We start from the raw sequence: 57,671 nt of genomic DNA on the forward strand, positions 1-57,671 counted from the left end.
TTTACCGTGCCTGCCCAGGGATGTCTCGATGATGCCACGCTTTCTATAACACAAGCCAATAGAGAGGTTTACGATTACAACAATATCGAACTGTACCTGTACAGTTTGTGTCAGCCGGATAACGCACCGATTGCCTCGAGCATCTTCCTGAATGTCCACTATGTGCCGACTACCGGAGTAAATGACCTGGCTGCAGCGGGTGTTGGTTTAAATGTCATTCCCAATCCCAATCAAGGAGATTTTACGATTGCATTGGAAGGATTCCATGAAAATGGTTGGTTATCCATCTCGGATCTCAATGGCCGGACCGTTTATCGGCGTCAGGTGCAACCTTCCGATACAAATTTCGAACTCAATGCACACCAATTTTTTCCCGGAATGTACTTCGTAACACTGCAAAATGACAGAGGTAGAATCATCCGTAAACTGGTCGTAGAGTAGGAATAACCGGATTAAATCGCGGAAGGAGATACATAGCCCCAATCAGACCGGAAATTATCCATCAGCATTAGAGTTCGGTTGAGCACAGGAGCGGAAAAGATCATAAATTATCCTTCGCTCTTCGCACCTATTATCCTTTACCGGATTATTCCTTCACCTTCTTTTCAACTACATTGAGCACGTCCAGGTTTCCGTCGTTGCGATGGACAACGGCAATGGCGTGTACCTGGTCCAGGTCCCAATCTGCAGGTATGCCATAGGAATAGGTTTTGAACAGCTGTTCTCCGGTGATCAAATCACTTGACAGGGACTCGCCGGAAACAGGTGTAAGGATCTTGCGCAATACATGGTGATGCACGTAATCCAGCTCGACGCCTGACAGGGTGTTTTGCGGGTCGGTGATGTTGTCTTCGGTAAGCATGACGGTCAGGTAGAGCGGATTACTGACCGGAGCCAGCCCAGTCATCTGAACATCGATGGTGATGTTTCGGCTATCGTCAACGGCTGTGGCCATGTCCAGGGCTATTTGTGGTTCTAGATCCAGCGATTCCTGGATATGGGATGCCCAGTCAGCCTGGCCGAGGATGCGATTGGATTGTCCCTCAAAGTTCATCCGGTTTACCGTGGCTGATGGATAGGCAACCGGCGCTCCGAGCAAATTCTGCAGGGCTTCCGTCTCATCGGTTTTAAATTGGTACTGACTTTCCGGATACTGCCGGGCAAAAAATCCCGCATGGATAGATACGATCACCAGGCGATCCCCATAGATCTGCTGCAATTGCTGGAGGAAGGCAGACCCTCCGGGGCAATTGACGCAGTAAACGCCTGTGAATTCCTCCACCAATACCCGCTGTTCACCCTCCTGACTGCCCTGACCCGGTCCGCCTATGATCGGAGGGATCTCGGTGCAGGCGAGGGGTAACAGGATCATCACCCACAGCAGTCGTATGTGTTTCAGAATGTTGCCCATAAGTTGATTCGAAATCCATTAAATGCCGGTTCATACCGGCAGATGCCGCCGGAGCATACGACCCCTTCTACCTGTCGCACGTAACTCAGCATCAACCGCTGACCATTTTGCTGAAAGGAGGTACTCAGGGCATAATAATTCTCTCCGGCCGTGCCATCCGGCTTGCGGTAATTGTACATGTTCGACGCGGAAAAAAGCCACTTCGGTGCAATCCCGTATTCGGCGAGCCCGTAGACCCAGGAACCATAGCCATGCTGGCTGTACTGATATTGCGCCTCGAAGCGCCAGGAATGGGTGTCATCGGTCTGTTTGAAAATTTCCGCAAAAGCGGTATAGGCCTTGACCATGGGTTCTCCCGGCTTGCCTTCGTAGCGGTCTTTATTGTATTGCTGGTGCTGAACGCCCAGCGTAAGGTGCCGGGTGAGGTCCTGAAATTGCAGTTCACTGAAGATCTCCCGGTACATTTTGGTGCCGTCCGGCAGGTCGATGAGTGATCCCTGCAGACTCCATCGCCACGGATCGGACCAGGACCAGAATACCTCTCCCTGCATGGCATCCTCTCCGGCCTCCTGGGTGGCAGCCACATATAGCGTAGTCAGGCGGTACGTATTCTGCCGGGTCATCGGGGGGAGGTAGTTGATCATACCCTGGTTCAACGTCGCATTGGGTGCGGTACGAAAACTAAAGAACCGGGTTTGTTTGTATTCCAGGGAAAAACCCAGGCCGGCATTGCCATAATTGAGCGAGCTATACCATACATGCCCTGGTTTTTGGATGAAAAAGGGGGCCGGTACTTCATCACCGGCAGCATTCCGGTATGTTCCGGTGGATTCGATCTGTACGTCCCTTGTTTTGTAGGCCAGCTCGGTGAAAACACTCCAGTTTCCAAATCCCAGGCTGTGATAGGTGGATAGGCCGTAAGCATTGTATTTCGGCACGAATTGATAATCTGCGTCGTAGGTGTTCAGATTGGCGACCAGGCTGTTCATCTGTACATCAGCCAGGGTTTTATTGACGATGGCCAATCCCGGCGACCAGGACCATTTTTCGCCGGATTGATAGCCCTCCAGGGCCAGTCCCTTCAGATTGGATTCGTACAGGTCAAAGCGGTTTTTCTGTCTCCCGGTGAAAGCCTTTACCCTCCAGTCCTGGGGCAGATCAGCGGTGAGGTGAATGCCGGCGAGGGCATTATCAATGCCGAGGGTACGATCTTCATAAGCGCGGAAGAGGATCCCGGAGCCGATCTGGTCGTAAATGTATCCGGCCTGAATGTCCAGAAAATCGATCTTCTTGCGGACATACCAGCGACCAATACCCTGTCCGGAGTAGGACCCTTGCGGGTCAAAGAGATTGGAATTCTGGAACCAGTCCATGCGTAGGACAAATTGAAATCCCCAGTTGGAATAATTCAGCGCCAGCCAGGATTCGGCACCATAAAGCTGGCGATCGTACTGGGGCGTGCCGGTTGCGCCGATGGCCGAATCACGGATGAAAAACTGAGCTCGTGTTACCAGGCTACCATTCAACTGTCCCTGACCATATCCATTGGTAATGAAGAAGACAAATAGGATGAAAACAGGAAAAGGGTGCCTTGCATTTAGTGTCATGCGCTTACCTTAGAGGAAGTTAATGCGAAGTTAAACACTCCAAAGCGGAAATGAAACCGTATTATCTTGCATTGTCTTTAAGCAAACAAAATAGACTGATGAAGCAGATTCTGATCCTTGTCGCCACATTATTTATCTCGGCTGCTGTAAGTGCCCAAAGGCCTATGCCTACCGCAGAAGTGGGTACGTTGGACGGCAAGAAAGTCAACTTGCAGGAATATACGACCAACGGCAAGATCAAGGTCATCAGTTTTTGGGCTACCTGGTGCGGACCCTGTAAGATCGAACTCGATGCCATGAAAGGGCATTTTTCGGAATGGAAGGACAAGTACGATATTGACTTCATCGCCATCTCCGTCGATGATGCCCGCAACATTGCCCGCATCAAACCACTCGTAGCTCAAAAAGGCTGGCCGTTCACTGTTCTGCTGGACAGCAACCAGGAACTGATGCGTACCCTGAACATCTACAGCATTCCTCAGACCTTTCTGGTCGACCAAAAGGGAAACATTGTGCATCAATACAACGGATATGTGCCCGGCTCAGAAAAAGACCTGGGCGACCGGATCAGCAAGCTGGCGGAGAAATAGTTATTTCCTGGAAATTTCTGCTGCCTCGGCCAGCCACCGCATCGCTCTGCGGTTAACTTCCAGGCTGGTTAAAGACCCGGATGGGTCGATGTGATCCCGGATGACCTCACCAAAGTAACGGAACGGATCGTTTTCAGTTGTCGGGAGTGGTTCAACATTTATCGTTTCTACCGGACCATCACCCATTCTCACTTTCATTTCAAGGGTACGATCCAGCCAGATGGTTCCTTTTTCTCCATAGATCACCACATCTTTCCGGCCAAAGGGCCAATTCCAGGAAGCCTGGATGATGACCTCAGCAGTAGGAAAATCCAGGATAATGGTAGCATCATCATCGACGTTGGGATAGATCTCCGGTTTGAATTGTTTGGATACGGCCAGGATCTGTTCCGGTTCTTCACCGGGCAACAACCAGGCTGCGATATCAGTCCCGTAGCAACCGAAGTCGGTGATGGCGCCGCCTCCGTTGAGGACCGGGTCCGTCAGCCAATCCAGGAAGGCCTGGCTGCAACCGATTTCTTTAGGCCCCTGATGGCCCATGTTAATGACCATGCGACGTATGGCTCCGATCTTGCCGGCGTCGATCCATTCCTTCGCGGCGTGTAATGCCGGATACCAGGTCGTCTCGTAGTTGACCAGCAGTGGGATGTTGTATTTCGTGGCCAGGGAATCCATGCGTTTGGCAGCTAGTGCATTGGCAGCCAGTGGTTTTTCTACCATCACCGGGATGTGGGCTGGTGCACAAACCTCCACGACTTTCAGATGATCCGCGATGGATCCGAACGCACAGACGCCTTCGGGGTGCGTCCTGGAGATCAGCTGTTCCAGATTATCAAAGACCGGTATTCCGGCTATATCATAGCGCTTGGCCAGGTCTGCAATGCGGTTTTTGTCGGCCTCTACAATTCCAACGATCTTAAAATCACCGTCTTTCATACGATTTAGAATGCCGTGGACGTGATCGTGGGTCATCCCAGCTATGGCCAACCGGGTTTGGGAGAACCCTTCGATGGACAATAGCAAGAAAATTGCGATGGAAAAAAATTGATGTGCTTTCATATAATAAAGGTAAGAAGAAGGAGAGGTAAAAGAAGGATCAGAGGTAGAAGAAGTAGAAGAGGTAAAAGAAGTAAAAGAGGTAGCAGAAGTGGCTGAAAGCATAGGGCATGGAGTCGTAAACACGTGAGTACCTAAAGACAAGAACACGTTTTTAAAACAGAACACCCGCTCCCTGGTTAGAGAGCGGGTGTATCAAAACAAAACGAAAAACCAACTATACTATCTTGTGATCCCGCGGATCTAAAACTTTGCTTTTAATCGTACATCGAGGGATTTAACCTCCCCTTCGCGCCATACTTTAACGTTAATGACGTCTCCAGACTTGGCCTTATCTAAGAAACCCTTTAAATCGTCAAAAGATTTCATTTTTTGTCCTTCTACTTCTACAATCACATCATTTGGCAGGATTCCTGCATACTGTGCGGAACTCCTGTCCTCTACCTGCTCGACCAATAATCCGCTGCTGACACCCAGCGATAACTCCTGTGCAATCTCGTCATTGACCTCGTACATACTGACACCAAGGCTGACGCGTGCCACATTGCCATTCTTGATAAGCCCGGCAGCTACCTTTTGCATCAGATTGGAAGGAATGGCGAATGAGTATCCGACATAAGACCCGGTCTGAGAATAAATAGCCGTATTGATCCCGATCAAATTGCCGTCGGCATCAACCAGGGCGCCGCCACTGTTGCCCGGGTTAACCGCCGCATCGGTCTGTATGAATTCTTCGATGGTGCGGCCATTTTCATCGCCCTGCAGGATGTCAATATCGCGACCTTTGGCGCTGATGATCCCGGCAGTTACGGTGGAACGCAATTTATCGTAAGGGTTTCCGATCGCCAGCACCCAGTCACCTACCTGCGCTTCGTCAGAATTACCAACCATAGGTACTGGAAGGTTTTGAGCATCGATGCGGATAACCGCCAGGTCGGTGCTGGGATCTTTACCGATCACCTGGGCTTTGTATTTTTTATCGTTGAATAAGGTCACGTCGATGATGTCGTAATCGTCCACCACATGATTGTTGGTGACAATGTATCCGTCTGGTGAAATGATCACCCCACTACCGGTGCCGGGAGGAATATTGAATCCGCCAAAGGGAAACGAAAACAAGCTGCCCATGTCATCATCCATAAAATTGCGGAAAAACTGATTCATTGGATTGTTGTCGTTTTGTTGCTTACGCTTCTCATTGACGAGTTGATCGCTGGCCTGGCCCTGTATCAGGACCACCGACGCACGTGCTTTATCGGCGGCCGTACGAAAGTCGATACCCGGCATGATGGTATTGACCGGTTTTCCCTTCCAGGAAGCCTGATGTGCCATTGGATCCGTTAATGCAGCTGTTGATCCTCCGGCCAGGAAATGATATCCCGCCAGGGCAACGGCGCCTCCTAAAACTGCGGTCATTAAGGATTGTAGCCATTTTCTCATGGTTCCAGGTTTGCTTTGATTTGGAGAATATGTCAAGAAAACGATTGAATAAATCGCAGCGTTGAGCTTGCTTCAAGTTTAACGAGACATTAACAAATATGCTACACGTATTTGGCCGATGGCTTTTCGCGCGGGATCTACTACGAATTACACAAACCGGGATTGACTTATGCATTTTACCATTTCGGTTGGCTTCAGAAACATAAATTGACGCAGGTTGAAAAGGCTATTCGCTATTCGCTGTTCGCATTGGCTGTTTCTGCGAAAACACGTGAGTACATTAAATGAAAGCCAGTGAAAATGGCACGCATTACCCGGAATTGTTGAGATTCGATGTTTTTGATAAATCGGAAACACCTAATCTGCCACAAATTACATGGATAAAAAAGGCTATTCGCTATTCGCTGTTCGCCATTGGCTGTTCCTGTGTAAACACGAGAGCACATAAATATGAAAGCCTGTGAAAATGTCATGCATTACCTGAATGGTTAGGATTCGATATTATGTATAACACGGAAACACCTAATTTGCCACAAATTACATGGATAAAAAAGGCTATTCGATATTCGCTGTTCGCCATTGGCTGTTCCTGTGTAAACACGAGAGCACATAAATATGAAAGCCTGTGAAAATGTCATGCATTACCTGAATGGTTAGGATTCGATATTATGTATAACACGGAAACACGAAAACACGAAAACACGTAATATCATTCAAACCGCAGATGCTGCAACCGCTTCTGAGCCAGTTCTCCCTGGTTTTTATCTTCGTACAGGACCAGGCAGGTGATGATACCATACCTGGAATGGTAAAGCTGGAGCATGCGGGCATAGCGTAACGGACTGACTTCATATTTCGTCTGAAAACGCGCGATCATGGCTCTTTCAGCATGGTAACGGTCCATCGCCAGGTAGGATCCTATCTGATTGAAGGCCATGTAGGCATCATCATCATTGGTCGCCAGGGTCGATAACATTGCAATAAATTGACGCCTGAAATCTCCATCGCTCATATTGCTTGCTGGCTGCAGACGGTAGCGGATCTCCATCTTCTCACGATGTGACTCCAGGATGAGATCATAGCCGGTCAGAGCATCCGCCTGACGGGAGGTCACCTTATACCAGCTGGATTCCGGGAGATCAAAAACCAGATGGTGCTCTTCGATCAAATGCGTAAAGGCGGCGGTGTATATCGGGTGCTGGCTTATTCCTGACGCGTTCAGCAAGACCAGGAAGATGACCCATCCGATCCGGACCCGGTCAGATGTCCGCAGAAACCTCTTCAATGAGTTCGGCATCGTTTACTCCTGCTTTGTTCACCCGGGTGGATACGGGATAGGCTTTGGTGTATTCATCCGGATAGGGCTTGATCAACTGCAGTGCATCTTCCGCCTTCAGTTCACCTTCCAGCCACAACCGTTCTTCTTCAGGCAACAAAATAGCAGGCATACGATCGTGCAGCTGGGCTACCACTTTATTGGGTGGTTGGGTGATGATGGTAAATGACTGGATCCACTCACCCTGCGGGTTTTTCCAGTTTTCCCAGATGCCGGCAAATGCAAACAGGTCGGTATTGGTGGTTACAATACGGTAGGGTTGCTTTCCCTTTCCGACCTTCTTCCATTCGTAGAATCCGTCGGCGGGGATCAGGCATCGCCTCTTTTGTACCGCAGTACGGAATGACGATTTTTCCAATAGTGTTTCGATCCGTGCGTTGATCATCTTATATCCGATCTTCTCATCTTTTGCCCAGAAAGGGATTAATCCCCAGCGCATAGGCCGGAAATGCTCAGGGTCCTCATTGGTAATGACCGGCATGACTTGGGTAGGCGCCACATTGTAATTAGGCAATGGATTGTAGCGCTCCAGGTCCTCCGAATAAAAGGTGGAGTGGAAGCGTTCTTCCAGTTCTTTTTCAGTTTTGGTCAATGACGATCTGCCGCACATTTCTTAAGTATTCGGATGCTTGTATTCAGTATTCAGAAGCAGCTTCTGGCCACTAATTACTAGCTACTGAATACTTTATCGATAAAGGTACACTTTCTGATCCAAGGCAGCTTTGTTGATTATATGCTGCAAGTTATCTCGGAGATGGCCTATCTTTGCAGCCAATTTTTTTGGAGAAACGTTATGTACAGAGAATACAAAGGCCTGGATCTACCACAGATCGATAAAGACATCCTTGCCTTTTGGATGGATCAGAAAATATTCAGCCGCTCACTATCCGAGCGCCAGGAAGGGAAACCCTATGTCTTCTACGAGGGACCTCCATCTGCGAATGGGAAACCGGGTATTCATCACGTCATGGCCCGTACCGTTAAAGACCTCTTTTGTCGCTATCACACCATGAAGGGTAGCCTGGTAGAGCGTAAAGGTGGCTGGGATACCCATGGATTACCCATTGAGCTCAGCGTCGAAAAGGAATTGGGTATTACCAAGGAAGACATCGGTAAGACCATCACCATCGAAGAATACAATGCCAAATGCCGGGAAACCGTCATGCGCTATAAGGACCTGTGGGACGACATAACGCTGAAAATGGGCTATTGGGTCGATCTTGACCATCCGTACATCACTTTTGAGAACGACTACATCGAAAGTGTCTGGTGGTTGTTAGGCCAGCTGTATGAAAAGGGTCTCTTGTATAAAGGATACACCATACAGCCCTTTTCTCCGGCTGCGGGTACCGGCTTAAGCACCCATGAACTTAACATGCCAGGCGCCTACCGGGAAGTGAAAGATGTGTCTGCTGTCGCTCAGTTTGAGGTAGTGCAGGATAAGAAATCCGAATTTCTCTACGATCTGGTACCCCAGGGCAAGGTTTATTTCCTCGCCTGGACGACGACCCCCTGGACCTTGCCTTCCAATACCGGTCTGGCAGTAGGGGCGAATATCGAATACGTACTGGTAGCCACATTTAATCCATATACCCACGAACCGGTCAATCTGATCCTCGCTAAAGAATTGGTAAACACCTGGTTTAAAACAGAGCAGGAAGCAGCCGGTTACGACAACTATCAACCGGAAGATAAGATCATCCCGTATAAAGTCCTCGGGACCTGGCACGGTAGCCAATTTGAGCGCCTTAATTATCAGCAGCTCCTGCCATATGTCCAGCCGGAAGGTGATGCCTTTATTGTCATGCTGGGGGACTTCGTGTCCACCGAAGATGGTACTGGAATCGTGCACATTGCTCCATCCTTTGGAGCAGATGACATGCGGGTTGCTTCAAAATATGGAGTCGGAGCCCTGACACTGGTGGACAAGCAGGGGAAATTTGTGGATGAGGTCGTTGATTTTGCCGGTCGCTATGTCAAGGATTACAAAGATGAAGGCGATGCATATGTCAACGTGGATGTGGACATCGTCACCAAACTCAAGAAGGAAAATAAACTTTTCGGTACGCAGAAATACGTCCACAACTATCCGCACTGCTGGCGTACCGATAAGCCGGTGTTGTATTATCCCATGGACAGCTGGTTTATCCGCTCTTCTGCTTGCAGGGACCGGATGGTCGAACTGAACAAGGAGATCAACTGGAAGCCGGCGCATACCGGTGAGAAGCGATTTGCCAACTGGCTTGAAAACCTGCAGGACTGGAACCTCTCGCGCTCCCGCTTTTGGGGCACCCCGCTGCCGATCTGGCGCACGGAGGACGGTTCGGAAGAAGTCTGCATCGGTTCGGTAGACCAGCTTCGCCAGGAGATCGAAAAAGCAAACAATACCCTGGGACTGGCTCAGCAGGTCCCGGAAGATCTGCACCGTCCCTACATTGATGAGGTGGTGTTAGCCAGTGCTTCGGGAATGCCCATGCGTCGCGAAACCGACCTGATCGATGTATGGTTTGACAGCGGTTCGATGCCTTATGCACAGTGGCATTATCCTTTTGAGAACAATCAAAAGTTCAATGATAATTTTCCAGCCGACTTCATCGCTGAAGGAGTCGACCAGACCCGTGGTTGGTTCTTCACCCTCCATGCCATAGCTTCGATGGTCTTTGACAGTGTTGCATTTAAAAACGTCGTATCCAATGGCCTGGTCCAGGATAAACTGGGACGTAAAATGTCCAAACGACTGGGTAATACGGTGGAACCCTTCCAGACCATTGCCCAATACGGTGCAGATCCCACCCGTTGGTACCTGATCTCGAATGCACAGCCCTGGGATAACCTGAAATTTGATATCGAAGGGGTGGAAGAAGTGCGGCGCAAATTTTTTGGCACCCTGTACAATACCTATGCATTTTTTGCGCTGTATGCCAATATTGATGGTTACCAGGGCAGGGAGCAGCGTATACCGGTCAATCAACGCCCGGAAATCGACCAGTGGGTGCTTTCTGAATTACACTCCCTGATCCAGGGTGTCGATGCCGACTATGCCGATTACGAGCCCACCAATGCCACCCGGAAGATCCAGTATTTCCTGGACGAGCATTTGAGTAACTGGTACGTCCGTCTCTGTCGCCGCCGTTTTTGGAAGGGCGATGTGACTGAGGATAAACTGGCGGCCTACCAGACATTATACGAATGTCTGATCACCCTCGCTAAACTGATGTCACCGGTGGCACCATTCTTTGCGGACTGGCTGTATCGGAATCTTAATGAGGTGACCGGGCAGGAAGACCACCCTTCGGTACATTTAAGCTTGTTTCCGGTAGCCGATGCATCCATTGTCCAGAAGTCCCTGGAAGAGAAAATGGAATATGCCCAGCGGATTGCTTCGATGGTACTTTCCCTGCGGAAAAAAGAACGCATCCGCGTCCGTCAACCACTGCCGCGCATCCTGATACCGGTCGTGGATGATCATTTCAGGACCCAGATCGAAGCGGTAGCGGATCTGATCAAGGCAGAGGTCAATGTGAAATCCATTGAATTTGTGGATGACGCCTCCGGGGTGATCAAGAAAAAGGCCAAGGCTAACTTCAAGACATTGGGTAAGCAGCTGGGAAAGGCCATGAAGGAAGGTGCCAGCCGTATCGAAGAAATGACACAGCAGGAGATACAGCAAATGGAAAAAGAAGGTAGCATTTCCATCACCCTATCATCCGGAACGTATACCCTTTCATCGGAAGATGTGGTCATTACTTCGGAAGACATTCCAGGCTGGCAGGTCGTCAGTGATCGGGAGCTGACACTGGCTCTGGATACCCAGCTGACTCCGGATCTGATCGCAGAGGGTACCGCCAGAGAGCTGATCAACCGTATCCAGAACATCCGGAAGCAGCGGGACTTCAATGTCACCGATCGGATTGCGGTGCGGGTGAGTGATCACGAGGTGATCCGTGCAGCGGTACAGGAATTCTCCGGTTATATTTGCAATGAGACACTGGCCAACCAGCTGACAGTGGAGCCAACAGTAGATGGAGAACCGGTAGATCTCTTTGATGACGTAACGATTTCCATGGATGTTCAGGTGGTGGGCTGATTATTTTGAATACTTAAGGTAGCAGTTACTTCATCAACCTGATACCGGTATGCGCTGATCCCAGAGGCTCTTGAATTGGAGATCTCCGAAGCCATAATAACCGTGGTCTTTGCTAAATTCCCTGAATGCCGGGACGAATCCATTTTTCCCATACTTTCTTATCAGGTCGTCAGTCAGCCGATGCAATTCCACGCTTCCATTCCTTCGATCCGTTTCAGCGACCAGGACCGGTTTTAATTTTGAAAAGGGTTCCGGAGGGGCTTGCGAGAATATTTGCCAGTCGGCAGGATCTGTGGAAGCATAAGCAGACCACAATCGTTCAAAATAATCCAGGGCTTCCGGGACAAGTACATGAGTCCATGCCACCATTTCCACTCCGGTTATCGATTTTGCCGGACCAAAACCTCCCCATCCCGCTTCTCCGGGTGGCTGTATCCAATGGATTTTTCCGGTAATGCCATGTTGTCTTAGCCGGGAGACAATATACCAGAGATTAACCTGACAGAACAGGTCCCATTCAAACCAAAGCTGGATTGACTCTGCCAGGGCGGCAGCTGAAAGAAATGCTTCAAACTCCATCATGGTACGTTCGGCGTATTCTTTTGCATCAGCACCATAGTTTGTGACCATAAATGATTGTCGCAAGGACCATAAATCATCAGGGCCAGAGTACAATACCGGACCATCACACAGGGCTTCCCGGAAGATATAAATAGCACCATCGACGGTTAGCTTTTCATGCAATGCATCGCCATTCAGTAAGTGAATCATCAAAAAATATTTTTTCAAATGATGTGACCGGAGTTAAAATTTCCGTCTGATTATACGAAAAAGCACAAAGACGCCGTTTAAAGAGAGATTTTCATCAGATACGTACCATCTCTCCAAGACGCACCTTCTTAAGCTGAATTTTATAAGACGATTTTATCGAAGACAATTCGACCTTAACTTTTAAATCCTTTTTAAACTATGAAAAAGTTTGTTGTTTTTGCATTTGGTTTGGTATTGTTTGCTTGCAACTCTGTTGAGCAATACCGTGGAAGTATAGATTCACTTGCTTCCCAGTGGGACGAAGCCACCACGACTGTAACCGATTTGGCTAACCAGGTAGCTCAAGAAAAATCTTCTTTTGCTCAGATGGTATCCAGCATGACTCTGGATGAAACGACTGTTGCTGCATTGCCGGAAGACGCTAAAACCAAAATCATGGAAGCCGAAACTGCATTCCAGAACAGCGGTCAGGGTTTTGACGAACTGACCACTCAAGTTGGCGATTTCGTTACCAACTGGCAGGAAAAATCAGCTGAAATAACTACACTGAAAGACGGTTTGGCTGCTGGTAAACTGGAAAGCGATGCTTCAACGCAGATCGCTGACCTGACCACCCTGGTGTCCGATGCAACGGCTAATGTTACCGCATGGAAAGAGAAACTGGATGCTATTAAATCCCAAGTTTCCGACTCGCATAAAAACTGGTCTGACCTGGTTGCCCAGCTGATGCCAGCGAAGTAATCCGCACCGATCAACACGAGAACTATAAAAGGTGTACAGCCCAACTGTACACCTTTTTTGTTTGGTGCAATGTCCACGAATTAGGTTCTCATTTTATTACCTTTAGAGGTCAAAAGGTCCGGATGGATTACAAGAGCCTGATCATACCTGAAAAATTACCACAGCATGTGGCCATTATCATGGATGGTAACGGTCGTTGGGCCAAGCAGCACAGCAAACCTCGTGTCTTTGGCCATCGCAATGGGGTGAAGGCTGTCCGGGAGACCACAGAGGCAGCCGCTGAATTAGGCATCAATTACCTCACCCTCTATGCTTTTTCGACCGAAAACTGGAACCGCCCACAGATGGAAGTCAATGCACTGCTGCATTTGCTGGTGGAAACGTTGTCCAAAGAGATCCATACCCTGATGGAAAACAATATCCGGCTGACCGCCATTGGTGATCTGGCTGCCCTGCCGGAACATACCCATCGCGCCCTGCTGGAAGGGATTGAGAAGACAAAATCCAATACCCGCATGACCCTGGTGCTGGCCTTGAATTACAGCGGACGCTGGGATATCGTCCAGGCTGCCCGTAATATGGCCCGCAGCGTGAAAGAGGGCAAGCTGGATGCCGACAGCATCGATGAAAAGTGTTTCCAGGATTTCCTCGCTACCCGCGGGATACCCGACCCGGAATTTATGATCCGCACTTCCGGCGAGCAAAGGACCAGCAATTTTTTATGCTACCAACTTGCCTACGCTGAATTGTATTTCACTACCGTGCTCTGGCCTGACTTCCGCAAGGAACACCTCTACCAGGCTATCGTCGCCTATCAGCAGCGGGAACGTCGTTTTGGCATGATCAGCGAGCAGCTGGCATAAGCGTTTTTCACGTGTTTTGGTGTTTAAGTGCTTACGTACGTAAACCGAACAGCAAATAGCGTTCTGCCTAAAACCTTGTTAAGAATCTTTTAAAAATGAAGAATTTAGGGTAAATGCGTCACAGACGTTACCTTTGCTTCGTTTTTCAAAAGCTTAACCGCTTTACAGCATCATGCTATGGATTTAAAGCAGCTTGTACTATACAGCCTATTCATCGTGCTAGGGTTACCGGCTTTCGGTCAGACGACCGATAGTTTGCCGGTTGTTTCGTACGATTCTTATCAGGAATACGAGATCGGAGAGGTCAGTGTGACCGGAGCACACTTCACGGATGAGAATGCAATTGTCAGCCTGAGTGGCTTGAAAGTGGGGGATCGCATCACCATCCCCGGCGACCGGTTTGGTAAGGCCATTACCAAATTGTACAAGCTGGGACTGTTTACCCAGGTGCGGATCCTGAAGACCAAGCAGATCGGTGATGTCGTCTACCTTACGATCGATGTCACGGAAAGACCACGGTTGTCCAAATACAATTTTAAAGGAGTTCGCAAAGGGCAAACCGAAACGCTGAATGAAAAGCTGGAGCCGTTTCTTATAAAAGGGAGCAGCGTCACCACCAATACCAAGCAAAACGCGATCAATGCCATCAAGAAATATTACCGTGAGAAAGGATTTTTGGATGTAGATGTATCGGTCGCTGAAATGATGGATAATGAAAAGACCAACAGCATCTCTCTGACCTTTACGGTGGATCCTCACGAAAAGGTTAAGATCAAGGATATTCAGTTTGTTGGTAATAAGGAGGTCACTTCCGGCAAACTGCGGCGGAAAATGAAGAACATTCACCGCAAGTCCAAGATTTTTGCCAAGTCACGTCTGGTTAACAAAGAATTCGAAGAAGATAAGACGGCGATCATTGATTACTACAATACCGTAGGTTATCGTGATGCGCAGATCACCCATGACTCCATCTGGCGTAATGATGACGGGGAATTGATGATCCGGATCTTCCTGGAAGAAGGAACTCAATATTTCTTCCGGAACATCACCTGGAAGGGAAATACCATTCACGATAATAAAACCCTGGACAGCTATTTAGGCATCGAAAAAGGTGATGTTTACAACAAAGAATTGCTGGATCAACGATTGCACTACAGCCCGGATGGCCGGGATGTCAGCTCCCTGTATCTGGATGACGGATATTTGTTTTTCCGGGTTGATCCGGTGGAAGTAGCCATCGTCGGCGATTCCATCGATATTGAAATGCGCATCCTGGAGGGACCGCAGGCAACCATCGATAAAGTCGATATACGGGGTAATACCATCACCCATGAGCACGTCATTCGCCGGGAGGTGTTTACCCGCCCGGGGAATAAGTTCAGCCGTTCCGACATCGTCCGGTCCCAGCGTCAGATCATCGCCCTGGGATTCTTCGATCCCGAAAAAATTTCCATGAATACCCCTATCAACCAGGAGCGCGGTACAGTCGATATCGAATACGTCCTGGAAGAAAAACCCTCCGATCAGCTGGAATTGTCCGCTGGATGGGGTGGTTATTCCGGGGTTATCGGTACGCTGGGCTTCCAGTTCAATAACTTCTCGCTGCGTAACATCACCAACCGCAAAGCCTGGCGGCCACTGCCGAAAGGGGATGGACAGAAATTGAGTATCCGCGCCCAGACCAACAGCCGCTTCTATCAGTCGTACAATTTTAACTTTACCGAGCCCTGGTTAGGTGGCAAAAAGGCCAATTCGTTCAGCCTTGGCGCCCAGTATTCCAAATTTGACCGTACACTGTTCAGTCAGGGTGTGCTGGCTATCGGCTCCATCTATACCGGTTTGGGTACCCAGTTAAAATGGCCGGATGACTTTTTCGTCTTAAGTGCCACGGCTAATATTGAAAACATTGTCCTGCAGGATTATGCCTACGGTGGATTTTATTACAATGGCCAGGCTGTCACGGATGGACGCTTCAATAACTTCAGCCTCAGGCTAAATCTGACGCGCAGCACAGTGTTTGAACCGACGTTCCCGAGGTCGGGATCCCGGATATCCGTCACGGCACAGTTGACGCCACCGTATTCATTGTTGAATAACAAAAACTACGACGAGATCTCCATCCAGGACCGCTTCCATTTCCTTGAATACCACAAGTGGCGGATCGACGCTGAATGGTATGCTACCCTGGTCGGCAAACTGGTCTTCCGGGCGAGCGCCAAAATGGGTTACCTCGGGTATTACAACTCGGAAGTTGGTATCTCTCCGTTCGAGCGGTTTGAGCTGGGGGGTGATGGTCTTTCCAACCAAACCATCGGAATTCAGGGTAAAGACATCCTCTCTCTGCGTGGTTATGAGGTAAGTGATATCGCAGTAAATAGCAACAGCGTCGGTGGAGGTAACATCTTCAATAAATATTCGCTGGAATTGCGTTACCCGGTCTCGCTGGAACAGAATTCCACCATCTATGTACTTGCATTCCTGGACGGCGGTAACAGCTGGCTGGGAGGTAGGAACTACCGTCCATTCGATTTGCGCCGTTCCAGTGGGTTAGGCCTACGGGTCTTCCTGCCCATGTTCGGTCTGCTGGGATTTGACTACGGTTTCGGTTGGGATAAACCCAGCCTGATCAGTTCCGGTGCCAAGTGGACTGAATTCGGGAAGTTCAGTATCGTTCTGGGCTTTGAACCGGATTAATGGATTAAGTAACAGAAGTATCGAAGGTATCAAAGGTGACTAAGGTTGGTGAGATTGCTTAGAGTAATCCGCAGTCGTTCATGAAATCGTGTTTGGGTTCAGAATGAGATAGTTTTAACCCGGAGTCATTACGATGCCTTAATGAGCCTGGAATTGAAGAAATTGCCATAGGCTATTTTACCCATGCTACCTGCTGATGCTCCTTCCATTCGGTCAGCACTTTGTCTTTTACTTCTTTTACTTTTTCTACTTCTGCTACTTCTGCTACCTCTCCTACCTTTTTACCTTTTACCATACCGCTCTGACTTCATCAAACCCACTTTGTTAAGAAAATGGGCTAATGAGACGCGCATGACGCCCAATCCGTATTTGACGCTGCGGCGGAAATTGATACTGGAGGCTTCTTCGAAATATTTGGTGGGACAGGAGATCTCGGCGATGGGAAAGCCGGCATAGATGATTTGGGAAAGCATTTCATTGTCAAAGACAAAATCATCGGAGTTCACCTGGAAGTTGATACCACGTAATACACGCGCATGAAAAGCCCGGTACCCGGTATGGTATTCTGAAAGCTTGTGATTGACCAGGATGTTTTGAAACAATGTGAGAAAGCGGTTGGCGACGTATTTATAGTAAGGCATGCCACCATCCAGTGCTCCTTTACCCAGAATACGCGACCCCAGTACCACCGGATAGAGATCTTCGCCGATGATGTTCACCATCGATGGGATAAGTTTGGGTGTGTACTGATAGTCCGGATGGAGCATGATCACAATGTCTCCTCCCAGCTCCAGGGCAGCATTGTAAAGGGTCTTCTGGTTTCCGCCATACCCTTTGTTTTGTTCGTGCCGGATCACATGATCGATGCCCAGCCGACGTGCTTCTTCCGAGGTCTCGTCGGTGCTGAAGTCATCACAGAGGATGACGTCATCGACAAGTTCCATGGGTATTTCACGGAAGGTTTTTTCGAGTGTTTTTGCCGCATTGTAGGCAGGAAGGACGACAATAACCTTTTGACCTTTATACATAAAGCAGGTTATTCTTCTTCGTCGCCTCCATGGAGTAATTGGTGATCGCGAAGAAAAAGATACCACTTCACGACTTTTTTCATGTCACCGATATGGACCCGGTCACGGTCGTAGCTGGGGAGGATCTCACCGAAATACTCGGCCAGGTCCTGGTTGTTTTCCAAAGCAGTATCCGCATCCAGTTCACCAGCTTTAGCTTCCATAGCTGCAAAGATGGTGTTTAGTTCTTCCGGCTCATCTTCGGTGAAGATCGAGACAGATGCCAGGGGCGTGAAGACATGCTGCCGGATGGAGATGAACCGCTTTTTACCGGTATCGAAATCTTCGATGATCAGGCCATTATTGCGAGGGGTAACCAATTTGTACAGTCCGGGCAATCCACTGACTGCGACGACCTTTTCTAAATTCATACGTGTTCTTAATAGTTAATCAATTGTTCCAGCGTCCTTTCCAGACGTTGACGGGCCAAAAATACATTTTCCAGCGCAATGGCGAAGGGCACCGGGGTATCCAAACTTGCTACACGCATCACCGGGGCATCCAGTTCGGCAAATAATGTTTCGCCGATACGGGCTGCTATCTCTCCTCCTATGCCTCCCGTCAGGGTATCTTCATGGAGGATCAATGCACGATGCGTCTTACGGATACTTTTTTCAATGGTCTCAAAATCCAGCGGTAGCAAGGTGCGCAGGTCGATAATTTCGATGTCCCAGGCATTGCCTGCTACAACTTCGGTAGCCCAGTGTACGCCAGCGCCATAGGTTATTATGGTGGCCTGGCCGCCCGCACGAATAACTTCTGCCTCTCCAATGGGTACCGTATAATAGCCTTGTGGCACCTCACCTTTGATTTTGCGGTAGAGCGCCTTGTGTTCAAAATACAGGACCGGATTGGGATCCTCAAAGGATGCCAGTAGCAACCCTTTGGCATCATAGGGCGTCGACGGGTAGACAATTTTTAATCCCGGTGTATGAAAAAACCACGCCTCATTACTTTGGGAATGAAATGGTCCCGCTCCGGTGCCGGCGCCCGTGGGCATTCGGATCACCACGTCGGCCAAGCCTTCCCAGCGGTAGTGTAATTTGGCCAGGTTGTTGACGATCTGGTTAAATCCGCAGCTGACAAAATCGGCAAATTGCATCTCGACCATGGTCTTCAAACCATGCAGGCTGGCGCCCAATGCAGCTCCGATCACCGCGCTCTCACAGAGCGGGGTATTGCGGACACGTTCTTCACCAAATCGATCCAGAAATCCTTCGGTGATCTTGAAAACACCTCCGTATCCGGCGATATCCTGACCCATCAGCACCAGATTGGGGTGCTTCTTCATCGCTTCCAGCAGGCCATCCTTGACGGCATCGACGAAACGAAGTTCATCCTTTGGAGTATGTGAAGCAGGTGGTTGTGGCAGGTGATGGCATGGCCGGTAAACATCAGATATTTCAACGGCTTCCTGAGCGGTTACCTCCGGCTCCAGTTCCGTTAAGTCCCAGGCTTGCTGGATTTCCTGTTTGATCTCACGGCGGATAGCCGTGGTATCCGTTTCACTGAGCACTCCCTGTTCTATGAGATAATGTTCGTAATTGTCAACCGGATCCTTGGCAGCCCAGGTCTCCATTAGGTGTGGTGGGACATATTTGGTTCCGGAAGCTTCTTCGTGACCGCGCATCCGGAAAGTCATGCATTCGATGAGTACCGGTCTTGGATTTTCACGCAACGCCTCTGCATAACGGGCGATGGTTTTATACACCTCCAGGATGTTGTTTCCATCGATGGTAATGCCCTCCATACCATAGCCGGCTGCTCGCTCGGCAAGCCAGTTACAACGGAATTGTTCCGATGTCGGCGTTGAGAGGCCATACCCGTTGTTCTCGATGATAAAGATGACGGGGAGATCCCATACGGCAGCAAGATTCAGCGCCTCGTGAAATTCACCCTCGCTGGTTCCGCCTTCTCCGGTAAATGCCAGGGAAACTTTGCGTTCGCCTTTAAAGCGATGTGCCATGGCGACACCATCGGCGAGTGATAGCTGAGGTCCCAGGTGGGAGATCATGCCGATGATGTGGTATTCAGGTATCCCGAAATGAAATGACCGGTCACGGCCTTTGGTGAAGCCGGTCGCTTTACCCTGCCATTGGCTGAACAAGGCGAGTAAGGGTACCTGGCGGGAAGTAAAGACACCCAGATTGCGGTGCAGGGTGAAGATGTATTCATCCGGATGCAATGCTTCCGCACATCCTACCGCAATGGCCTCCTGTCCGATGCCTGAAAACCACTTGGTGATCTTGCCCTGCCGCAGCAGCAAAAGCATCTTTTCTTCGATAAGCCGGGGACGCAAAAGCTGCCGGTAAAGATGGATCAGCTTGTCACCGGTATAGGTAGATGAATCGAAAGTCAAGGCAGGATGTACCCCGGAAGTCATACTATAAAATTATCCCGGCGAAGATACAGCAATTGTAATTGGTAACGGATAAACGGTTTCTGCTTCTTCGCTATGTCGTAAGTATTTCCAACCTGGGAGTGCGTAATTGCAGCACAAATCTACATACCCCCCAAAGCCCACTTCTGCTGCTCCTTTCGGTTTTTACTCAAGGGGAATTTTGACCTCTGCCACCTTTTTTACCCCTGCTACCTTTTTTACCTCTGCTACCTTTTTACTTCTTTTACCTCTCCATTCAATCCGCCAATTTCAGCCCGGCCTGCTCGGAGACCTCCAGCATACGGTCGATGCTGGCGCGGCCCTGCTCGATGATCCAGTCTTCCAGGATGATTTCCGGCTGTTCGAATTCCATGCACAGGTAAAGCTTCTCCATGGTGTTGCGCTTCATATGGGGGCATTCGTTGCAGGCACACATGTTTTCCGGTGGTGCCGGTATAAATGTTTTTAATGGCGATGCTTTCTGCATCTGATGGATGATGCCCACCTCGGTGGCTACAATGAATTCCTGAGCGGGATTTTCTTTGGTGTATTTCAGCAATCCGCTGGTCGACCCGATGTAGTCGGCTTGTTCGAGCAGGGCTGCTTCACATTCCGGGTGGGCAATGAATTTCGCGTCCGGATGACGCTGGCGTAACTTGGTGATCTTCTCTTGCGAAAAGATCTCATGAACCATGCAGGTGCCATTCCAGAGGATCATATCGCGGCCGGTCTTTTTCTTCAGGTAGGCGCCCAGGTTTTTATCCGGGGCAAAGATGATCGGCTTGTCTTCCGGAATGCTGTTGATGATTTGCACGGCATTGGAAGAGGTGCAGCAGACATCGGTAAGGGTCTTTAGTTCTGCAGTACAATTGATGTACGAAACCACCACGTGATCGGGGTATTTCTCCTTGAATTTGCGGAAAAGAGCAGGCGGGCAGGAGTCAGCCAGAGAGCATCCGGCTTTGAGGTCGGGGAGCAACACTTTCTTTTGCGGCGATAACATCTTGGCCGTTTCGGCCATAAAATGCACCCCGGCAAATACAATGATGTCCGCATCGGTCTTGGCGGCTTTCTGGGAAAGTCCGAGACTATCACCGATGTAATCGGCGATGTCCTGAATCTCCGATTCCTGGTAATAATGCGCCAGGATAATGGCGTTTTTTTCTTTTTTTAACCGGTTGATTTCCGCAACCAGGTCCAGGGTCGGATCTACTTCGATATCCAGCCATCCATTCTTTTCAAGGTCTCGTTGGGCGATCGCCAATTCCTGTTCCAGCATGTTTTGATTTTTTACAAGTATAAACAATGCATGACGGTTTGCAAACCGTTCAAAGCACCTATCTATAACGCGGAGGCTTAGAGTGAGTTGCAACGAAGATTAAAAATCATCCTATAGGATGTTATTGGCCCGGTGAACCAGTGTATACTTCCATAGCAGGCGACCATTTGATTCTACCCAGATAATATTATTGTCCCGGGTGATGCGGTAACCCCGCTGCCGGTTATTTACGAAATAAAAGGATTCTCCCACCCGATAGAGGCTCCAGCGCTGATGATTCAGCAGGATCGACCAGCCCTGAGCACCTTCCCGGACTGAAAAATTGCGTTTCATGGAAACCAACCCGGGTTGGTAAGTCAGGCATTGCCGCCATAAAGGCCGGAAACAGATGGTGTCCGGAAGCTTAACCATTTTGTCGTTGATGAGAAAGGATTTGCGGACCCATACATTATCTTCCTGACGGATGGTTTCCCGTGACAGGAACGAAGTGATCTGAATGGTGGAGTCGGTATAATCTACTTTTTGACGATCGGGTAACAGGGCTTCCTGGTAGGTCTCAAAATGACTTCCTTCCCGATTATAGATCCGGGTTGGTGTTCCAGGAAAGCGAACAGATTCCCGGTAGATGGTAAAATCTGTATCCAGACGGATATCAAAAAGCTCAAGGACGGATAAACCCAGATTCATCGAGCGGTCGAGGATCAACCCGTTTCCCAGATTTACGGCTAGAGGGTGGTAAGAACGGTCCGCAGAAGACATCGTTTGACCGTTCGAGGTCTCATCCTTCTGGCGGATGAAATCAATCCGTAATTCATAGGGCTCCACAAGAGGCTCCAGTTCCAGTGTCGACCACTGGGGAGACATCTTGTTTTTAGCTGCCGGGTAAAAGGACTGGCAGGCGCTCAGAAAGAGGAGGATGAACAAAGGGTAAAGGATCCGCATAGACTGTTTTTACGAAGATATCTGATAACGCCCTGCCCATGGGTGAATGAAATCTTAAAGTTATACAGCGCCTGGTTAAGAATTGATTAAGAATGTATTGTGGAATGAAACGATCGATCTTACAGGGGGGAATGAACTACTTGGCCTCAAGTGATTTCCATTGCACGTTGATTTTGTTTAATTCGGTATCTTCCTGATTGAAAGCAGAAAAGTTATGAATAGAATATTTACTGTCCTGGTCCTGCTGGGTTGCTTATCAGAACCAGGAATCACACAACCGGGTTGGACTCCCGTGAAGAAAGCCATTGCTTCAAATATCGACGAGCAGAGTCCTGATCTGATCGGTATGAGTGATGCCATCTGGGGATTTGCAGAGACCGCATTCCTGGAAAGCCAGTCGGCCGATGTTTTAGCTGCATATGCCGAAGAGCAGGGTTTTCGTGTTCAGCGTGGGGTCGCCGAAATGCCTACCTCCATCGTGGCCGAGTTCGGGAGCGGACATCCCATCATCGGGATCCTGGGCGAATACGATGCCTTGCCGGGTTTGTCCCAAAAATCACAAGTTGAAAAGGAGCCGCTGGTGGAAGGAGCCCCGGGTCACGGCTGTGGTCATAACCTTTTCGGAGTCGCCAGCCTGGGCGCGGCGACGGCGATCAAAGATATGATTGCATCCGGCCAGCTGCAAGGTACGGTGCGGTTCTACGGGACGCCGGCGGAAGAGAAATATTTTGGCAAACTGTATATGGCCCGGGCCGGGCTCTTCAACGACCTGGACGTATGCCTGGACTGGCACCCAGGTCCGGTTAACGATGCCAATACCAACAGTTCGATGGCCCTGATTGACTACATCATTGAATTTTATGGCAAAGCGGCCCACGCAGCCCTGGATCCCTGGAATGGACGCAGTGCCGTTGATGCGATGGAGCTGTACACCACTGGCCTCAACTACCTGCGCGAACACATCCTGCCCACTTCGCGCATCCATTACCAGATCGAAAAAGCCGGTGATGTCGCTAATGTGGTGCCGGAATACGCCCGCATCTGGACCCGTATCCGGGATCCCAAACGAGAGAACATGATGGCGGTCTACGAGCGAGCACTGAAGATCGCCCAGGGCGCTTCTCTGATGGCTGAAGTGGATTATAAGGTGACGCTGATGTCAGGACTCCATGAGATCCTGGTCAACCGGTACGGAGCCAATGCCCTGCATGCCAACATGGAACTGGTAGGCCCCATCGAATACACTGACGAAGAGCAGGAATATGCCAAAGGCATTCAGCGGGCTACGGGTAAACCGGAAGTAGGCCTTGACGGCAGCATCATGCCCCTTCAGGAGACCGTACCGATCACCCAGGGCGCCTCTACGGATGTGGGTGACGTGAGCTGGATAGTCCCGGAGATCAGCCTGACGGGTGCCACGGCACCGGTTGGCACACCCTGGCATTCCTGGGCGGTGGTAGCCTGCGGCGGGATGTCCATCGGGCATAAAGGGATGATCTTCGCCGCCAAGTCACTGGCCCTAACCATGGCGGACCTCTTCCAAAACCGGCAGCTGATCTTTAAGATCCAGGAAGAATTCAAAGAGCGGAAAGGCGCTTACGAGTATAAACCGATTTTGCCGGATGCTCCACCGCCGATACCCACTAAGAGTTGATGGGTTAATAAGTCAATGAGTTAACGCGCCGGTTGGTTGAGATTTGCATGAGTCTATTTCATTTCACCACTTTCTCCGCATACTGGTATCCCTCTTCCCACCACGCTTTCATGATGTCCGGGAAAAAAACAAAGGAATTATCCGTCAGTTTTCTTGGGGTGTGGTAAAAATTGACTTCCACATCGGTATAGCGGCTCTCCAGCAATCCGATGAAGATGTCGTCCTGTCCGATCTGGGTGAGCATAAAATCCATGGATGATGTGAGTACATTAAAGGCATTGCGGGAAAGCGGTTTGACGACTTCCCGGATGCGAGGATTCAGGACGATCACATCGATGACTTTGGCTCCCAGATTGATGGCCTCCTGCAGGGGTACCAGATTGCCAAAGCCTCCATCCGCATATTCGTTGCCGTTCTTGACGACCAGACTCATGAAAGGTACCAGGTTGGCGGATAACCAGATCCAGTCGCAGAAATCATCATACGTATTGTCCCGGGCATATTTGTATTCTACCACATTGCGACTGAGGTTGGACACGGTGACGATCACCCGCTTGTTGCTGTTTTTACGGATGCGCTCAAAGTCCTCGGGACTCATGGCACGGCTGATCAGCTTGCGGAGGTTTTTGCTTTCACCAAACGTCTTTCTTCCTTTCACAAACTGGATGAAGGTGTTGAAGTGGTTGATGCTGACGTTGATCTGACCATCCGGCATGCGCTTGATGTGGAAAGGATTGATGTTAAAAATGTCATGCTGATGGACGGAAGTATAGGCTTCCTTCAGTCGGTCTACCTCACCGATGGAGAGCATGGGGACCAGTAAACTACCGGTAGAGGTACCCACAAAAAAGTCGTATTCCCGCTTGGCTACCTGCAGCAGGTATTGCGCGATGCCTCCGGCAAATGCTCCTTTATTTCCTCCTCCCGATATGACCAGTGCCCGCATAATCCGTCCTGATCGTTAGTTAGTAGCGCCAGGAACGCAGATCGGCGTCTTCAGGGACCCTTTTTCCGACTTCCTGTACCCATTTGTTGATGTACATTTCATGATAGCGCAACCGGGAAATGTAATTGGGTTGGGTATGATCGCCATTCCAGCAATGTTCTGCCCGGTCGCCATAATCTACTTGTCCATCGTAAAACGGTTCCTTCGTAGCTTTCAGACGGTCTTCCGCCAGGTACACGGCGTCATTGAGGTAATAATTGTCCATATCGCCGCAATAGATGTGGATCTTGCCTTCCCAGTCTTTCCCGTTTTTAGACCAGTCCCGCTGCATGATGTAGGACAAGTCGTAGTTTTCTTTCCAATAGGCTGCGACATCCTTATCAATCACTCCGCTTGCTTTATCCCAGATGCGCTTCGGATAGCCATCATCGCCCACGGGAGAGAAAACAGCTTCCCAGATGTCCCATTGTTGCCCGGAACGTGATTTTGTGCCCAGCGCGAGTTCGCGGAAGTTCATATCCTTGAGCATGGCCTGCACATGTCCCAGGTAGTCGCGATGCCCCGGCCTCGGTGTATTGCGGAATGGGCCTTCAATGTAGTAAGCATTGACATCGTCGTACAGGTTTACGACCGTATAAGCCCGGAAATCGATCGGGTCCGGGCAAGCGGCGTAACAACCATTGTATTCGGTCGGGTATTTGACCTGGACGGCCAGGGCTTCCCAGCCACCGGTCGAACCGCCGTAGGTAAAACGCGCCCATCCTTCGCCGATGCCCCGGTATTCCTGCTCGATGTAAGGGATCAGCTCATAGGTGAGTGCATCGCCGTAGGGGCCAAGGTTCTCGCTGTTGACGGCATAAGAGTCGTCGTAGAACGGATTAGCGTGCTGGATCTCAATGGCCAGAACCCTGGGGAAATCAGGTCCGGTCCACAATTTGTAAAACCGGTAGGCTTCTTCCTGCTGGATGCGGTTATAGCCGCTGATGTGAAAGCGCTCGCTGTAATCGGGTTGGAGATCCGGGTCCGGAGGCGTCTCCCGGAATCCACTCAGTTCACTGGGGAAATGTCCGTGAAAAATGGCCAGGGGATAGCGTACATCCGGATGGGTGTCGAAGCCCTCCGGTAGCAGGACAAAAGCGCCTAAAAACATCGGCCTTCCCCAGAATTCGGTCAGTAATTTGGACTGTATGCGCACATATTTGATGTATTTCGATTCCTGGGGTTCCGGCAGTGGCGGAATGATCTGGTCCGCGACCACTTGAATGGCTTTTCCCGGTTGGATGTGGACTTTCTGCGGGACAGAATACAGGTTGCCCGGGGCCAGATTCCACTGCTGTCCTTCACTGCGGTCCATAGGCATCTTCACCGTATGCCCGTCAGAGCGGGTAAAGGTTTCGTATTTGTGCAATAAGGCCTGAACCCAGTAGTCACCCTCCGGGAGGTCGGTCATGGATTGGAGGGGATAGCCATAAGCCAGCGGGTCAAAGTTGACTGCACTTCCGGAATTGATGTCTTCTATGTCCATGCCGTAGACCTGCTGTGTCGCCGAGCCATCCACGATCTGATAACGTGGTTCAGCAGTGCTGTCGGTGGAGATCATGAGGAGCAATCGCCCGTCCAGCGGGTGCGTACTCCCGGTATCCTGCAAGGTGATTGAAAACTGAAGTGAGGGAGGATTGTTTTCGGTACAGGCTCCGATGAGCAATGGGATAACCGCAATCCAGAAGAAATGACGATGCATGGCTAATTGCTTATGAAAAGAAAGATAACAAGAATATTTACGAAGGTCGATGAATCCCAGGCATTGATTTGCAGGAAGCTGGTTTCGATCTGAAAACGTGGCAGAAAGCTAAGAATTTTTGCATGTTTGCATTCTGATCAGACGCTATGGAACAAACCCCCTGGATCGTTTTCCTGGTTATTTATGTCGCCCTGCTGTTCACCGATCTCATTGTACTGAATCGGCAGCATAAAGCCATGTCCATATCCCAGGCCAATAAATGGGCACTGGTATGGATAGCGATCGGGATGTCCTTTGGTCTGGTAGTCTACTTTTTCGCCCGCCAGGGAGACCTGGAGACCACATCCGGACAGACGGCGCTGTTCCAGTATTGGTCCGGGTACCTTATCGAACTGGCATTAAGCTTTGATAATGTGTTTGTGATGCTGGTGATCCTGCGGTATTTTAAGATCCCTCAGGATTACTATCACCGTGTATTGTTCTGGGGTATTGCCGGGGCCATCATTTTCCGCGGACTGTTGATCGGTGCAGGGCTTTGGCTGGTGCATCTCTTTGAATGGGTCAATTACATTTTTGCCGCCATCATCCTGTACACGGCCTATGGGATGCTGAAACCACAGGACGAAAGTATCAGGATGGAAGAGAATCGCACGGTCCTATTCCTGAAGCGATTATTTCCCATCACCAAAGGTCATTACGATCACCACTTCTTTATTCGCCGCATGAACATCACGGCTGCGACGCCCCTGTTCATCGCTTTGATCGTCATTGAAATAACCGACATCCTCTTTGCTTTTGACTCCATACCCGCAGTGCTGGCCATTTCCAGAGACCCATACGTCGTCTTTGCGTCGAATCTATTTGCCGTCCTGGGATTGCGGGCATTGTTTTTTGTGGTAGCCAACCTGATCCAGTCCTTTTATTACCTCCATTATTCCCTGGTGTTCATCCTGGTGTTTATTGCTGTGAAATTAATTGGCAATCAATGGATCCATTTGCCGGAATGGCTATCACTGGGGATCATTCTGGTTGCGCTCGCCATTGGTATATTGTATTCGAAGTATAAAGAACATACTGGTCCTCCCCCTGAGCATTGATTACCCTCCGGTCAATTCTATTTTACCAATAAACCGAATGATGTATCTTAACCGGATGCGAAAATTCTTATCCATCAGCACATTTGTTTTGTGGTGCACTGCTATTTCCGGACAGATTCCCGCCAATCCTCTGGGTTTGCAGCCCGCCCGGATGAAATGGAATCAGATCAATACCGGAAAGGTGCAGGTCATCTTTCCCCGGGGCCTGGAGCAGCAGGGGATCCGGGTGGCTTCCCTGGCTGAGTACATGTACGATCATCACAATGAGGGCATTGGTGATCACCAGAAGAAGATCCAGATCTACCTCTATAATCTGAATGCCATTGCCAATGCTCAGGTGACCGTGGCACCCTTTCGTTCGGAGTTTTTTCTCCGGCCTCCACAGATGGCATCGCTCAATGACTGGACCGATGAACTCGTTGCCCACGAGTACCAGCATGTCAAGCAGTTTGCCAATAGTGACCAGGGTATAACCCACCTGGCGAAATCCATCTTTGGTTCCTGGGTGTGGGGCGGATTTGCTGCAACAGCTATGCCGCGCTGGTTTTGGGAAGGGGATGCCGTCGGAGCCGAGACCGGAATGACTCGTTACGGCCGGGGCCGGGAAGCATCATTTTTGATGGAATACCGTACGATGCGGCAGGAAGGCGCTCATTTCGGATACGAAAAAGCCGGTGCACAATCTTATCGTGATCCCATTCCGGACTGGTATCATCTGGGTTATCTGATGACGACCAATGCGAGAAGACAATACGGAGAAACCATCTGGGAAGGCGTTGTGCAGGATGCGGTCCGGTACCGTGGATTGCTTTATCCCTTTAGCCGTAGCCTGCGTAAAACCTCGGGCTATTCAACCCGGAAGTGGTATGCACAGACCATGCAATATGTCGATTCCCTGTGGGCAGTTCCCACCCAGCCGGAATATCTGGAATCCCGTGCTGTAACCGATATGGTCATTACCGCCAGGAAGCCTAGGAAGGTCATCAACTATACCAACCCCCATTACCTGGGTAATGGTGCTATCGTTTGTATGGAAGCCGGATACGACCGCATTGCTTCCCTGGTTCAGTTGCAGCCGGACGGCCATTGGCAGTCGATTAAAAAAGTAGGCATCCTGCCGGAAAATCCCTATGACGTGATTGATGTGTCCGGCAACCAGATCTGCTGGTCCAATTATGCCGTCCACCCACGCTGGGAGTACGTTTCGTACAATAATCTCCATGTCTTTAACAGCCAGACGAAATCCGGCAAAAAACTTACCGCCAAACAACGCATAGCCTCTCCGGCCATTGCACCCGATGCATTGCATGTCGCAGTGATTGCCCTGGATAGTCAAATCCGGTACCAGGTACAATTGTTGGATATGACCAACGGGAAGGTCGTGCAGAGTTACCCCAATTCAAAACAAGTTCAATACCGCTTTCTCGCCTGGCAAGATGACGACCTTTGTGCGGTGATCCAGCACCGAAACCGTGAGGGTATTGTTCGCCTGCGTGAGAACGGCCGCGTGGATACATTGCTCGGATTACAGACCTATGCCTTAGGCCAGATGACTGCCGACCAAAACCGGTTGTTTTTTACCGCCGGGCTGAATGGCATTCAAAATGTGTACGCAATTTACCGGGACCGGCCGGGCATTTACCAGGTGACCTTCTCGACCACCGGAGCCTTTCAGCCGGACCTGCACCCGGATGGCAGCAAATTGTTGTATTCCGAGTACCATTACCGGGGATTTGAGGTACACGAGCTGGAGCTTAATGGCGCCGGAAAGCGGATAAACTGGCCGGCGCAATATACAGATCCGTTGGTGTCCACGGTGGCAGATCAGTACGGCGACCTGACGGAAAAAGTACCCAATAAGGCTTACGATATAGCTCCGATACACAAGGGGGCCCATATGATCCGGGTGCATAGCTTCTTTCCTACTGTAGATCCTCCGGTGTATGGCGCGTCCTTATTATCGGATGATGGATTTGGCACCCTGAGCGGTGAACTGGGAGCGTATTACAATGCCAATGAAGAAAGGTGGTCAGCCCTGGCTAATTTCACTTACGGTGGTTGGTACCCACTTATCAATGCGAGTTTCAGCCAAGCCAACCGGCGAAGCAGTTTTTATCAATTTCAAACCCCTAACGATACCACACTGCTCACTAATTTTTACTCGGAGTCGTGGCAGGAGCAGCGGATAAGCACCGGAGTTACATTACCATTCAGCGCCATTACGGGACCGATGATCCACAATGCTTCGTTGACAGGTCGACTGATCCACATCCAGAACCAGGTAGGCACTGCGGTTGACAATCCGGCGAACAACAGAGACACTTTTTATTTGTCAACTGCCGGGATCCAGCGATTCAGGACGATCGAAAAGCCACCCCTTGCTGATGGGTCGTTGTGGGCCAGCCGGGTACAATTCACTTATAGCATGTTCCAGCAACGGGCTAGGCAACAGGTACTGCCCAGGATGGGTGGTTATGTCCAGGTCAACTGGCAGCATTCACTCAATACCACCTGGCAGGGTGATTTTTTCACGGTGGACGGTGGCATCTGGTTGCCGGGAATCGCCCGTACTCATGGCATACGGCTGCGGACTACCTACCGACAGGAAGACCTGCTGAATAACTACTCTTTCTCCGATTTATTTGGTTATTCCCGGGGCTATGGAGCTCCTGCAAACGACCGCATCCTTGGTTTTTCGGTGGATTATGCCTTGCCGTTGGCTTATCCGGATCTGGCGCTCGGTCCCATTGCTTTCATCCAGCGTATCAAAGGCAATGTATTTTACGACTACAACCGGGTTAAGTTAAACTTTCCGTTTGACGCCGTCCATCCCATGCGCTCGATTGGTGCTGATGTGCGCTTTGACGTACGCTTCTTGCGGTTACTGGATGTGGATATGGGTTTCCGCTACAGTTATTTGCTGGATGAGCGTTATGTAGGCAACAGTCCTCACCAGTTTCAATTCCTCCTTTTCGGGATCAGTGGGTAGCTCTTCCAATCCAATACCGATACCCAGCGTCAATGCCAATCATTTGCGCCGGTCGGAAGCTTTGTCGTACGAGGTTCCCAGAATCGACATTAATAGGGCGAAGATGATGGCTGACCACCATCCGCTGACATAGAATCCGGAAAAGAAATGATCGACCAGCAGGATCATGGCACCGTTGATCACCAGCAACCACAATCCCAGCGTGAGTATGGTGACCGGAAAGGTGATGATCTGAACGATGGGTTTAACAATGGCATTGACAATTCCTAGCAGGATGGCGACAATGATGGCATCTTTGTAATCCGGAACGGAGATGCCGGGCAGCAGCCACGCCAGGAAATAGACTACCAGGGCATTAAACAAGACTTTGAAGATAATCCGCATTGTATTGTTCTGTTTTATTTACCCTGAAGGTATTGACGGTGATCTCCAAATTCCAGTTTTACCGACGAAATAAGTTGATAATAGGTTAAAGGGTAACGTAACCTTGTCTGACTACTGACTACCGCCTACTAAATACTAGTCCAGTTCAAAGATCTTATCCATCAGCATCCATTTCTCTCCGGGCTTGGCGTCAGCCAGGGGCTTCTGGAATTTCCACATGAGTTCTTCCCATTCCTGGACGGTTTCATTGGAGGCATCCATGGCGGCTTTTCGCTCGAACGAAAAATCATCGTTGGTCTCCATGATCATCATCAATCTACCATCGTAATGATAGATCTGCATACCGGTGATACCGGAGGAACGGATGCTTTCAAGGATTTCCGGCCATACATCCTGGTGGTAACGGATGTATTGTTCGACCAGATAAGGATCGTCCTGAAGGTCCAGGGTGAGGCAATAGCGTTGCATAAACTTGGTTTCGAAAGAATAAAATTAGAAATCCATCGCGGCTTTATGGGTATATTAGGATAAATATCGGAACATGATCCGGTCTATATCTATACTCTCCTTGTTGTTCGTATGGTTGATGCCTGCTGCCATTCAAGGCCAAACCTTCCATCTTGAAGTACTGGATGGCTATGGTTCCGGAGAATATCATCCCGGAGATACCGTACACATTTGGGCTGCCAGTCACACCCGGAAAGTATGCAATGGATGGACCGGAGATGTATCCTTTTTAGAAAATCCTGGCGAATGGCATGCCCGGGTTGTCATGCCGTCAAAGGCTATTTCCGTGCAGGCTGTATATCTGGATTTGACACCGGAAATGCGATTTTCCGAAACAAATATACAGGGAGGGGATACCCTTCAGCATGTTTGGTTTTATTTTCCTCCCCAGGATGAAATGCTGGGTGTCATCTGGTTATTTCATGGGACCAACGGGAGTGGATCAATCTGGGTCAACAATATTGATAATCGTCAGTTTTCGGATTACATGATGGCACATCATTACGGTCTTATTGCCATCAATTCGGAAGAAACTACCCTACAGCGTGATCTAAATGGTGATGGAGTTTACCGGTGGAGCTACGGAGGAGACACCAATCTAGTCGATCAAACAAACATCCGGGCCATCCGCGATACATTTATTGCGCAGGAAGCGTTTACCAGGGCAACGCCGATGATTGCAGTCGGATTCTCAGCCGGGGGTGCATTCACAGAATTTGTAGCGAATCTTTTCCTCTGGCGGGCTGCAATCAATCATTGTACGGCAGGCAACGACATTTTGGCGGAAAAAGCCATTGTACCCTATTATCATGAGATCAATTTTCACGATGAAAATCCGGATGTAGGGCCCGAAGCCAATGCTGCTGCTGAAATTTATTATCAGGAATACCTTGACCGCGGCATTTGTGCCGATTTGGAATGGCTGAATCCACAACCGGTTTATCCCCAGCGATTTACCCGCTCATTGTTGATTGACGAGAAGCTATCCACAGAGATTTACCAGGAACTGTTTGATAATGGAGTTTTGGATGAGAATGGATATCTGAAGGTTAATATCCCCACTCTAAAGGTTGTTGTGGCCGCCAATCTTGCCAATTTTCCTATTGTTTTAGCCTTGTCGGAAGCTCAGACGAATGCAGTGATTGACCAATTGGAGGCTTGCTATGCGGCCCATCATTTTACGGTAGATTTTGTGGCCAGGGAGGAAAAGTTTATCCGCGAAGCCTGTACAACCAGCGCCAATAAGCCTGTTCCGGTAGCGGACCGGGTCCTGGATGTCTACCCGAATCCAACTCGTGAGATGATTCATATTCGCGGTGCTTTCGACGAAATCTGCATTTATAATTTACAGGGAGAGATCGTCCTGAGAGGAAAAGGCAATATGCTGTCACTCAGCACGCTATCCTCAGGATGCTATTTCCTGAAAGCTGGTAACCAGTTCGTCAAATTGATCAAGGAGTAAAACAATCAGCGGATGGCCCGGTCCAGATGCGTGTACCCTCCATCCACAAAGATCTGCTGTCCGGTGATGTGGGAGGCGCGGTCGGAAGCCAGAAAGACCACCATGTCGGCGATCTCCCGGGGAGTGGTCATCCGCTTTCCCAATGGGATACGGGCTACGATCTCTTTCAAACGTTCCTGGCCATCCGGCATGGAGTTGATCCATTGCTCATAAAGCGGTGTCCAGGTTTCTGCGGGGAGGACTTCATTGATACGGATGCCATCTTTGAGCAGCCGTACGGCCCACTCGCGGGTAAGGGCATGGATCGCGCCTTTAGCGGCCGCGTATCCAGTGGTATTGCCCTGACCGGTCACGGAGACCTTGGATCCAATGTTGACAATAGCCCCTTTGCTGTACCGGAGGTGAGGCACACACAACCGGGTCATGGTGACCACGTGGTAGAGGTTTTTTTCGAGTGATTCTACAAAATCCTTCATCGGCCGGTCCAGGTCCACGCTGTCGTTCACGCCGGCATTGTTGATCAGGATGTCGATGCTTCCATAGGTTTCGGCAATTTCTTCAACGACATCCTGGCAGGCATTTTCTCTGCGAAGATCCAGGATATGGACGGAGATGTGATGGCCTTCTGCCACCAGTTCCTGGGCGAGGGCATCGGCTTTTTCGCGATTTTTGTCCAGGATAATGGGTTTGGCTCCTTCCTCGGCGAGCACCCGTACGATGGCTTCACCGATCCCGGAAGCTCCCCCGGTGACGATAGCAACTTTATCTTTTAATCCCAAATCCATAATGTCTCCATTTAGTCCGTCAAGTTATAAAATCGTTGTGCGTTAAGACCCATGATCCGGGCTTGTTCTTTTGCCGTCCGGTCTGAAATCAGGATTTCTGCCAGGGAAATGACTTTAGGGTAGGTGCCAGCGAGCAAACAAACCGGCCAGTCCGAACCAACCATGACCCGGTCCGGACCGAAAGCATCCAGAATGACCTCCGCATACGGCCGAAAATCGGCAAATTGCCATGCTGTCCAATTGGCTTCGGTTACCATCCCGGAAAGTTTGCAGGATAGATTAGGGAGCGATGCCAGTTTCCGGATTTGGGTGGCCCAGGGTTCCAGTTTTTGTTCCCGGATGTAAGGCTTGGCCAGGTGATCCAGAACAAATGGTTGGTCCGGGAAGCGGGAGGCAAACAGGTAGGCCACTTCCAGGTGGATGGGGTAGACGAGGATGTCGTAAGTAAACCCAAATTCCTGCAATGCTGCTATTCCACGGCAGAAGTCAGGATCCAGAAGAAACCGTGGATTGGGTTCATCCTGGACGATATGGCGAAAGCCCTTCACCACGGGATATTGGGCATAATGCGACAGACGTTCCTGTACATTGGCGGCACGCAAATCCACCCATCCCACAACGCCTTTGATGAAAGGGTATTGATCCGCTAATTCGATCAGGAAATCCGTCTCGCCTTCGTGCTGGGCAGCCTGGACGGCCACACAACCATCCATGCGTTGGGCATGGAGCAGAGGTGCCAGATCCGGGGGCAGGAAGTCCCGTTTCAGCACGGACATCTCTTCGTTGATCCATCCATGGGTAGCGGGGCTATAACGCCAGAAATGCTGGTGACTGTCGATGCGTGTCATAGGTAAGGCTTAGCGGACTAAAGTAAGGAATTGGTGTCAGGCTATCCAATAATTCGCGGGAGAATCCATAGGTTCTGCCCTGGGGTTGTATGGGTCGTACCTACGGCTCTGCTTGCTGTTCGGATTGAATCAACGGATTAAAATCCGCTGGTAGTAAATGACCTGAGCCGCTGGCTCTTGGGGATTGGTCAACTAGTTTGAATGCAAGATCCTTTGAATGCAGATGAATTTATGGGGACATCCTGCCTTTTTCAATGCCTTTAGGGTACTCTGCGAATTGAACCTGACTTCGGAAAATGGGCCAAACTTCCGGTACCATTAAGATTACCAATACTTGCAAGACTTTTATCTGGACCAGGCGACAGCCCGCTGGGTCGACTGGCCCAGCCCTTCGATGCCTAGGGTGACCACGTCGCCGGGTACCAGGTACCGCTGTGGGTTGAGGCCCAGGCCTACGCCGGCCGGCGTCCCGGTACTGATCATATCCCCGGGTAACAGGGTCATGAATTGGGAGATGTAGGCAATGGAAGTCGGGATATCAAAGATCAGGTCGTTGGTATTGGAATCCTGGAGCCGCTGTCCGTTCAGATCCAACCAAAGACGCAGATTGTGTGGATCAGGGATCTCATCCTTCGTGGCCAGGAATGGACCGGTGGGTGCGAAGGTGTCGGCGCTCTTACCTTTGACCCACTGCCCGCCGCGCTCGATCTGAAATTCGCGTTCGCTGTAATCGTTGTGCAGGCAATAGCCGGCGATGTAATCCATGGCGTCTTCCTTGGTGATGTAGGAGGCACGCCTGCCGATAACGACTGCGAGTTCCACTTCCCAGTCGGTTTTCTTCGATTCGCGGGGGATGACCACATCATCGTTTGGTCCGCAGAAAGCAGTGGTTGCTTTGAAGAAGAGGACCGGTTCTTTGGGTACCTCCATACCGCTTTCGGCTGCATGTTTGGCATAGTTCAGGCCAATGCAGATGATCTTTGAAGGCCGGCACATCGGTGGACCCAGCCGCTCGCTGTCGGCCACGACCGGACAGGAAGCGCGGTGTTGTTCAAACCAGTTCTGCAGTCGCTGAATGCCGTTGCCATCGAAAAATTTTTCGTCGTAGTCCTCGCCAAATGCAGACACATCGTAGCGTATTCCATTTTCCAATAGCCCGGGCTTTTCAACACCCGGATGACCAAAACGTATGAGTTTCATGCTTGTAAGTTATTTGATCAGGGAAATAAATCCGCCATCAATCGGATAATCGGTTCCTGTTACGAACGATGCTTCATCGGAACAAAGATATAGTGCCAGGTAGGCGATCTCTTCCGGCTTGCCCATACGCCCGATGGGTTGGGTTTTGGCCAGGACATCCATCATTTCCTGTTCGCGGCCCGGATAGTTTTTAGCCAGGAATTCATCTACGAAGGGCGTGTGTACCCGTGCGGGAGAGATGCAATTGCAGCGTATATGCGCATCCAGGTAGTCGATGGCCACGGCATGGGTCATCCCAAGGACTGCGCCTTTGGTCATGGTATAGGCGAATCGATCCGGAATGCCGATGGTGGCAACAATGGAGGCCATGTTTAGAATAACGCCACCACCTTGCGATCGCATGATCGGTACAGCGGCTTGCATGCCATTGTAAACGCCTTTGATGTTGACCTGGTACATCCGGTCCAGGGTCTCCTCCGGTGTCTGTTCGATATTGCCCACAAACCCGATACCGGCGTTATTGACCAGGATATCGAGCCTGGCATCTTTGCTGATCGCAGCGAAACAATCCGTGATAGCCTGACGGTCGGTCACATTGATGACTTGGACTTCAACCATACCACCGGCATCGCGGATGCTTTGTGCAGTCTCCTCGGCTTTCTCTTTATTGAGGTCCAGAATATGGACTGTTGCACCCTGAGCAGCAAAAACAGTGCTGATCGCAGCGCCGATGCCGCTGCCGCCGCCGGTGATCACGGCTTGTTTGTTATCCAGACGGAACATGTGGTAATGATTGTGCCGGAAAGATAAAACATACGCCGGATAATGCATGGACGCCACCCCGGAATCTTCTCCGGATAAACTCCTTTGACCGGAAGGAAGATGGCTTTGAAATCTCCTGAAAAATAAACTACCTTACTGTCCCTATCCGGGTTACAAGAGAGCACTTCGGAGGGTCCATAGTTATTAACAACCGAATCGCCAACTACATGATCTCTGAAAAGAAATACCTGATCCCATTCATCCTCGTGACCAGTTTGTTTTTTTTGTGGGGGATTGCCAACATTCTGAATTCGGCATTGATCGCCCATTTTCAGCCGGTCTTTGATATCTCCCGTGCCCAGGCGTTACTGGTGGAGACGGCATTTTATTTTGGCTATTTTACCATAGCTCTTCCTGCCGGTCTCTATATGGAGAAGCACTCCTATAAAAAGGGGATCATCATGGGACTGATTCTGTATTCCATTGGTGCCCTGCTCTTTGTGCCGGCAGCCAAGTCGCTGACCTTCGGATTTTTCCTGCTGGCCCTGTATATCATTGCCAGCGGTCTGGCCTTTCTGGAGACGGCAGCGAATCCCTATGTGACCATTTTGGGTAAACCGGAAAATGCCACCCAGCGACTGAATTTCTCCCAATCTTTCAATGGGGTAGCCCTGGTGGTAGGACCCTGGCTGGCAGGTACGCTGATCTTTGCCGGCAATGAAGGAGATCTATCCAGTCTGGAAGCCAAGCAGCAGGCGGCTAATGCCGTGATTGTTCCTTACATCGGTATTGCGGTGGTCGTGGCCCTCGTGGCCTTATTCTTCTGGCGTACGACTATGCCGGAGCCGGACAAGGGAGAGAAAATGCGCTTTGATATGGGCATTTTTAAAAAACGCCACTTGACCTTTGCCATCATTGCCCAGTTGCTATACGTCGGAGCGCAGGCATCGATCTGGGGCATTACCATCAATTATGTGACGGCCCTGTTGCCGGGTGTCAGTAAGGAGGATGCATCCAAGATCTATCTGGCTTCGGGTACGTTGCTGTTTGTGATTGGCAGGTTTTTAGGCACATTTATTATGAATTACATCAAGCCCCAGCGTTTGCTGGCGATCTACGGCTTCATTGCCGTGCTGCTTGCGCTTGGAGGGGTGGTATTACATGGCATGGCGGCCGTCATCTCCGTCCTCAGCATTAACTTCTTTATGTCCATCATGTTTCCGACGATCTTCGCGCTGGGAGTTAAAGACTTGCATGCACAGACAAAATTTGGTTCTTCACTGATTATCATGGCCATCGTCGGTGGGGCGATATTGCCTCCGATTGTAGGGCTGATCGCGGATCATGGCAGCATTCAGACGGCGTTTGTCATTCCGGCCGTTTGTTTTGTTTCGGTATTTCTGTACGGCCTCTGGGGGTACAGGGTTCAGCCGTCCGCAGGATAAATTCAGAGTCAGGTATCAGTTCCTTATAAAGCAAGTGATATTATCTCTTCGGAGGACACGTTATTTGCTTTTAATCTTGCGCCGTTGAAATGCGCCTCTTGGTCTCATGCTTCATCTTCAGTCTGAAATGATAAAGTTTTTGTCATTTGTTCTTTTCCGGAGTTGCTTCACCATACATCTTTAATCCGGCTTTGATCTAGGATTCGTTCACATTGATCGAATACTGTACCGGGTAAAGCTTACATGCCTTACATTCGCAGGCGATGTTGTGGATCGAAAACATACAGATTGCTTTGCGCAATTTAAGGGCCAATAAAGGACGGGCCTCCCTCACCATTTTGATCATTGCGGTGGGGGTCATGGCTTTGGTCGCGATCCTGACGTCGCTGGATATTCTGATTTTTTCCCTGAGCGATAACTTCTCCCGCCTGGGTGCAAATTCATTCAGCATCGAACCTTCTTCGCAGGTTATTCAGACCAGTGACGGAGGACGGATGCGCAAACGTGGTGAACCCATCAAGTACGACCAGGCCATTGACTTTAAGGACCGCTTCGAATTTGCTGCATCGGTAGCCATCTCCCTGAATTGTACGGGTAATGCAACGGTACGTTACCAGGATGAAAAAACCACACCCACCGTTCAGGTCATGGGGATCGATGAGAACTATCTTTCGACGGTGAAGTACGATTTTGCTTCGGGGAGGAATTTCTCGATCCAGGAAGTAGAATATGGAAATAACCGGGCCATTATCGGGAGTGACCTGGTCAACAAACTCTATAAGGGAAATGCCAACACAGCCCTCAATACGTCCATTTCCATCGGTAATGTGAAATATAAGGTGGTAGGTGTGCTGGCCTCCAAGGGTTCAAGCATGAATCAGCGGAGTGACCGCATCATCCTTATTCCTTTGATGAATGCCAAGAGCCAGTACGGAACCCTGGAATCCAATTACAATGTCAACGTATCGGTTAATAATTCCACGGAGATCGATGAAGCCGTTTCAATGGCTACCGGGTTGATGCGCAACCTTCGTAAACTGAGGGCTACCCAGGACAACGATTTTGAGATTACCAAGAGTGATGGACTGATTGACATCATCAAAGAAAATACCGCCACCATCCGGTGGGGTGTCATATTTATTGCCATCATCACCCTGCTTGGCGCTGCCATCGGTTTGATGAACATCATGCTGGTCTCGGTGACAGAACGCACCAAGGAGATTGGCATCATCAAGGCTGTCGGAGCCACCCAGCGCAGTATCATGACGCAGTTTTTAACCGAAGCTGTGGTGATCTGCCAGATTGGCGGTGTCCTTGCAGCCATTCTGGGCATTTTGATCGGGTTTGCAGTCAGTGCGATCATCAAAGGACCATTTATCATCCCCTGGAACTGGATCATTCTGGCCATATTCCTGTGTTTCCTGGTAGGGTTATTATCCGGGCTGTATCCGGCACTGAAAGCTTCGCGCCTGGATCCCATTGAATCCCTTCGCTACGAATAAATACATCGAAAAGGTTTACGTACTGGTCGTACTGAGCAATTCTCCCCGGGTCACGCTCGTTGATTAGCATGCCAGGTCGTATCTTTGCCCGCTCAATACCACGATTTGCCAAACCGGATGAGGGCCATTTCGTCAATCAAAATCAATCACTATGAATTTACTTGAAGAAATACGGATTGCCCTGATTGCCCACGATGGCAAGAAACCGGAGATGGTGTCCTTCATTCTTCAGAACCGCACCTTATTTGAAGGTTTTAAATTATGCGCTACCGGAACAACCGGTAAGCACATCGAAGATGCCGGCATAGAAGTCGAACGTTTGTTATCCGGGCCTCTCGGTGGCGACGCACAAATCGCTGCGATGGTTGCCACCAGTCAGATCGATTGCGTTTTGTTTTTTCGCGATCCGTTGGATAAACACCCGCATGAGCCCGACGTCCAGATGTTGATGCGTCTGTGTGATGTACACAATATCCCTTTGGCTACCAACCCGGCAGCTGCACGCTGGATGCTGATGGGTATGGTGGAAGACCGGCGCCGTCAATTAAGCTCCTGATGAAATCCCGTCATTCCGGTAAAAAGTGTAATTTTCATTTTCAATAAATGATCAAGCCAAATGAAAAGAAGAAAATTTCTGCAAGATAGTGCCCTCTGGGGCGCCGGTATGATGATCGCGCCATCCGTGATGAATATGGAAAAAGATCTGTTTTTTAATATCTCATTAGCCGAGTGGTCATTCCATAAGGCCTTGTTTGCCAAAGAAATGGATCACCTGGATTTTGCCCGTACTGCAGCCCAGGACTATGGCATTCACGGTGTCGAATACGTCAATCAGTTCTTTAAGGATAAAGCCAAGGACATGGATTATCTGAAAGAAATGAAAACGCGTGCTGAAGGTGAAGGGGTGCGTTCCCTGCTGATCATGTGCGATGGTGAAGGGGGATTGGGAGACACCAATGATGGTCAGCGGAAGACTGCGGTGGAAAACCATTATAAGTGGGTAGAAGCAGCCAAGTTTCTGGGGTGTCACTCCATCCGGGTGAATGCTTACGGAGAAGGTACTGCTGAAGAAGTGGCATCAGCCGCAATCGACGGACTGGGATCCCTGGCCGGATTTGCCAAAGATTATGAACTGAATGTCATTGTCGAGAATCATGGCGGGTATTCCTCCAATGGTCAGTGGCTGACCGGTGTGATGAAGCAGATCGACATGCCAAACTGCGGTACATTGCCTGATTTCGGCAATTTCTGTCTGAAAGGTACCTATGCCAATGGCAAAATGACCTGTGAGGAAATGTACGATCGTTACAAGGGAGTTTCCGAAATGATGCCTTTTGCCAAAGCGGTCAGTGCCAAAACACACAGTTTCGATGCCAGCGGAAACGAAACAGAAACAGACTACCTCCGGATGATGAAAATCGTCAAGGATGCCGGCTACAAGGGTTTTGTCGGTATCGAATACGAAGGCAGTACTCTCAGTGAAGCCGACGGCGTGCGTGCCAGCAAGGCATTGCTGATGAAGGTAGGTGAACAACTTTCCTAGGTAAAAAGCGGTTTTTTATTCCTTTTTGCATCCTTTTTGACCGGCTTTTGTTTAAGCTTCGATTGAATATAATTAAACAAAGCCGTGAATTTCTACAGCATCAAGGACCTGGAAGTCTATTCCGGCATCAAAGCACATACCATCCGGATCTGGGAAAAACGGTATAATTTATTGGAGCCTTCCCGGACAGATAGTAATATCCGCTATTACGATGATCACCAGCTGATCAAATTACTGAACATCGCAACCCTGCTGGAAAGCGGGTGGAAGATCAGCAATATCAGTCGCCTCGACCGGAACCGGCTGATGACCGAAACCGAAAAGTGTTTGCATAAACACAGTGACCACGCCTATGCGATACCCATCAATGGTATGATCGCCGGCATGTTTAGTTTTGATGAGACCGGGATCCGCAAGATCATTGATTCCTGTTTTCGCCGGCTGGGAATCGGGGTGACATTTAAAGAGATCATTTATCCATTGTTGCACCGGATTGGGATGATGTGGAGAACAGAAGAGATCTCACCGGCCCAGGAACATTTTATATCCGCCATCATCCGGCAGAAGATACTCGTCGAACTGGATAAACTCCCGGTTCAGGCATGGGACGCACAGCGGGGCGTCGTGTTGTTCCTGCCACAGGAAGAATACCACGAGATCGGATTGCTGGTGACAGCCTATCTGCTTCGTAACCAGCATATACCAGTTGTCCTATTGGGATCCAACACACCGGTGACGGTCGTGCAGAATGCCGTGAATAAACTGGAACCTGCTTTTTTGATCACCTTTCTGATCACCCAACGCAAACAGCAGGAAGTACAGGTCTATATCGATGCCCTGGCCGAAGCATTTCCCAGCCAAAAGATCGGTGTTGCCTGTATCCAGGACTTGCTTAACGATATCCAAATTCCGGAAAATGTCCTGCCACTGCACGACCCGGACGACCTGAAAAAATTGATCAAACAGAATCCGGCTTAATTGGATTTCCAGAAGTATGGGGTGAAAAGGAGCAGTATGGTAAACAACTCCAGCCGGCCCAGCAGCATCAGGAAACTGAGAAACCATTTGGCCGCATCGGGAACCGCGGCAAAATTATTGACGGGTCCCACCGTTCCGATCCCCGGTCCCACATTCGCCAGACAGGTTGCTACGGCTCCGATAGCAGAAATAAAATCCATTCCCAGAAAGGCAACGACTACCGAGCCGCTGAGAAAGACCAAAAGATAGATCAGGAGAAAGACCAGGATATGGGTCAGAACACGGGGAACCACGATCTGGTGGTCGATTTTCACCCGGATCAGAGCACGTGGATGCAAAAGCCGTTTAAATTCCAGAAAGGAGTTTTTCAGGAATACGATGTGACGAATAAATTTTATACCCCCGCTGGTTGATCCGGCGCTACCACCTAAAAACATCAGAATAAAAAAGAACATGGTCAGCGCTACCGACCATTGGGTATAGTCGGCGGTCACAAACCCGGTAGTGGTGATAATGGAAACTACCTGGAAGAGCACATCCCGGAAAATTTTTTCGGCAGGTTCATTTACGATGAATAAGACAAAGCCTGTCAGGATAATGCTTACACCCACAATGAATATCGTATATACTTTAAACTCATCGCTACGCCACATGGTCTTCAGTTTTCCCCGGATACCGAAATAGAGCAGATTGTAATTGGTCCCGGCCAGAAACATAAAGAAGACCAGGATGTACTGGATGTAGGGGCTGGTGTAATAGGCAATGCTGGCATTTTTGGTTGAAAACCCTCCGGTTGCCATGGTGGTAAATGCATGGTTGAGGGCATCGTAGAAGGTCATCCCGGCCACCATCAGCAAGCCGGTGCAGGCTCCGGTGAGGATGACATAAACCAGCCACAAAGACCGGGCAGTCTCCACGATCCGGGGATGAATTTTGTCGGAGGTAGGCCCCGGTACTTCGGCAACAAACAGTTCTATGCCACCGATGCCCAGCAGGGGTAACAGTGCTACAGTTAGCACAATAATACCCATGCCTCCGATCCACTGGGTCAATGAACGCCAGAACAGGATGCCTTTTGGTACCGCTTCGATGTCGTCCAGAATGGAAGCTCCGGTGGTGGTCAGTCCAGAGATGGTTTCAAAGAAGGCGTTTGTCGTATGAGGTATAACGCCGCTGATGATGAAGGGAAGCATACCGAAAAGGGTCATGAATATCCATCCCAATGCCACGATCAGATAACCCTCGCGCTTGCCGATGTGGACTTTGCGTTGCAATCCGATAAAAAACATCAGTAATCCGGAACCAATGGTAATTCCGCTGGCCTGGAGCAGAGGAATGATGTCACCACTTTGAAAGTAGAGTGAAAAACCAATGCTGGTGGCCATCATCATCCCGAATATGATCAACAGAACGCCCAATACACGGGCAATGGACATGAATTGGATCATATCAGTGGAACAGTTTTTCTACTTTGCCGATGGCTTCCGGTAAGGTAAAAATGATGACTTTGTCGCCGATCTGCAGTTGGAATTCCTCATTCACCAGCATGCTTTCTTCGCCGCGTATAACCCCGCCTACCAGTGCGGACTCCGGTAAATGCAGTTCACACAACCGTTTTTTTGTCAACCGGTTATTTTTCGTGACCAGGAATTCTATGACTTCAGCATCCACACCATGCAGACTGGTGATGGCCTCCACATGCCCTTTGCGTACATACCGGAAGATGTTGTTGGCGGCAATAAGTTTTTTATTGATCAGGGTGTCGATCCCGATGTTTTGAGAAATATGGGTGTATTCAATGTTTTCCACCTGGGCTATGGTCTTGCCTACGCCACAGTTTTTCGCTACCAGACTGCTTAAGATGTTGGTTTCGGTGTTTCCGGTCAGTGCAATAAAGACATCCATTGAACTCAGGCCTTCCTCTTTGAGCAATTCGAAATTGGAATAATCCCCCTGGATCACCAGACTGTGGTGCAATCGTTCGATCAGGTCCTTACACGCTTCCTTGTCTTTTTCAACGATGGTGACATTGTACTCATCCTCCAGCAGTTCCGCCGTCCGAAAGGCCATGGTGCCACCGCCGATGATCATAATGTTGCGGATCTTTCTTTTCTCCTTGCCAGCCATATTCACCACGCCGTCGATCTGATTTTTCTTGGTGATGAAATACAGGTGGTCGTTTTGCCGGAGGAGGGTTGTTTCGCTTGGTAAAAAGGTTTGATTACCCCGTAATATGGCGATGGGTTTGCAGACGTGGGTATGTCCATTTCCATTGGCAGCGACGGGAAATACCTCCCGGATGGTCCGGTTGAGGAAATTCGAATGATCATCCAGGGTCAATCCGACCAATGAAATCTTCCCATCTTCGAAATCAAAAATGTCGGTTACACGTTCCTGTTTGATTAGCCGGTAGATCTCCTTAGCCGCCAACTGAAGTGGTGAAATGAGGGAATCGATGCCCAGTTCAACGAAATTGTTCTTTTCTTCTTCGGCGAGAAATTCAGGATTGTTTACGCGGGCGATGGTTTGGTCAGCCCCCATTTTCTTAGCCAGGATAGCACTGAAGATGTTGTTCTTTTCGGATGTGGTAACACCCAGAAATAAGTTGGCTTTTGAGATTTCAGCCCGTCGCAACACTTCCAGGGATGCGGAATCACCCCGGATTGTCATCACATCCAAATGCGATTGGGCATAATCCAGGACTTCCTGATTGGTGTCGATCAGAATGATGTCCTGTTTTTCAGCTGAAAGCAATTTGGCAAGATGGAAGCCTATATCGCCGGCTCCGGCTATTACTATTTTCATTCGAGTTCTCTGCAGAGATTTAGGAGCGTGCTGTGCATGAATGCAAAATTAGGTAATCTGGACACACTTCCCGTGTATCCTGAGCCGGTTCGCGAAATATTTGACCATGAAAAGCCATATTTTTGCAGTCAATTCTACATTTTTAACGCATGAGGACATTCAATATCTTCAAATATCTGATTTTAAGCCCGGTCGTTCTGGGATGGATGTTCGCCTGCCATCAGGATTCGGAACAGGATCAAAAATGGAACCAGATCATTGAACGAAACAAACAATTGGCATCCGGATATGAAAATTTTTACCGGATTATAGCCGAGACAACGACAGCAGCAGAAGGCACCATGGGGCAAGCCAGATCAATGCGCGATAATAACATCCGACATACTAAAATGGAAGAAGCCATTGCTGAAGCAGATCCGGTGTTTATGCAGCAGCTGGCTACCTTTCAACCCCGGATGGATTCCATCGAGGTGCGCCGTCAACGTCTGGTGTCCCGGGCAGGTGCGGATGGCCTGAAAGAAGCACAGCAAAACTCCGAATTGGCACGCAGGTTGGCCTCCGAAGCCCATATGAACCTGATCAATCCACTGGGTACGGTCAAGCAGGCGACAGACCTTTGTGATCGTGTCAACAAACTCCTGGCAGACGCAGAATATACTCTTGAAGAGGCATCAAAACGATTGAACAAAGCAAACCAAACTGGACAATGAAGCTTCGTAAACTTGGAAAAACCGACAATATGCTCAGTGAAATCGGCCTTGGCTGTATGTCATTGCCCGTAGACAATGAAGCTGAGTCGATCAAGTTGATCCATCATGCGCTGGATGCCGGCATCAACGTTCTGGATACCGCTGACCTGTATCAGCAGGGCGGGAACGAAGAGGTTGTCGGGAAAGCCATCCATGACCGGCGGGATAAGGTGTTTCTTTGTTCCAAGGTAGGAAATGAATGGAAAGCGGACGGGAGCTGGACCTGGAACCCCAGGAAGGAATACATTGTAAAAGCAATAAAAGAGAGTTTGAAGCGCCTGAAAACCGATCACATTGATTTGTATCAGATGCACGGCGGTACCATGGAGGATCCGCTCGATGAAAGTCTGGAGGCAATGACGCAACTACAGTCGGAAGGCCTGATCCGTAATTATGGAATTTCTTCGATCCGCCCCACCGTCATCAAGTGGTGGGTGGAAAACTCGGGTTTAGCCAGTGTAATGGTTCAATACAGCTTGCTGGACCGCCGGCCGGAAGAGCAGATCTTTCCTTTGCTGGCCGACAAAGGGATCGGCATTTTGCTCCGGGGCACATTGGCCCAGGGATTATTGGTCGATAAGCCGGCGAAAGACTATCTGGCGCGTAATGCGGATATGGTGGCTTTCGTCCAGGAAAAGATCAAACAGGTGGCTGGTTCCTTATCTCCGGAACTGGTCGCATTGAATTTTGTCCTTAAACGCTCCGAAGTAGATGTGGCTGTGGTAGGCATCCGTACGGAAAAACAACTTAAAGGCATGATAGCAGCATTGGACTACAAGCTGTCTGCAGACGATTATATGGCCCTCAAAGAAGCCGCACCGGCTTATACCTACGAGGATCACCGGATCTGAGATAATCCTTTATACCATTTTCTGGACGCAGTGTCCAGTCACTCTCCAGCAGGTAGTCCGTTTGGTGATTTAGCTCACATGGCCGCTCTGAGGTTGCCAGTTGTGGGGTTATTACCCATAAAATGCTTTGAAAGTTTTCTAAATTGAGCGCCTCTTATTGATGAAAAAAACGGTAGACATGCGCAAACACATTTTCTCCTGGATATTATCCATAATTCTTGCTATTCCAGTCCTGCAAGCCCAGGTTCCGGAAACCTACTACAACAATCTTAAATGGCGTAATATAGGTCCTGAACGAGGCGGTCGCTGCCTGGGCGTGTCGGGTTCACCCGGGCGCCCCAATGAGTATTATTTTGGAGCTACCGGCGGCGGATTGTGGAAAACGACCGACGGAGGGAACGAATGGGCACCGGTTACTGATGGGCAGTTGACCAGCTCATCCGTTGGAGCTGTTGCTGTCGCAGAGACCAATCCTGACATCGTGTATATCGGTATGGGAGAATCGGAGTTGCGCGGCAGCATCACCCAGGGTGACGGAGTTTACAAGACAACCGATGGAGGCAAGACCTGGCATCACATCGGCCTGACCGAGACACAGGTTATTTCGCGTATCCGCGTTCATCCGACGAATCCGAACATCGTGTATGTTGCTGCCCTCGGTCACCCTTATGGAGACAATGAGGAAAGGGGTGTTTTTAAATCCGTGGATGGAGGCAACACCTGGAAAAAAGTATTGTACGAAAGTCCTAAGGCAGGTGCAGCGGATCTGATCATTGACCGTACCAACCCCAACGTTTTGTATGCTACTACCTGGCAGGTTTACCGTAAAGCCTGGAAAATGTGGGGCGGCGGGCCTTACTGCAAATTGTGGAAATCGGTCGATGGCGGGGATAACTGGATTGAACTCACCAAAAACCCGGGCATGCCGGAAGGCCCCCTGGGCAAGATAGGTATTACCGTTTCTCCTGCGGATCCCAACCGACTCTATGCGATCGTGGAGGCCAATGAAGGGGGCGTATTCCGCTCCGATGACGGTGGCTGGACCTGGAAGCGCACCAATGACGAACGGAAACTGCGTCAACGGGCCTTTTATTACTCACGCATCTATGCTGACCCCTGGGATAAAGATGTCGTCTATTGCCTCAATGTGGGCTTCTTTAAATCCACCGACGGCGGAAAGAATTTTGACATTACCATAGATCCACCACATGGTGATAATCACGACCTGTGGATCGATCCGAATGATCCGCAACGCATGATCAGTGGGAATGATGGAGGAGGTGTCGTCAGTCTCAATGGAGGTAAGACCTGGACCGAAGAAGATTATTGTACTACGCAAGTTTACCATGTTATGGCGACCAGCGATGTTCCCTATCATGTCGCCGGTGCCCAGCAGGACAACAGCACCCTGGCCATACCCAGTGACGGATGGGATCATATGCAGGCGCGCGGTCCCAATCATGGCTGGTATTATGCTGTTGGTGGAGGAGAAAGCGGTTACATTGCCCAGTCGCCTACCGATCCGGATGTATTCTATGCCGGCAGTCAGGGGGCATTGCTGACCCGGTACAACCGCAAGACCGGTCAGGTGCGGGATATTCAGGTCTATCCGCGCTTCTTTTCGGGAGAGCCGTCCAGCGCATTACCGGAAAGATGGCAATGGACCTTCCCCATCGTTTTCAGCCCGCAGGACCCAACCATCATGTATACGTGCTCCCAGCATGTCTGGAAGACCATGGACGATGGCCAGACCTGGGAGAAAATCAGCCCGGACCTCACGTACGCCGACCCGGAAACGTTAGGCGAAACCGGAGGTATTATTACCAATGACATGAACGGACCGGAGATCTACGCCACGGTTTTTGCACTGGCACCGTCCAACTTTGATATCAATACCATCTGGGCCGGATCGGATGACGGCAAGATCAACATCACCCGCGACGGCGGAAAGAAATGGGTTGACATCACCCCCAAGGATTTACCTAAATTCTCCCGTGTAAGTATTATCGAAGCATCCCATCACGATCCGGGTACAGCCTATGTAGCGGCTAACCGTTATCAGGTGGATGACCGGGAGCCCTATGTATTCCGCACGACGGATTATGGTAAGACCTGGACAAAAATTGTTACCGGTATCAAGCCCGGACATTTTGCCCGTGCTGTGCGGGAAGACCTGGTCCGGCCAGGATTGCTTTTCCTGGGTACAGAACATGGTGTCTATGTATCCTTCGACAATGGAGATCACTGGCAGCCCATTCAGCTGAATTTGCCGGATACGCCTATCCGTGACCTGGTCGTCAAGAACGATGATGTAGTATTGGGAACCCATGGACGCGGATTTTGGATCCTGGATGATATCAATCCATTGCGCGAGGTGAATGCGGAAGTAATGCAAGGCCCGGTCACCTTGTTTCAGCCCTCAGATGCGATTCGCAGCGTTTACAATGCAGCCATCCAGTATTACCTTCCCAAGCAGGCTGACAGTGTGACCATTGAGATCCTTGATGCGCACGGAAACCTGATCCAATCGTATACAGGTAAGCAACCAGACAATAAGTCCAACAACAATGTGCCCTGGTATATGCGAAGCGGTCCTGCAAAGCCGACCACCAAAGCCGGGATCAATGAATTCACCTGGGATCTGAATTATCCGGGAGCGACCGTCTTTGATGGGATGATCATCTGGAGCGGAAGGCCGCAGGTTGGTCCGAGTGCACCGCTTGGGGATTATCAGGTAAGGATTACGGTAGGTGATCACCAGGAAAAGAAAAATTTTGCGATTAAAATTGATCCCAATCTGCAAGGGGTTACGGCCAAAGATCTGGAGGAACAATTTGAACTCGCCATGCAGATCCGGGATAAAACCAGTGCAGCAAATGAAGCGGTGATTCAGATAAGACAAATTCGCAAAGAGATCCAGGACCGAATGGCCCAGGTCAAATCGGATGACCTGAAAAAACAGATGCAGACTTTGCTGGACCAGATGAAACCCATCGAGGAAGATTTGTACCAGGTGCGTAATCAGAGCAATCAGGATCCGCTGAACTTCCCGATCAAGCTTAACAACCGGCTCGCATCCCTGCGGAGAAGTGTAGAGACAGGTGATGCCAAACCTACATCAGCTGCTCACCAGGTTTTCAAAGAACTGTCAGCTGAACTGGCTGGACATCTGGATAAACTGCAAATGGTCATCAACAATCAGTTGCCGGCCATCAATCAGGCATTGTCCAAAGAAGGATTAAAAGCCATCGCAGGAAGTGGCAAGCCATAAATGCCGGGAAAGGGCATCCTGCTGATGGTTATCATTATGGTCAGCAGGGTGCCACTTGAACTTCAGTCTGTGAAACCGGGTTTCTTAAGGAAGTGCTGTATGAAAAATCCTGTAAGGAACAGCGTGCCACCTGATCTTCGAATTCAGCACTCAGGTGGGATTTATTAAATATAAACCAATGTATCCAATGCGCATTACTTTCATCTTAATGCTGGCAGCTTTGATGGCATGTCAGACGACTCAGCAACCCGTCACCGTAGAATCTTCCGATTTCGATCAATACCTGTCCGTACTGGCTTCCGATAGTTTACAGGGCCGGAAACCATTCACACAGGGGGAAGAACTGACCGTGGACTACCTGAAGAGTGAAATGCAGAGTATGGGTGTGGAGCCCGGCAACGGAGATTCCTACTACCAGAAGGTTCCCATGGTGGAGATCACCGGGCATCCATCGGAAGACATGAACATTGTCGGTAAAGGCACTTCGGTCGATCTGAAACTGGACAAGGATTTTGTATTGACTACCCAGCGTGAAGAAGAAAAGCTCACGCTTAACGGATCCGAGCTGGTCTTCTGTGGATATGGGATTGTTGCACCTGAATACGGCAAGAACGACTACGCCGGTATTGATATGCATGGTAAAACCGCCCTGGTATTAGTCAATGATCCCGGATTTCGTCAGGATGACAGCGTTTATTTTAAAGGCAATACCATGACCTACTATGGCCGCTGGACCTACAAATACGAGGAAGGAGCTCGTCAGGGTGCCGACGCTGTGATCATCATTCATGAGACCAATATGGCCGGTTATCCCTGGTTTGTGGTGCAAAGCGGATGGTCTGGAGCACGACTTGGATTGCGGTCGGAAAACAAAAATGCGGATAAATGCGCCATGGAATCCTGGATCACCCTGGATGCGGCCAAGCGCATCATGGAAGCTGCCGGTGTTGATTTTGCCCAGCTCATCCAAAATGCCAAGAAACCGGACTTTAAACCTCAAACATTGGGGATGACGGTTTCCGCTTCACTGGAGAATACCTTCAAGTACGATGAGTCCCGGAATGTGGTTGGCAAGATCACTGGAAGCACACGGCCCGACGAATACATTCTTTATTCGGCTCACTGGGATCATTTCGGGATTGGCAAAGCCGTGGATGGCGATAGTATTTACAATGGCGCCCTGGATAACGGATCAGGGACTGCCGGACTGCTGGCAATTGCCAATGCATTTACCAAATTGCCCAAGGCTCCGGACCGGTCAGTGATCTTTTTGTTTGTGACTGGTGAAGAACAGGGTTTGTTGGGTTCTCAATATTATGCGGAACATCCGATCTATCCGATACCCCACACCATAGCAGACATCAATATGGATGGCCTGAATCCCAATGGGCCTATGAAAGACCTGACCATAACCGGACTGGGTCAATCCGATATGGATGACATAGCCAAGGAAGAGGCTGCCAAACAGGGACGATACATTTTAGGGGAGCAAGAGCCTGAAAAGGGATTTTTCTACCGATCCGATCATTTCAATTTTGCCAAAGTAGGGGTACCCGCTTTATTTGCACAAGGAGGATACGACCATGCTGAAAAAGGCAGGGAGTACGCCATGGAGAAGCAAAAAGATTACACAGCTAACCGGTACCATAAACCTCAGGACGAATACGATAAAGCGACCTGGGATTTACGGGGTATCCAGCAGGATATGCAGTTATTTTTCAACATAGGAGTACGGCTGGCTGACGGCCAGGAAATGCCTCAATGGAAAGCCAATTCAGAGTTTCGGGCACGGAGGGAGGCGGATCTGAAGCTGTTGGACTGATAACTTCAGACTTTGTATTCCAGTTGCCAGGTATAAGAATTGTCAGCGGGTTAGCTGGATTGGTCAGATTTGCATTGCATCTTCCTTCAATGTTTGGCTAAGCAGTTGCAGACAAAGATCGATCTGTTCCCGGGTGATGCACATCGGTGGTTTGATCTTAATGACATTATCATCCGGACCATCCGTACTCATTAGTATTCCCAGCGTACGCATACGATTAACCAGGTAACCGGCGGCCCGGGTAGCGGGCATTTTCGTGCCGGGGTCTGCGACGAGCTCAAAACCGAGGAATAAACCTTCACCCCGCACATCCCCGATGATGGGGTTTGCTACAGCAAGTTCAGCCAAATTTTTTTTCAGGTACAGCCCCATGCGGGAGGCGTGTTCCGGTAGCGCTTCGTCATCAAGAATGCGGAGCACTTCAAGGCCAATGGTAGCCGATACCGGGTTGCCTCCGAATGTATTGAAGTATTCCATGCCCGTGTGAAAGGCTTCGGCCACCGCCCGGGTTGTGAGTACTGCCCCCAGCGGGTGGCCATTACCGAAGGGCTTCCCGATGGTGACCATGTCGGGCTTGACCCCATATTTTTCGAAGGCAAAAAAATAATCTCCGGCCCGGCCCAATCCATGTTGTACTTCATCGGCAATGCACAGACCGCCGGCTTGGTGCATGGCTGCATAGACTGCCGGAAAATAGTCATCCGGAGGTACAATTTGTCCTCCGCAACTCATGATGGTCTCTGCGATCAGGGCTGCGGGGGTAACCTCTTGCTGCTGCCAGAGCCGGATACGATCCATAGCATCGCGGGCATAGGTGCGGTCACTGCCCGGGTGGTCAGCCAGAATGCCGCGATAAGGATCAGGCCGGGGGAGCAGTAAGGTATGTTCCGGTTGGCCTTTTCCCCCTTTGCGGTTGAACTTGTAGGAACTGACATCCACACAGGCCTGGGTGTTGCCATGATAACCCATATCCAGCGCTGCCATCCGTGAACGACCGGTGATGGTGCGTGCCATCCGCATGGCCAACTCGTTGGCTTCACTGCCGGAGTTGACGAAGTAGCACACTTCAAGGTGCCGGGGTGCTTTAGCCAGGAGGTATTCCGCGCAATCGATGATGGCGGGATGCAGGTAACGCGTATTGGTGTTCAGGACGGCCATTTGATTTTGCCCTGCCCTGACCACCCGTTTATTTTCGTGCCCGGCATGTGCTACATTGTTGACGGTGTCCAGGTATTTGCGGCCGTCGGCAGCGATTAAATAACTCATTTCGCCACGCTGCATGTGTAAGGGTTGCCGGTACGAAAGACTGAGATTTGGACCCAAAACGTTTTCACGTCTATGCAGCAGTTCTGTCTGGTCCGGGCGGCGATTTTTCCGGCGCTCAGCCTCTGCTGCAGCGAGAGGTGGAATCCAGAGCATGGGATCGGGGTTGTTGCTGCTCCAGATATCGATCTGACTCGCATAGGCTACCCCGGGAAAATCCCCTGTCCAGCCATGCAAGTCCAGGATGATCTGGAAATGAAGGTGGGGAGGCCAGCCTCCATTTTCTGACATTGCGCCGGTATGTGCAATACAATCGCCCGCCTTCACCTGCTGGTCGGGAGCCAGACCGGACAGCGAGTTACGGGATAAATGACCATATAGGGTATAAAAGGTAAGATCGCCGGAATGATGTTCAAGGATAATGGTTGCCCCGTAATTGCGATCTCCCCGGTTATCCTGCAAACTGTGTACGGTACCTTCCCAGGGAGCATGAACAGGTTCTCCGGCGGGAGACCATATGTCCAGGCCCAGGTGCTGGGTACGCCAGCGTGGGCCTTCCGCACCCAGATCCCGGAAATGGTCTGATGTATAAAGCGGTCGGATCTCACGGTAGCCACCGTAGCCAATTCCATTCCTTTTAGCGCCGACCATCTGGCGTATCTTATTATCGAAGGTGTCCAAATCGACGTATTCCTCAAAGTGGCCCAGGGCAGTGCTGGCAATGCCCAGATCCAGATAGACACCCTGAAGATTCCAATCCGCCTGAATGACGGGCTGAAAAGAAGGATGACTCCCGATCCACTGATCGTAAGCATATCGTTTCGGGCTCGGTTCCCAGCCGCAAGCCTGCCGGAAAACCATTTCAGCATAGGCCGGATCGGTGTCCAGCCAGTGATCGATCATTTCCCATACCCCCTGATTGCTTACCTGGAGATAGGCGTTTTCCGGATGCTCTTTTAAGTTGATCACCGCAACGGTTGCACTGATCAATAAACGGGCCCCGATACAGCCACCCAGGCAGTGGATCTCCTCCGGAGTCAGCGGATGGTGCTTGTGGTAGGCCTGGATCAAAGGGATAGCCTGGTGCACGGGGTCTGGCTTCCCCATCAGCAGATAGGTGCAGGCTATGGCAAGGTCATGGATGGTCTGGGTATAGACGATGTCACCGAAATCGATGAATCCTGCAATGGAGGGCTGGTAAGGATCCGGGGTGACCAGAATATTGTAATCGTTGGCGTCGTGGTAGAGTACCTGTTTACGCAAAGATGCCCAGGCTGTTTGCTGGATCTCAAACCGGTGGTATAGTGCCTGAATCTTCGATCGTTCGGTAGGGGCAAAGAGGTCCTGGTGAGGCTTTGTCCAGCTTATTTCGGCAATGTTCCATTTGAGAAACCGATGTGCATGAGGATGGTCAAAATCCCGCAGTGCGGAGGTTAACCCGGCGAGTTTTTTTCCGGTGTCCGCAAGCAATTCCGGACTTTGCGGATTGACCTGGGCAAATAGTCTCCCGGGTACCCATTCCAGTACCTGCAACCACATTCCGGGCTGTATCTCCTGATAGGTTGATCCATGGAGGTCCGGAACGGAATAGGGCAAACCAAAATCACGGATGCGGCCATGCACATGGTCCATTGCCCGGTGTTGCAGATCAAGCCAGGGACCTGCTTCGGGTTCCTGGTTAATTTTTACAACATAGCGGTTATTTCCTGGGGTGGTAAGCCTGTAATGAAGTCCGAGCTCCCCCGGCAATGCATGCCATTCACCCTGCAGGTTGTAGTTGTCTTTTAAGTACTTTACCAGTTGAGCCTCATCCATGAATTACAGTCGCTGAATTGGTTGGATAAATGTACGTGGATGAGGTAAAAAGGGAGCTATTTACGGGTTGGTTTTATTCTGAACGGACCTATTGTAAATATCAAAGTTATGGTATAATTTTGCCTCGCTTTTTTCAAATCTTGATTAATTCGAAGTAGTATGTTAATCATTGAAGTTAAAGACAACGAATCTATTGACAAGGCGTTGAAGCGTTATAAGCGCAAATATCAGAGTGTTGGGATTCTGAAGAAATTGCGTGATCGTAAACACTTCACCAAGCCTTCTGTACAGCGCCGTAATGAAGTCATGAAAGCGGTCTACAAGCAGCAGAAAATCAGTGAGATGGAAGTGGATTGATCGCTAGCATCATCCTTTCCATCTCCTTTTTCTTTCCCGATACTTCCTGCCAATAGTTACCAATTCATTTTAATACGGCTACCCGTCCTGGCTGCTTCATAGATAGCCTCGATAACACGCATATCCCGCCATCCTTCTTTTCCATCCGTGATAACCGGTGTGTTTTGCAGTACATTCAGTGCAAAAGCATCCATCTGTGCTGCCTGCTGATGATGCTCCGGATGGGAGAACTGGTCTCTGCCATGGTAGCCCAGTGAGGTGTCGTAGCTGAAAGCCGGTTCGATGCCAAAGCCACCTTTTTCGGCATGGACTTTTATGTAATTGGCATTTGCTACATAACTGGAGGTACAATTGGCCATGGCGCCCGAAGGGAATTCCATTTGCCAGCTTATGGTCTCCTCCATGCCGGGTAGTTTATCCAGGATGGTTTTGAAAGATTGAGCAGTTATGGCGACAGGGTTCTCACCAGTCGTGTATCGGGCCGCATTCATACAGTAAACACCGATATCCATCAGAGGTCCGCCACCGGATAATTTGGGGTCGGTGAAGCGCCAGTTGGTACCATTTACGCCGTAAAATGAAAAATGTGAATCGATCACTTTCACTGCACCATCGACGCGATCCTGGCCAAGCCGCATAATTTCGCGGTGCGTGGGATCGTATTGGCAACGATAACCGATCTGTAACTTGACACCTGCGGCTTCACACGCATCGATCATCGATTGTGCCCGTTCTACGGATATCTCCATAGGCTTTTCACACAGGACATGTTTGCCGGCTTGTGCAGCACGGATGACAAAGGGCGAGTGGAGTGCATTCGGCGTTACCACGTACACAGCCTGGATGGCATCATTATGCCGTATCTCATCAAAATTGTCGTAGTTGTAGACATTTCCTGCCGGCAGATTGTGCTTGGTCATCCACTCTTTTGCTTTAGCAGGGGTGCCTGTGACGACACCAGCCAGGTAACAATGCTCTGTAAAGGCAAAAGATGGCGCCAGCAGGTTGGTGGCGTAGTTCCCCAGGCCCAGTAGTGCAATACCAATTTTTCGGTCATCCGGAAAGCGGCGTATCCAGGGCATGGCAATGGCTGCTGTAGCAAGGGAGGTGTGGCGCAGGAAGGTACGGCGTTTCATGATTGACAATTTGAACTTGGACCAATAATCGATGTAATTCGATGACTCAATTCAAGGTACAAAATCTGCATTAATCAAGAGAGTCCCTTCAGGAATGATCTCCCCGGCCTGATGTTATTGTGTGAAACACTTTTGTAAACACGACCAATAATCCTCAGCATACAGATGTATGCAAAGCAAACATCATTAAAAAGAAGCGGCATCCGCGGTCACCCTATTTCAGGCATGAACCCCATACCCCACACCCCATACCCCACACCCCACACCCTTTACCCCTAATACCTTTCATCCTTCACCCAGGGCAGCTTTTCCATCTTGACGACATCCATGCTGGGAAAGCCGAAGTCCTCGACGATCTTGCCGGTGATGCGGTAGCAGCCACGACCCTGGAAGGGGTATTGGGCCAGACTGGGCGGGAAGTGGGTGGTGTCGAAAAATTGTCCTTCGCTGTCCAGCCAGGTACCGAAGTTCATTAGCTTGCCATTGACGGTGGTGACGTTTTTACGGGTTACGTAGTAGCCGATCATGGAGACCTCTTTGCCGATGTGGGCGGCCATTTGGGCAGTCTGAATATCGCCCAGGTCAGGCGTCTGCAGCAGGTCGAAAGGAGAGCACAGTGGGAAACCCAGCAATTCGATCTCGTCAAAGGCCTGCTCGAAGCGGGTCTCTGCCAGTTCTGGCAACTGGTAGTCGTCTACCGGTTCTTCGAAAAGCACCCCGGGTTGATGGGCCAGCTCAGGGGCGTAGACGGCATTTTTCTCCCACATCAGCTCGTATTTGTTCATGCCGGTAAAGCGGAAGGCGCCGATGCGGATGAGCAATTCCAGTTGCTCGCGGCCGATATCGATGCGGCGCACAAAATCCTCAAGATGGCGGTAAGGGCCATTTTCCAGCCGTTCTTCCACGATCTGCTGGCCGATGCTGCGTTCCAATGAGTTGATGTGGATGAAGCCCAGATAGACATCTTTGTCGTAGATGGTGGTCAGGTAGGTGGAGTGATTCACCGAAGGTGGTTCGATGTTGGCACCATACATACGGGCTTCGTGGACATACAGCTCGGTGTGATAGAATCCTCCGAAATTATTGATCACGGCCACCATAAACTCCCGGGGGAAGTAGGTCTTCAGGTAGAGGCTCTGGAAGGACTCCACGGCAAAGCTGGCCGAGTGCGCCTTGCAGAACGAATAGCCGCTGAAGCTCTCCACCTGACGCCAGACTTCCTGGGTGAGGCTGTCGGGATAATCGCGGGTTTTGCAATTGCGGAAAAATTTTTCCTGCAGTCGCCGGAAGGTATCGGAGGTTTTTTTCTTGCCGGTCATGATGCGGCGCAAGACGTCCGACTCGTCCAGGTCCAGGCCAGCGAAGTGGTGTACGATCTTCATCACATCTTCCTGGTAGACCATGACGCCAAAGGTCTCTCCCAGGTGTTCTTCGAAGACGGGGTGCAGGTACTGGGTGGTGTCCGGCTCATGAAAGCGTTTGATGTATTCACGCA

Annotated in this window: 45 protein-coding genes (2 of these 45 running past the window's edge); 20 read left to right on the forward strand and 25 right to left on the reverse strand. The window is 50.0% G+C overall.

Annotated elements, in window-relative coordinates; all coding sequences use genetic code 11:
* Positions 1-441: the end of a T9SS type A sorting domain-containing protein gene (locus tag H6570_15585; protein MCB9320705.1), read on the forward strand. 1,872 nt of this gene lie to the left of the window's left edge; only the last 441 of its 2,313 coding nucleotides appear in the window; its start codon lies beyond the left edge, outside the window; its stop codon occupies positions 439-441.
* Between the two features lie 145 nt (positions 442-586).
* Here the strand turns inward: H6570_15585 and H6570_15590 are convergent, their stop codons facing one another.
* Together H6570_15590 and H6570_15595 are read right to left on the reverse strand one after the other, a co-directional pair.
* Entirely contained in the window at positions 587-1,411 is an 825-nt protein-coding gene (locus H6570_15590) for an Omp28-related outer membrane protein (GenBank protein ID MCB9320706.1), read from the reverse strand.
* A complete protein-coding gene (locus H6570_15595; GenBank protein MCB9320707.1) occupies positions 1,396-3,018 on the reverse strand; it encodes a hypothetical protein in 1,623 nt (540 codons plus the stop codon). The genes H6570_15590 and H6570_15595 overlap by 16 nt, the downstream gene beginning before the upstream one ends.
* Positions 3,019-3,116: 98 nt before the next feature.
* On the opposite strand from H6570_15595, the gene H6570_15600 reads away from it, so the two are divergent.
* Complete coding sequence (locus H6570_15600; GenBank protein ID MCB9320708.1) at positions 3,117-3,608, forward strand: TlpA family protein disulfide reductase; 492 nt, start codon at positions 3,117-3,119, stop codon at positions 3,606-3,608.
* Here the strand turns inward: H6570_15600 and H6570_15605 are convergent, their stop codons facing one another.
* From H6570_15605 to H6570_15620, 4 genes are all read right to left on the reverse strand, one after another.
* Positions 3,609-4,667, reverse strand: coding sequence for a Gfo/Idh/MocA family oxidoreductase (locus H6570_15605; GenBank protein MCB9320709.1), 1,059 nt, complete (start codon positions 4,665-4,667; stop codon positions 3,609-3,611).
* 240 nt (positions 4,668-4,907) lie between these two features.
* Positions 4,908-6,104 (reverse strand): trypsin-like peptidase domain-containing protein, encoded by a 1,197-nt coding sequence (locus tag H6570_15610; GenBank protein ID MCB9320710.1) that lies wholly within the window; start codon positions 6,102-6,104, stop codon positions 4,908-4,910.
* A gap of 709 nt (positions 6,105-6,813) precedes the next feature.
* Positions 6,814-7,389: a hypothetical protein gene (locus tag H6570_15615; GenBank protein MCB9320711.1), complete on the reverse strand. Its 576-nt coding sequence runs from the start codon at positions 7,387-7,389 to the stop codon at positions 6,814-6,816.
* Positions 7,364-8,050: an SOS response-associated peptidase gene (locus H6570_15620; protein MCB9320712.1), complete on the reverse strand. Its 687-nt coding sequence runs from the start codon at positions 8,048-8,050 to the stop codon at positions 7,364-7,366. The genes H6570_15615 and H6570_15620 overlap by 26 nt, the downstream gene beginning before the upstream one ends.
* Before the next feature lie 183 nt (positions 8,051-8,233).
* Between H6570_15620 and H6570_15625 the strand changes: the two genes are divergently transcribed.
* Positions 8,234-11,527 carry an isoleucine--tRNA ligase gene (locus H6570_15625; protein ID MCB9320713.1) on the forward strand — a complete coding sequence of 1,098 codons (3,294 nt, stop codon included), beginning with the start codon at positions 8,234-8,236 and terminating at the stop codon, positions 11,525-11,527.
* A 33-nt stretch (positions 11,528-11,560) separates the two neighbouring features.
* Here H6570_15625 and H6570_15630 read toward each other — a convergent pair whose 3' ends face one another.
* Positions 11,561-12,298, reverse strand: a complete 738-nt coding sequence (locus H6570_15630; GenBank protein MCB9320714.1) for a hypothetical protein — start codon at positions 12,296-12,298, stop codon at positions 11,561-11,563.
* Positions 12,299-12,496: 198 nt separating this feature from the next.
* Here H6570_15630 and H6570_15635 point away from each other — a divergent pair, with 198 nt between their 5' ends.
* The 3 genes from H6570_15635 to bamA all read left to right on the forward strand — a co-directional run bounded on the left by H6570_15635 (position 12,497) and on the right by bamA (position 16,596).
* Positions 12,497-13,039: a hypothetical protein gene (locus tag H6570_15635; GenBank protein ID MCB9320715.1), complete on the forward strand. Its 543-nt coding sequence runs from the start codon at positions 12,497-12,499 to the stop codon at positions 13,037-13,039.
* Positions 13,040-13,161: 122 nt separating this feature from the next.
* Positions 13,162-13,902: an isoprenyl transferase gene (locus tag H6570_15640; protein ID MCB9320716.1), complete on the forward strand. Its 741-nt coding sequence runs from the start codon at positions 13,162-13,164 to the stop codon at positions 13,900-13,902.
* Positions 13,903-14,079: 177 nt separating this feature from the next.
* The gene (gene bamA, locus H6570_15645) at positions 14,080-16,596 is read left to right on the forward strand and encodes an outer membrane protein assembly factor BamA (protein ID MCB9320717.1); all 2,517 of its coding nucleotides are present in this window, start codon (positions 14,080-14,082) and stop codon (positions 16,594-16,596) included.
* Between the two features lie 281 nt (positions 16,597-16,877).
* Here bamA and H6570_15650 read toward each other — a convergent pair whose 3' ends face one another.
* The 5 genes from H6570_15650 to H6570_15670 form a co-directional block, all read right to left on the reverse strand.
* Entirely contained in the window at positions 16,878-17,624 is a 747-nt protein-coding gene (locus tag H6570_15650; GenBank protein ID MCB9320718.1) for a glycosyltransferase family 2 protein, read from the reverse strand.
* Between the two features lie 8 nt (positions 17,625-17,632).
* Complete coding sequence (locus H6570_15655; GenBank protein ID MCB9320719.1) at positions 17,633-18,034, reverse strand: DUF5606 domain-containing protein; 402 nt, start codon at positions 18,032-18,034, stop codon at positions 17,633-17,635.
* 8 nt (positions 18,035-18,042) lie between these two features.
* Positions 18,043-20,046, reverse strand: a complete 2,004-nt coding sequence (locus H6570_15660) for a dehydrogenase (GenBank protein ID MCB9320720.1) — start codon at positions 20,044-20,046, stop codon at positions 18,043-18,045.
* Between the two features lie 253 nt (positions 20,047-20,299).
* Positions 20,300-21,322, reverse strand: a complete 1,023-nt coding sequence (nadA, locus tag H6570_15665) for a quinolinate synthase NadA (GenBank protein MCB9320721.1) — start codon at positions 21,320-21,322, stop codon at positions 20,300-20,302.
* Positions 21,323-21,433: 111 nt separating this feature from the next.
* On the reverse strand, positions 21,434-22,264 hold the full coding sequence (locus tag H6570_15670; GenBank protein MCB9320722.1) for a hypothetical protein: 831 nt from the start codon (positions 22,262-22,264) through the stop codon (positions 21,434-21,436).
* Between the two features lie 214 nt (positions 22,265-22,478).
* Here H6570_15670 and H6570_15675 point away from each other — a divergent pair, with 214 nt between their 5' ends.
* Positions 22,479-23,918, forward strand: a complete 1,440-nt coding sequence (locus H6570_15675) for an amidohydrolase (GenBank protein MCB9320723.1) — start codon at positions 22,479-22,481, stop codon at positions 23,916-23,918.
* Positions 23,919-23,976: 58 nt separating this feature from the next.
* Here H6570_15675 and H6570_15680 read toward each other — a convergent pair whose 3' ends face one another.
* Positions 23,977-24,864, reverse strand: a complete 888-nt coding sequence (locus tag H6570_15680) for a patatin-like phospholipase family protein (protein MCB9320724.1) — start codon at positions 24,862-24,864, stop codon at positions 23,977-23,979.
* 19 nt (positions 24,865-24,883) lie between these two features.
* Positions 24,884-26,605, reverse strand: a complete 1,722-nt coding sequence (locus H6570_15685; GenBank protein ID MCB9320725.1) for a hypothetical protein — start codon at positions 26,603-26,605, stop codon at positions 24,884-24,886.
* Between the two features lie 146 nt (positions 26,606-26,751).
* On the opposite strand from H6570_15685, the gene H6570_15690 reads away from it, so the two are divergent.
* Complete coding sequence (locus tag H6570_15690) at positions 26,752-27,702, forward strand: TerC/Alx family metal homeostasis membrane protein (protein MCB9320726.1); 951 nt, start codon at positions 26,752-26,754, stop codon at positions 27,700-27,702.
* A 55-nt stretch (positions 27,703-27,757) separates the two neighbouring features.
* Positions 27,758-30,691: a hypothetical protein gene (locus H6570_15695; GenBank protein MCB9320727.1), complete on the forward strand. Its 2,934-nt coding sequence runs from the start codon at positions 27,758-27,760 to the stop codon at positions 30,689-30,691.
* A 39-nt stretch (positions 30,692-30,730) separates the two neighbouring features.
* On the opposite strand, the gene H6570_15700 is transcribed toward H6570_15695, so the two are convergent.
* Together H6570_15700 and H6570_15705 are read right to left on the reverse strand one after the other, a co-directional pair.
* On the reverse strand, positions 30,731-31,075 hold the full coding sequence (locus H6570_15700; GenBank protein MCB9320728.1) for a phage holin family protein: 345 nt from the start codon (positions 31,073-31,075) through the stop codon (positions 30,731-30,733).
* A 135-nt stretch (positions 31,076-31,210) separates the two neighbouring features.
* A complete protein-coding gene (locus tag H6570_15705) occupies positions 31,211-31,543 on the reverse strand; it encodes an L-rhamnose mutarotase (GenBank protein ID MCB9320729.1) in 333 nt (110 codons plus the stop codon).
* A gap of 73 nt (positions 31,544-31,616) precedes the next feature.
* On the opposite strand from H6570_15705, the gene H6570_15710 reads away from it, so the two are divergent.
* Positions 31,617-33,044, forward strand: a complete 1,428-nt coding sequence (locus tag H6570_15710; protein MCB9320730.1) for a T9SS type A sorting domain-containing protein — start codon at positions 31,617-31,619, stop codon at positions 33,042-33,044.
* A 5-nt stretch (positions 33,045-33,049) separates the two neighbouring features.
* Here the strand turns inward: H6570_15710 and H6570_15715 are convergent, their stop codons facing one another.
* The 4 genes from H6570_15715 to H6570_15730 form a co-directional block, all read right to left on the reverse strand.
* Positions 33,050-33,829 carry an SDR family oxidoreductase gene (locus tag H6570_15715; protein ID MCB9320731.1) on the reverse strand — a complete coding sequence of 260 codons (780 nt, stop codon included), beginning with the start codon at positions 33,827-33,829 and terminating at the stop codon, positions 33,050-33,052.
* 11 nt (positions 33,830-33,840) lie between these two features.
* Complete coding sequence (locus tag H6570_15720) at positions 33,841-34,677, reverse strand: amidohydrolase family protein (GenBank protein MCB9320732.1); 837 nt, start codon at positions 34,675-34,677, stop codon at positions 33,841-33,843.
* 345 nt (positions 34,678-35,022) lie between these two features.
* Positions 35,023-35,877 (reverse strand): fumarylacetoacetate hydrolase family protein, encoded by an 855-nt coding sequence (locus tag H6570_15725; protein MCB9320733.1) that lies wholly within the window; start codon positions 35,875-35,877, stop codon positions 35,023-35,025.
* 9 nt (positions 35,878-35,886) lie between these two features.
* A complete protein-coding gene (locus tag H6570_15730) occupies positions 35,887-36,660 on the reverse strand; it encodes an SDR family oxidoreductase (GenBank protein MCB9320734.1) in 774 nt (257 codons plus the stop codon).
* A gap of 206 nt (positions 36,661-36,866) precedes the next feature.
* On the opposite strand from H6570_15730, the gene fucP reads away from it, so the two are divergent.
* From fucP to H6570_15755, 5 genes are all read left to right on the forward strand, one after another.
* Positions 36,867-38,084: an L-fucose:H+ symporter permease gene (fucP, locus tag H6570_15735; GenBank protein ID MCB9320735.1), complete on the forward strand. Its 1,218-nt coding sequence runs from the start codon at positions 36,867-36,869 to the stop codon at positions 38,082-38,084.
* A gap of 263 nt (positions 38,085-38,347) precedes the next feature.
* Complete coding sequence (locus H6570_15740) at positions 38,348-39,586, forward strand: ABC transporter permease (GenBank protein ID MCB9320736.1); 1,239 nt, start codon at positions 38,348-38,350, stop codon at positions 39,584-39,586.
* Positions 39,587-39,755: 169 nt separating this feature from the next.
* Positions 39,756-40,142 carry a methylglyoxal synthase gene (locus H6570_15745; GenBank protein MCB9320737.1) on the forward strand — a complete coding sequence of 129 codons (387 nt, stop codon included), beginning with the start codon at positions 39,756-39,758 and terminating at the stop codon, positions 40,140-40,142.
* Between the two features lie 60 nt (positions 40,143-40,202).
* Positions 40,203-41,129 (forward strand): TIM barrel protein, encoded by a 927-nt coding sequence (locus tag H6570_15750; protein MCB9320738.1) that lies wholly within the window; start codon positions 40,203-40,205, stop codon positions 41,127-41,129.
* Between the two features lie 84 nt (positions 41,130-41,213).
* Positions 41,214-42,107, forward strand: coding sequence for a MerR family transcriptional regulator (locus H6570_15755; GenBank protein MCB9320739.1), 894 nt, complete (start codon positions 41,214-41,216; stop codon positions 42,105-42,107).
* Here H6570_15755 and H6570_15760 read toward each other — a convergent pair.
* Positions 42,104-43,555: a TrkH family potassium uptake protein gene (locus H6570_15760; protein ID MCB9320740.1), complete on the reverse strand. Its 1,452-nt coding sequence runs from the start codon at positions 43,553-43,555 to the stop codon at positions 42,104-42,106. The two genes, H6570_15755 and H6570_15760, sit on opposite strands and share 4 nt — an antisense overlap.
* Position 43,556: 1 nt before the next feature.
* Positions 43,557-44,912: a Trk system potassium transporter TrkA gene (gene trkA, locus H6570_15765; protein ID MCB9320741.1), complete on the reverse strand. Its 1,356-nt coding sequence runs from the start codon at positions 44,910-44,912 to the stop codon at positions 43,557-43,559.
* 149 nt (positions 44,913-45,061) lie between these two features.
* On the opposite strand from trkA, the gene H6570_15770 reads away from it, so the two are divergent.
* From H6570_15770 to H6570_15785, 4 genes are all read left to right on the forward strand, one after another.
* Positions 45,062-45,622 (forward strand): hypothetical protein, encoded by a 561-nt coding sequence (locus H6570_15770; protein MCB9320742.1) that lies wholly within the window; start codon positions 45,062-45,064, stop codon positions 45,620-45,622.
* Positions 45,619-46,512, forward strand: coding sequence for an aldo/keto reductase (locus H6570_15775; GenBank protein ID MCB9320743.1), 894 nt, complete (start codon positions 45,619-45,621; stop codon positions 46,510-46,512). The genes H6570_15770 and H6570_15775 overlap by 4 nt, the downstream gene beginning before the upstream one ends.
* A 160-nt stretch (positions 46,513-46,672) precedes the next feature.
* Positions 46,673-49,783 carry a glycosyl hydrolase gene (locus H6570_15780; protein ID MCB9320744.1) on the forward strand — a complete coding sequence of 1,037 codons (3,111 nt, stop codon included), beginning with the start codon at positions 46,673-46,675 and terminating at the stop codon, positions 49,781-49,783.
* Between the two features lie 187 nt (positions 49,784-49,970).
* A complete protein-coding gene (locus H6570_15785; protein ID MCB9320745.1) occupies positions 49,971-51,605 on the forward strand; it encodes a M28 family peptidase in 1,635 nt (544 codons plus the stop codon).
* 63 nt (positions 51,606-51,668) lie between these two features.
* Here H6570_15785 and H6570_15790 read toward each other — a convergent pair whose 3' ends face one another.
* Positions 51,669-54,683: an aminotransferase class III-fold pyridoxal phosphate-dependent enzyme gene (locus H6570_15790; protein ID MCB9320746.1), complete on the reverse strand. Its 3,015-nt coding sequence runs from the start codon at positions 54,681-54,683 to the stop codon at positions 51,669-51,671.
* A 159-nt stretch (positions 54,684-54,842) separates the two neighbouring features.
* Here H6570_15790 and H6570_15795 point away from each other — a divergent pair, with 159 nt between their 5' ends.
* Positions 54,843-55,040, forward strand: a complete 198-nt coding sequence (locus tag H6570_15795) for a 30S ribosomal protein S21 (GenBank protein MCB9320747.1) — start codon at positions 54,843-54,845, stop codon at positions 55,038-55,040.
* 56 nt (positions 55,041-55,096) lie between these two features.
* Here H6570_15795 and H6570_15800 read toward each other — a convergent pair whose 3' ends face one another.
* Together H6570_15800 and H6570_15805 are read right to left on the reverse strand one after the other, a co-directional pair.
* Positions 55,097-56,176, reverse strand: a complete 1,080-nt coding sequence (locus H6570_15800; GenBank protein ID MCB9320748.1) for a Gfo/Idh/MocA family oxidoreductase — start codon at positions 56,174-56,176, stop codon at positions 55,097-55,099.
* Between the two features lie 275 nt (positions 56,177-56,451).
* On the reverse strand, positions 56,452-57,671 hold the final stretch of the coding sequence (locus H6570_15805) for a DNA polymerase III subunit alpha (protein ID MCB9320749.1). 1,714 nt of this gene lie beyond the right edge of the window; 1,220 of the gene's 2,934 nt are visible here — the last part of the coding sequence; its start codon lies off the right edge, out of view — the gene reads right to left on this strand; its stop codon occupies positions 56,452-56,454.

It is taken from the genome of Lewinellaceae bacterium, assembly GCA_020636135.1.
In the GTDB taxonomy this organism is placed as follows: Bacteria; Bacteroidota; Bacteroidia; order Chitinophagales; family Saprospiraceae; genus JAGQXC01.

Bases quoted from the DNA above. Each gene is read 5' to 3' on its own strand.
- H6570_15685 (MCB9320725.1), bottom strand. From the start codon at position 26,605: ATGCATCGTCATTTCTTCTGGATTGCGGTTATCCCATTGCTCATCGGA.
- H6570_15720 (MCB9320732.1), bottom strand. From the start codon at position 34,677: ATGACACGCATCGACAGTCACCAGCATTTCTGGCGTTATAGCCCCGCT.
- H6570_15690 (MCB9320726.1), top strand. From the start codon at position 26,752: ATGGAACAAACCCCCTGGATCGTTTTCCTGGTTATTTATGTCGCCCTG.
- H6570_15775 (MCB9320743.1), top strand. From the start codon at position 45,619: ATGAAGCTTCGTAAACTTGGAAAAACCGACAATATGCTCAGTGAAATC.
- H6570_15780 (MCB9320744.1), top strand. From the start codon at position 46,673: ATGAAAAAAACGGTAGACATGCGCAAACACATTTTCTCCTGGATATTA.
- H6570_15605 (MCB9320709.1), bottom strand. From the start codon at position 4,667: ATGAAAGCACATCAATTTTTTTCCATCGCAATTTTCTTGCTATTGTCC.
- H6570_15705 (MCB9320729.1), bottom strand. From the start codon at position 31,543: ATGCAACGCTATTGCCTCACCCTGGACCTTCAGGACGATCCTTATCTG.
- trkA (MCB9320741.1), bottom strand. From the start codon at position 44,912: ATGAAAATAGTAATAGCCGGAGCCGGCGATATAGGCTTCCATCTTGCC.
- nadA (MCB9320721.1), bottom strand. From the start codon at position 21,322: ATGCTGGAACAGGAATTGGCGATCGCCCAACGAGACCTTGAAAAGAAT.
- H6570_15635 (MCB9320715.1), top strand. From the start codon at position 12,497: ATGAAAAAGTTTGTTGTTTTTGCATTTGGTTTGGTATTGTTTGCTTGC.
- H6570_15730 (MCB9320734.1), bottom strand. From the start codon at position 36,660: ATGTTCCGTCTGGATAACAAACAAGCCGTGATCACCGGCGGCGGCAGC.
- H6570_15660 (MCB9320720.1), bottom strand. From the start codon at position 20,046: ATGACTTCCGGGGTACATCCTGCCTTGACTTTCGATTCATCTACCTAT.
- H6570_15795 (MCB9320747.1), top strand. From the start codon at position 54,843: ATGTTAATCATTGAAGTTAAAGACAACGAATCTATTGACAAGGCGTTG.
- H6570_15650 (MCB9320718.1), bottom strand. From the start codon at position 17,624: ATGTATAAAGGTCAAAAGGTTATTGTCGTCCTTCCTGCCTACAATGCG.
- H6570_15595 (MCB9320707.1), bottom strand. From the start codon at position 3,018: ATGACACTAAATGCAAGGCACCCTTTTCCTGTTTTCATCCTATTTGTC.
- H6570_15695 (MCB9320727.1), top strand. From the start codon at position 27,758: ATGCGAAAATTCTTATCCATCAGCACATTTGTTTTGTGGTGCACTGCT.
- H6570_15655 (MCB9320719.1), bottom strand. From the start codon at position 18,034: ATGAATTTAGAAAAGGTCGTCGCAGTCAGTGGATTGCCCGGACTGTAC.
- H6570_15740 (MCB9320736.1), top strand. From the start codon at position 38,348: ATGTTGTGGATCGAAAACATACAGATTGCTTTGCGCAATTTAAGGGCC.
- H6570_15600 (MCB9320708.1), top strand. From the start codon at position 3,117: ATGAAGCAGATTCTGATCCTTGTCGCCACATTATTTATCTCGGCTGCT.
- H6570_15610 (MCB9320710.1), bottom strand. From the start codon at position 6,104: ATGAGAAAATGGCTACAATCCTTAATGACCGCAGTTTTAGGAGGCGCC.
- H6570_15785 (MCB9320745.1), top strand. From the start codon at position 49,971: ATGCGCATTACTTTCATCTTAATGCTGGCAGCTTTGATGGCATGTCAG.
- H6570_15700 (MCB9320728.1), bottom strand. From the start codon at position 31,075: ATGCGGATTATCTTCAAAGTCTTGTTTAATGCCCTGGTAGTCTATTTC.
- H6570_15770 (MCB9320742.1), top strand. From the start codon at position 45,062: ATGAGGACATTCAATATCTTCAAATATCTGATTTTAAGCCCGGTCGTT.
- fucP (MCB9320735.1), top strand. From the start codon at position 36,867: ATGATCTCTGAAAAGAAATACCTGATCCCATTCATCCTCGTGACCAGT.
- bamA (MCB9320717.1), top strand. From the start codon at position 14,080: ATGGATTTAAAGCAGCTTGTACTATACAGCCTATTCATCGTGCTAGGG.
- H6570_15750 (MCB9320738.1), top strand. From the start codon at position 40,203: ATGAAAAGAAGAAAATTTCTGCAAGATAGTGCCCTCTGGGGCGCCGGT.
- H6570_15675 (MCB9320723.1), top strand. From the start codon at position 22,479: ATGAATAGAATATTTACTGTCCTGGTCCTGCTGGGTTGCTTATCAGAA.
- H6570_15590 (MCB9320706.1), bottom strand. From the start codon at position 1,411: ATGGGCAACATTCTGAAACACATACGACTGCTGTGGGTGATGATCCTG.
- H6570_15710 (MCB9320730.1), top strand. From the start codon at position 31,617: ATGATCCGGTCTATATCTATACTCTCCTTGTTGTTCGTATGGTTGATG.
- H6570_15670 (MCB9320722.1), bottom strand. From the start codon at position 22,264: ATGCGGATCCTTTACCCTTTGTTCATCCTCCTCTTTCTGAGCGCCTGC.
- H6570_15620 (MCB9320712.1), bottom strand. From the start codon at position 8,050: ATGTGCGGCAGATCGTCATTGACCAAAACTGAAAAAGAACTGGAAGAA.
- H6570_15640 (MCB9320716.1), top strand. From the start codon at position 13,162: ATGGATTACAAGAGCCTGATCATACCTGAAAAATTACCACAGCATGTG.
- H6570_15680 (MCB9320724.1), bottom strand. From the start codon at position 24,864: ATGCGGGCACTGGTCATATCGGGAGGAGGAAATAAAGGAGCATTTGCC.
- H6570_15625 (MCB9320713.1), top strand. From the start codon at position 8,234: ATGTACAGAGAATACAAAGGCCTGGATCTACCACAGATCGATAAAGAC.
- H6570_15760 (MCB9320740.1), bottom strand. From the start codon at position 43,555: ATGATCCAATTCATGTCCATTGCCCGTGTATTGGGCGTTCTGTTGATC.
- H6570_15630 (MCB9320714.1), bottom strand. From the start codon at position 12,298: ATGATTCACTTACTGAATGGCGATGCATTGCATGAAAAGCTAACCGTC.
- H6570_15790 (MCB9320746.1), bottom strand. From the start codon at position 54,683: ATGGATGAGGCTCAACTGGTAAAGTACTTAAAAGACAACTACAACCTG.
- H6570_15800 (MCB9320748.1), bottom strand. From the start codon at position 56,176: ATGAAACGCCGTACCTTCCTGCGCCACACCTCCCTTGCTACAGCAGCC.
- H6570_15725 (MCB9320733.1), bottom strand. From the start codon at position 35,877: ATGAAACTCATACGTTTTGGTCATCCGGGTGTTGAAAAGCCCGGGCTA.
- H6570_15715 (MCB9320731.1), bottom strand. From the start codon at position 33,829: ATGGATTTGGGATTAAAAGATAAAGTTGCTATCGTCACCGGGGGAGCT.